The sequence below is a fragment of the Microbacterium sp. zg.B48 genome (assembly GCF_024623505.1).
Lineage (GTDB): Bacteria > Actinomycetota > Actinomycetes > Actinomycetales > Microbacteriaceae > Microbacterium.
Window position 1 is genome coordinate 56,195 of the sequence record NZ_JANJFE010000010.1, and the last position, 55,388, is coordinate 111,582.

General features: G+C 68.4%; 55 protein-coding genes and 2 pseudogenes (2 of these 57 running past the window's edge). 35 read left to right on the forward strand and 22 right to left on the reverse strand.

Annotated elements, in window-relative coordinates:
* Positions 1–350: the final stretch of an AraC family transcriptional regulator gene (locus NQ152_RS07525; RefSeq protein ID WP_257523549.1), read on the forward strand. It extends 631 nt beyond the left edge of the window; only the last 350 of its 981 coding nucleotides appear in the window; its start codon lies off the left edge, out of view; its stop codon occupies positions 348–350.
* On the opposite strand, the gene NQ152_RS07530 is transcribed toward NQ152_RS07525, so the two are convergent.
* Positions 336–1,508, reverse strand: coding sequence for a low temperature requirement protein A (locus NQ152_RS07530; protein WP_257523550.1), 1,173 nt, complete (start codon positions 1,506–1,508; stop codon positions 336–338). The genes NQ152_RS07525 and NQ152_RS07530 overlap by 15 nt on opposite strands.
* Positions 1,509–2,041: 533 nt before the next feature.
* Between NQ152_RS07530 and NQ152_RS07535 the strand changes: the two genes are divergently transcribed.
* Both NQ152_RS07535 and NQ152_RS07540 read left to right on the forward strand, forming a co-directional pair.
* Positions 2,042–2,671: a hypothetical protein gene (locus NQ152_RS07535; protein ID WP_257523551.1), complete on the forward strand. Its 630-nt coding sequence runs from the start codon at positions 2,042–2,044 to the stop codon at positions 2,669–2,671.
* On the forward strand, positions 2,668–2,964 hold the full coding sequence (locus NQ152_RS07540) for a transcriptional regulator (RefSeq protein WP_257501734.1): 297 nt from the start codon (positions 2,668–2,670) through the stop codon (positions 2,962–2,964). The genes NQ152_RS07535 and NQ152_RS07540 overlap by 4 nt, the downstream gene beginning before the upstream one ends.
* A gap of 174 nt (positions 2,965–3,138) precedes the next feature.
* Here NQ152_RS07540 and NQ152_RS07545 read toward each other — a convergent pair whose 3' ends face one another.
* Positions 3,139–5,151, reverse strand: coding sequence for a thioester domain-containing protein (locus NQ152_RS07545; RefSeq protein ID WP_257523552.1), 2,013 nt, complete (start codon positions 5,149–5,151; stop codon positions 3,139–3,141).
* Between the two features lie 861 nt (positions 5,152–6,012).
* Between NQ152_RS07545 and NQ152_RS07550 the strand changes: the two genes are divergently transcribed.
* Complete coding sequence (locus NQ152_RS07550) at positions 6,013–6,348, forward strand: ATP-dependent DNA ligase (RefSeq protein ID WP_257501736.1); 336 nt, start codon at positions 6,013–6,015, stop codon at positions 6,346–6,348.
* 190 nt (positions 6,349–6,538) lie between these two features.
* Here NQ152_RS07550 and NQ152_RS07555 read toward each other — a convergent pair whose 3' ends face one another.
* A complete protein-coding gene (locus tag NQ152_RS07555; protein ID WP_257523553.1) occupies positions 6,539–9,055 on the reverse strand; it encodes an MMPL family transporter in 2,517 nt (838 codons plus the stop codon).
* 114 nt (positions 9,056–9,169) lie between these two features.
* Here NQ152_RS07555 and NQ152_RS07560 point away from each other — a divergent pair, with 114 nt between their 5' ends.
* The 3 genes from NQ152_RS07560 (at position 9,170) to NQ152_RS07570 (ending at position 10,548) form a co-directional block, all read left to right on the forward strand.
* A complete protein-coding gene (locus tag NQ152_RS07560) occupies positions 9,170–9,742 on the forward strand; it encodes a TetR/AcrR family transcriptional regulator (protein WP_257523554.1) in 573 nt (190 codons plus the stop codon).
* A 214-nt stretch (positions 9,743–9,956) separates the two neighbouring features.
* A complete protein-coding gene (locus NQ152_RS07565) occupies positions 9,957–10,160 on the forward strand; it encodes a hypothetical protein (protein WP_257523555.1) in 204 nt (67 codons plus the stop codon).
* Between the two features lie 73 nt (positions 10,161–10,233).
* Positions 10,234–10,548, forward strand: a complete 315-nt coding sequence (locus tag NQ152_RS07570; protein ID WP_257501740.1) for a hypothetical protein — start codon at positions 10,234–10,236, stop codon at positions 10,546–10,548.
* Between the two features lie 176 nt (positions 10,549–10,724).
* Here the strand turns inward: NQ152_RS07570 and NQ152_RS07575 are convergent, their stop codons facing one another.
* Positions 10,725–11,375: an NAD(P)H-dependent oxidoreductase gene (locus NQ152_RS07575; protein WP_257523556.1), complete on the reverse strand. Its 651-nt coding sequence runs from the start codon at positions 11,373–11,375 to the stop codon at positions 10,725–10,727.
* Between the two features lie 76 nt (positions 11,376–11,451).
* On the opposite strand from NQ152_RS07575, the gene NQ152_RS07580 reads away from it, so the two are divergent.
* From NQ152_RS07580 to NQ152_RS07590, 3 genes are all read left to right on the forward strand, one after another.
* Positions 11,452–11,817, forward strand: coding sequence for a helix-turn-helix domain-containing protein (locus tag NQ152_RS07580; protein WP_257523557.1), 366 nt, complete (start codon positions 11,452–11,454; stop codon positions 11,815–11,817).
* Positions 11,818–11,940: 123 nt separating this feature from the next.
* Positions 11,941–13,812: a carboxylesterase/lipase family protein gene (locus tag NQ152_RS07585; protein ID WP_257523558.1), complete on the forward strand. Its 1,872-nt coding sequence runs from the start codon at positions 11,941–11,943 to the stop codon at positions 13,810–13,812.
* A gap of 117 nt (positions 13,813–13,929) precedes the next feature.
* On the forward strand, positions 13,930–14,112 hold the full coding sequence (locus tag NQ152_RS07590; RefSeq protein ID WP_257523559.1) for a hypothetical protein: 183 nt from the start codon (positions 13,930–13,932) through the stop codon (positions 14,110–14,112).
* A 25-nt stretch (positions 14,113–14,137) separates the two neighbouring features.
* Here the strand turns inward: NQ152_RS07590 and NQ152_RS07595 are convergent, their stop codons facing one another.
* Positions 14,138–16,342 (reverse strand): LLM class flavin-dependent oxidoreductase, encoded by a 2,205-nt coding sequence (locus NQ152_RS07595; protein ID WP_257523560.1) that lies wholly within the window; start codon positions 16,340–16,342, stop codon positions 14,138–14,140.
* A 333-nt stretch (positions 16,343–16,675) separates the two neighbouring features.
* On the opposite strand from NQ152_RS07595, the gene NQ152_RS07600 reads away from it, so the two are divergent.
* The 3 genes and pseudogenes from NQ152_RS07600 (at position 16,676) to NQ152_RS07610 (ending at position 20,383) form a co-directional block, all read left to right on the forward strand.
* Positions 16,676–17,431, forward strand: a complete 756-nt coding sequence (locus NQ152_RS07600; protein ID WP_257523561.1) for a MerR family transcriptional regulator — start codon at positions 16,676–16,678, stop codon at positions 17,429–17,431.
* A 234-nt stretch (positions 17,432–17,665) separates the two neighbouring features.
* Positions 17,666–18,061, forward strand: a pseudogene (locus NQ152_RS17355) (AAA family ATPase); the annotation flags it as partial.
* Between the two features lie 357 nt (positions 18,062–18,418).
* Positions 18,419–20,383 carry a helix-turn-helix transcriptional regulator gene (locus tag NQ152_RS07610; protein ID WP_257523563.1) on the forward strand — a complete coding sequence of 655 codons (1,965 nt, stop codon included), beginning with the start codon at positions 18,419–18,421 and terminating at the stop codon, positions 20,381–20,383.
* Here NQ152_RS07610 and NQ152_RS07615 read toward each other — a convergent pair.
* Complete coding sequence (locus tag NQ152_RS07615; protein ID WP_257523564.1) at positions 20,374–21,093, reverse strand: NAD(P)H-binding protein; 720 nt, start codon at positions 21,091–21,093, stop codon at positions 20,374–20,376. The genes NQ152_RS07610 and NQ152_RS07615 overlap by 10 nt on opposite strands.
* Positions 21,090–21,884, reverse strand: a complete 795-nt coding sequence (locus NQ152_RS07620) for a MerR family transcriptional regulator (RefSeq protein WP_257523565.1) — start codon at positions 21,882–21,884, stop codon at positions 21,090–21,092. Before NQ152_RS07620 ends, NQ152_RS07615 begins: the two co-directional genes overlap by 4 nt.
* 611 nt (positions 21,885–22,495) lie before the next feature.
* Here NQ152_RS07620 and NQ152_RS07625 point away from each other — a divergent pair.
* The 3 genes from NQ152_RS07625 to NQ152_RS07635 all read left to right on the forward strand — a co-directional run bounded on the left by NQ152_RS07625 (position 22,496) and on the right by NQ152_RS07635 (position 24,556).
* Positions 22,496–23,338, forward strand: coding sequence for an alpha/beta fold hydrolase (locus NQ152_RS07625; protein ID WP_257523566.1), 843 nt, complete (start codon positions 22,496–22,498; stop codon positions 23,336–23,338).
* A 400-nt stretch (positions 23,339–23,738) separates the two neighbouring features.
* A complete protein-coding gene (locus NQ152_RS07630; RefSeq protein ID WP_257501752.1) occupies positions 23,739–24,062 on the forward strand; it encodes a helix-turn-helix transcriptional regulator in 324 nt (107 codons plus the stop codon).
* On the forward strand, positions 24,062–24,556 hold the full coding sequence (locus NQ152_RS07635; protein WP_257523567.1) for an SRPBCC family protein: 495 nt from the start codon (positions 24,062–24,064) through the stop codon (positions 24,554–24,556). Before NQ152_RS07630 ends, NQ152_RS07635 begins: the two co-directional genes overlap by 1 nt.
* A 303-nt stretch (positions 24,557–24,859) precedes the next feature.
* Here the strand turns inward: NQ152_RS07635 and NQ152_RS07640 are convergent, their stop codons facing one another.
* Both NQ152_RS07640 and NQ152_RS07645 read right to left on the reverse strand, forming a co-directional pair.
* Entirely contained in the window at positions 24,860–25,756 is an 897-nt protein-coding gene (locus NQ152_RS07640) for an SDR family oxidoreductase (protein WP_257523665.1), read from the reverse strand.
* Between the two features lie 362 nt (positions 25,757–26,118).
* A complete protein-coding gene (locus tag NQ152_RS07645; protein WP_257523568.1) occupies positions 26,119–27,930 on the reverse strand; it encodes a thiamine pyrophosphate-requiring protein in 1,812 nt (603 codons plus the stop codon).
* Between the two features lie 604 nt (positions 27,931–28,534).
* Between NQ152_RS07645 and NQ152_RS07650 the strand changes: the two genes are divergently transcribed.
* The 3 genes from NQ152_RS07650 to NQ152_RS07660 all read left to right on the forward strand — a co-directional run bounded on the left by NQ152_RS07650 (position 28,535) and on the right by NQ152_RS07660 (position 30,435).
* Positions 28,535–29,239, forward strand: a complete 705-nt coding sequence (locus tag NQ152_RS07650) for an SOS response-associated peptidase (RefSeq protein ID WP_257523569.1) — start codon at positions 28,535–28,537, stop codon at positions 29,237–29,239.
* 214 nt (positions 29,240–29,453) lie between these two features.
* Positions 29,454–29,807, forward strand: a complete 354-nt coding sequence (locus NQ152_RS07655; protein ID WP_257523570.1) for a hypothetical protein — start codon at positions 29,454–29,456, stop codon at positions 29,805–29,807.
* Between the two features lie 55 nt (positions 29,808–29,862).
* Positions 29,863–30,435 (forward strand): TetR/AcrR family transcriptional regulator, encoded by a 573-nt coding sequence (locus NQ152_RS07660; RefSeq protein ID WP_257501757.1) that lies wholly within the window; start codon positions 29,863–29,865, stop codon positions 30,433–30,435.
* A gap of 45 nt (positions 30,436–30,480) precedes the next feature.
* Here NQ152_RS07660 and NQ152_RS07665 read toward each other — a convergent pair whose 3' ends face one another.
* Positions 30,481–31,140: a hypothetical protein gene (locus NQ152_RS07665; protein ID WP_257523571.1), complete on the reverse strand. Its 660-nt coding sequence runs from the start codon at positions 31,138–31,140 to the stop codon at positions 30,481–30,483.
* 13 nt (positions 31,141–31,153) lie between these two features.
* Entirely contained in the window at positions 31,154–31,567 is a 414-nt protein-coding gene (locus NQ152_RS07670) for a CBS domain-containing protein (protein WP_257501759.1), read from the reverse strand.
* Between the two features lie 211 nt (positions 31,568–31,778).
* On the opposite strand from NQ152_RS07670, the gene NQ152_RS07675 reads away from it, so the two are divergent.
* Positions 31,779–32,108, forward strand: a complete 330-nt coding sequence (locus tag NQ152_RS07675) for a hypothetical protein (RefSeq protein WP_257501760.1) — start codon at positions 31,779–31,781, stop codon at positions 32,106–32,108.
* A gap of 62 nt (positions 32,109–32,170) precedes the next feature.
* Here the strand turns inward: NQ152_RS07675 and NQ152_RS07680 are convergent, their stop codons facing one another.
* The 3 genes and pseudogenes from NQ152_RS07680 to NQ152_RS07690 form a co-directional block, all read right to left on the reverse strand.
* Complete coding sequence (locus tag NQ152_RS07680; RefSeq protein WP_257523572.1) at positions 32,171–33,487, reverse strand: permease; 1,317 nt, start codon at positions 33,485–33,487, stop codon at positions 32,171–32,173.
* Positions 33,484–34,179: an ABC transporter ATP-binding protein gene (locus NQ152_RS07685; RefSeq protein WP_257523573.1), complete on the reverse strand. Its 696-nt coding sequence runs from the start codon at positions 34,177–34,179 to the stop codon at positions 33,484–33,486. The genes NQ152_RS07680 and NQ152_RS07685 overlap by 4 nt, the downstream gene beginning before the upstream one ends.
* Before the next feature lie 138 nt (positions 34,180–34,317).
* Positions 34,318–34,649: pseudogene (locus NQ152_RS07690) on the reverse strand (thiamine pyrophosphate-dependent enzyme); the annotation flags it as partial.
* A 216-nt stretch (positions 34,650–34,865) separates the two neighbouring features.
* Between NQ152_RS07690 and NQ152_RS07695 the strand changes: the two are divergent.
* Complete coding sequence (locus tag NQ152_RS07695) at positions 34,866–35,435, forward strand: mismatch-specific DNA-glycosylase (protein WP_257501764.1); 570 nt, start codon at positions 34,866–34,868, stop codon at positions 35,433–35,435.
* An 89-nt stretch (positions 35,436–35,524) separates the two neighbouring features.
* Here the strand turns inward: NQ152_RS07695 and NQ152_RS07700 are convergent, their stop codons facing one another.
* Complete coding sequence (locus tag NQ152_RS07700; protein WP_257523574.1) at positions 35,525–36,937, reverse strand: carotenoid 1,2-hydratase; 1,413 nt, start codon at positions 36,935–36,937, stop codon at positions 35,525–35,527.
* Positions 36,938–37,128: 191 nt separating this feature from the next.
* Between NQ152_RS07700 and NQ152_RS07705 the strand changes: the two genes are divergently transcribed.
* Both NQ152_RS07705 and NQ152_RS07710 read left to right on the forward strand, forming a co-directional pair.
* Positions 37,129–37,617 (forward strand): cupin domain-containing protein, encoded by a 489-nt coding sequence (locus NQ152_RS07705; protein WP_257523575.1) that lies wholly within the window; start codon positions 37,129–37,131, stop codon positions 37,615–37,617.
* A gap of 84 nt (positions 37,618–37,701) precedes the next feature.
* On the forward strand, positions 37,702–38,694 hold the full coding sequence (locus NQ152_RS07710) for an aldo/keto reductase (RefSeq protein WP_257523576.1): 993 nt from the start codon (positions 37,702–37,704) through the stop codon (positions 38,692–38,694).
* A 16-nt stretch (positions 38,695–38,710) separates the two neighbouring features.
* Here the strand turns inward: NQ152_RS07710 and NQ152_RS07715 are convergent, their stop codons facing one another.
* On the reverse strand, positions 38,711–39,319 hold the full coding sequence (locus NQ152_RS07715) for a GNAT family N-acetyltransferase (RefSeq protein WP_257523577.1): 609 nt from the start codon (positions 39,317–39,319) through the stop codon (positions 38,711–38,713).
* A 153-nt stretch (positions 39,320–39,472) separates the two neighbouring features.
* Here NQ152_RS07715 and NQ152_RS07720 point away from each other — a divergent pair, with 153 nt between their 5' ends.
* The 5 genes from NQ152_RS07720 (at position 39,473) to NQ152_RS07740 (ending at position 43,020) form a co-directional block, all read left to right on the forward strand.
* A complete protein-coding gene (locus NQ152_RS07720; protein WP_257523578.1) occupies positions 39,473–40,285 on the forward strand; it encodes a glycosyltransferase family 2 protein in 813 nt (270 codons plus the stop codon).
* A gap of 58 nt (positions 40,286–40,343) precedes the next feature.
* Positions 40,344–40,640 (forward strand): DUF1905 domain-containing protein, encoded by a 297-nt coding sequence (locus NQ152_RS07725; protein WP_257501770.1) that lies wholly within the window; start codon positions 40,344–40,346, stop codon positions 40,638–40,640.
* A gap of 88 nt (positions 40,641–40,728) precedes the next feature.
* Positions 40,729–41,244 (forward strand): A24 family peptidase, encoded by a 516-nt coding sequence (locus NQ152_RS07730; RefSeq protein ID WP_257523579.1) that lies wholly within the window; start codon positions 40,729–40,731, stop codon positions 41,242–41,244.
* Positions 41,245–41,309: 65 nt separating this feature from the next.
* Complete coding sequence (locus tag NQ152_RS07735; protein WP_257501772.1) at positions 41,310–42,317, forward strand: YihY/virulence factor BrkB family protein; 1,008 nt, start codon at positions 41,310–41,312, stop codon at positions 42,315–42,317.
* Positions 42,310–43,020: an NAD(P)H-hydrate epimerase gene (locus NQ152_RS07740; protein WP_257501773.1), complete on the forward strand. Its 711-nt coding sequence runs from the start codon at positions 42,310–42,312 to the stop codon at positions 43,018–43,020. Before NQ152_RS07735 ends, NQ152_RS07740 begins: the two co-directional genes overlap by 8 nt.
* A gap of 54 nt (positions 43,021–43,074) precedes the next feature.
* Here the strand turns inward: NQ152_RS07740 and NQ152_RS07745 are convergent, their stop codons facing one another.
* Together NQ152_RS07745 and glgP are read right to left on the reverse strand one after the other, a co-directional pair.
* Positions 43,075–43,806: a glutamine amidotransferase gene (locus tag NQ152_RS07745; RefSeq protein WP_257523580.1), complete on the reverse strand. Its 732-nt coding sequence runs from the start codon at positions 43,804–43,806 to the stop codon at positions 43,075–43,077.
* Between the two features lie 49 nt (positions 43,807–43,855).
* Positions 43,856–46,417 (reverse strand): alpha-glucan family phosphorylase, encoded by a 2,562-nt coding sequence (glgP, locus tag NQ152_RS07750; RefSeq protein WP_257523581.1) that lies wholly within the window; start codon positions 46,415–46,417, stop codon positions 43,856–43,858.
* A 175-nt stretch (positions 46,418–46,592) separates the two neighbouring features.
* Between glgP and NQ152_RS07755 the strand changes: the two genes are divergently transcribed.
* Entirely contained in the window at positions 46,593–46,826 is a 234-nt protein-coding gene (locus NQ152_RS07755) for a response regulator (RefSeq protein WP_257501776.1), read from the forward strand.
* Positions 46,813–47,454 (forward strand): CYTH domain-containing protein, encoded by a 642-nt coding sequence (locus NQ152_RS07760; RefSeq protein WP_257501777.1) that lies wholly within the window; start codon positions 46,813–46,815, stop codon positions 47,452–47,454. Before NQ152_RS07755 ends, NQ152_RS07760 begins: the two co-directional genes overlap by 14 nt.
* 29 nt (positions 47,455–47,483) lie before the next feature.
* Here NQ152_RS07760 and lpdA read toward each other — a convergent pair whose 3' ends face one another.
* Together lpdA and NQ152_RS07770 are read right to left on the reverse strand one after the other, a co-directional pair.
* Positions 47,484–48,881 carry a dihydrolipoyl dehydrogenase gene (lpdA, locus tag NQ152_RS07765; protein ID WP_257501778.1) on the reverse strand — a complete coding sequence of 466 codons (1,398 nt, stop codon included), beginning with the start codon at positions 48,879–48,881 and terminating at the stop codon, positions 47,484–47,486.
* A gap of 9 nt (positions 48,882–48,890) precedes the next feature.
* Positions 48,891–49,595, reverse strand: a complete 705-nt coding sequence (locus NQ152_RS07770) for a copper resistance CopC family protein (protein ID WP_257523582.1) — start codon at positions 49,593–49,595, stop codon at positions 48,891–48,893.
* 158 nt (positions 49,596–49,753) lie between these two features.
* On the opposite strand from NQ152_RS07770, the gene NQ152_RS07775 reads away from it, so the two are divergent.
* Positions 49,754–50,146, forward strand: a complete 393-nt coding sequence (locus tag NQ152_RS07775; RefSeq protein ID WP_257501933.1) for a hypothetical protein — start codon at positions 49,754–49,756, stop codon at positions 50,144–50,146.
* A gap of 146 nt (positions 50,147–50,292) precedes the next feature.
* On the opposite strand, the gene NQ152_RS07780 is transcribed toward NQ152_RS07775, so the two are convergent.
* A complete protein-coding gene (locus NQ152_RS07780; RefSeq protein WP_257523583.1) occupies positions 50,293–50,667 on the reverse strand; it encodes a hypothetical protein in 375 nt (124 codons plus the stop codon).
* A gap of 168 nt (positions 50,668–50,835) precedes the next feature.
* On the opposite strand from NQ152_RS07780, the gene NQ152_RS07785 reads away from it, so the two are divergent.
* The 3 genes from NQ152_RS07785 (at position 50,836) to NQ152_RS07795 (ending at position 52,692) form a co-directional block, all read left to right on the forward strand.
* Positions 50,836–51,345 carry an FHA domain-containing protein gene (locus tag NQ152_RS07785; protein WP_257501781.1) on the forward strand — a complete coding sequence of 170 codons (510 nt, stop codon included), beginning with the start codon at positions 50,836–50,838 and terminating at the stop codon, positions 51,343–51,345.
* Positions 51,345–52,034, forward strand: a complete 690-nt coding sequence (locus NQ152_RS07790) for a MerR family transcriptional regulator (RefSeq protein WP_257501782.1) — start codon at positions 51,345–51,347, stop codon at positions 52,032–52,034. Before NQ152_RS07785 ends, NQ152_RS07790 begins: the two co-directional genes overlap by 1 nt.
* A gap of 115 nt (positions 52,035–52,149) precedes the next feature.
* A complete protein-coding gene (locus NQ152_RS07795; RefSeq protein ID WP_257501783.1) occupies positions 52,150–52,692 on the forward strand; it encodes a MerR family transcriptional regulator in 543 nt (180 codons plus the stop codon).
* A 131-nt stretch (positions 52,693–52,823) separates the two neighbouring features.
* Here the strand turns inward: NQ152_RS07795 and NQ152_RS07800 are convergent, their stop codons facing one another.
* Complete coding sequence (locus NQ152_RS07800; RefSeq protein ID WP_257501784.1) at positions 52,824–53,630, reverse strand: ParA family protein; 807 nt, start codon at positions 53,628–53,630, stop codon at positions 52,824–52,826.
* Positions 53,631–53,703: 73 nt separating this feature from the next.
* On the opposite strand from NQ152_RS07800, the gene NQ152_RS07805 reads away from it, so the two are divergent.
* Positions 53,704–55,388, forward strand: partial view of a pyruvate carboxylase gene (locus NQ152_RS07805; RefSeq protein WP_257501785.1) — the 5' end (the start) only. The gene runs 1,723 nt beyond the window's last position; 1,685 of the gene's 3,408 nt are visible here — the first part of the coding sequence; the start codon lies at positions 53,704–53,706; the stop codon falls past the right edge of the window.

The following is a 55,388-nucleotide window of genomic DNA, read 5'->3' on the forward strand; positions in this document are numbered from 1 at the left end:
GCGGAATGAGCGTGTCGACCTTCCACCGCCGGTTCCGGGCGACCACATCGATGACGCCGATTCAGTGGCAGAAGGCGCTACGGCTCCGGCAGGCCAGGATCCTGCTCGCCGCGGGCGACGCGACCGTAGCGGACGTCGCGTCCACGGTCGGGTACGGCAGCGTGTCGCAGTTCACCCGAGAGTACCGGCGCACCTTCGGGCGTGCACCGGGGCAGGATGCCGCACGCCTCCGCGCAAGCGCCGCACCCGCGACCACCCGGGCGCAGGGCCTCCGACTCGACGCGTTCAGCCTCCACCTCGTGGAGCAGCAGGCCGTGGATGCGGCAGAACCGAGCTCACGGGCCGGCTGATTCCGATCCCCCGTGAGCGGCTTGGGCGCGGTGCCGCTGGGTGGCATGCGCCAGCGGGCCCCACGACGCGACGGTCGCGACCACGACGAGCAGCAGCGCCAGCTCGACGAGCGGACCCAGGCCGAAACTGGCGACGGCCACCGCCGCCGCAGCCGCGGTTCCCACGAGCCTCGGCGCCACCCGCCCGAGCCCGAGCTCGACGCGGTACAGCGCTTGGCTCGCCAGATAGATCGCGATACCGACGGCCGCCAGCAGCCCCGCGCCGAGGGGCGTCTCCCCGCTGCGCTGGATCGACAGGCCGCTCCCGGCGGCGAACAGGACGAGGCCGACCATCATGCCGAGGTGATCACCGTAAAATGCGGTGATCGCGAGCATCGTCCGGCTCCTCGCGTCGCGGTCCTCCACCCCGTGCTCCGTCCTGGCGAGGTCACCCGACGGGAAGTACGTCGACCACAGTCCCCCCACGACGGCGACGGTGAGGGTCGCGGCGCCCAATGAGAACGCATCCAGCGGTTGCCGCGACAAGGTGGCCCCGACGGCGACGATCGCCTCGCCGAAGGCGATCAGCATCAACAGGCCGTGGCGTTCGATCAGGTGCGCGGCGCCGAGCTCGAAGCCGCCACGGCGGTTGGTGAGCACGTTGGCGAGGATGATCACGAGTGCCAGGGGGAAGAGCCACAGCGCGCCGGACTCGCCCAGCAGGCCGGAGGCTACGAGGACGATCGCCGCCACGATGTTGAACGGACCGATGCGGAGGATGCCGCGCACGTTGCCGGCCGACCCGACGATGAGGAACAGCGCGTGGTGGAGGACCATGAGCACGAGGAACGTGATCGTGAAGACCCACTGCCCCGCACCGAACGCCCTGGGGATCGCGACCGCGATGACGAGGAACCCCGCCATGGCGATCAGCAGCACCGCGCGGGTCACAGCGCTGGAGGTCGCCCCCTGATTCATCAGCCACATGTACCCGTCGTAGACGCAGTACACGAGCGCGAGCAGAATGACCGCCTTATAGGCGCCTAGGAAATCCGGCTCCTCGATGACCACATGGGTGACCTGCGTGATCGTGAACACGAACACCAGGTCGAACAGCAACTCGAACGGGCTCGCCCGCCCAGGGAGCGCGCCCGGTGTCGGTCGCGATCGTGCGTTCATGACGGAGAACGTACGCCCTGGACGCGGGCGCCGTCACGCACCGTCCCGCTCGTCCGATACGCGCCAGGCAGCCGGCGCATGCCATTCCTGGTGTCCAACCCGCTCACGTAGCGACTTCCGATGCTCGCAGTTGATGGGCAATCTGCGCCCGCGTCTGGTGCAGGTTCGGGCATGGTGGTCGGGAGAGCGGGACGTCACCCATCCTGGATAGTCGCGTGCGGTAGCGGGTTGTCGAACGAGAGTCTGCACATCACCGGCCCGTCGTAACCATCGAGCTGGCCCTCCGTGCCACAAAGTGGCGATTGAACGGCGGCGATGAGGGCCGGTCTGTCGTCTGCTTCGCTTCGGCGCTGATCGGACATCTCCGGAACACACGCTGGCTCGGCATCGGCCGGGGGTTCCGGCGGTGGAGCCGCTGGGGGAGTCGTTGCGGTGGATTGCTCGCGTCGTCGTGGGGCGGCCATGGTTGACACCGACGAGTTTGCGATGCAAACTTGTTGGAGTTTACAACCAACCAGAAACTGAGGCACTCCATGACGCAGCGCGAACCAGCTTTCGACACAAGCGCCGCTCTTTCCGCGATCAGCGACAGCGAGGCGATCACCCGTCGGTCCACCGCTCCGAACCCACCCATCCTGTATCTGCTGTGGGGAACGGTTTACGCCCTGGGCTACCTGGCGCTGCATGCCGCGCTGTTCCGTTGGGCGCCGGTGAGCTTACCGCTCGCGCTCACTCTCTTCGCAGGACTGACGGTCGCGGGCGCCGCAGTGTCCACCGTGCTGGGTATCCGCGCAGGCAAGGAGCTGCGAGGGGCATCCAGCCGTCGGGGCATGCTGTACGGCCTGGCCTGGGCTACCGGCATGGTGAGTGTCGGCTTCATCGTGGTGGCGTTGCTTCGGTTGAACCTCGAGCCCGCGACGTTGGTCTGGCTCGCCAGCGCAGTGGCGACGTTGCTCGTGGGCGTGCTTTTCACCGCAGGGGGAGCGGTCTTCCTCGACCTGGCGATGTTCTTGCAGGGCGTCGCCGTCCTCGCAGCCAACCTCATCTCGGTGCTCGTGGGCACCAGTCCTCTGGTGTTGATCGGGTGGCTCGCAGCCTGCGCGGTGCTGTTCGCCGGTGCCGGCATCGAGGCTCATCGATCCGTGACTGGAGCCCGCCGATGACAAGCCGGCAGCTCGACCCGGTCATTCATGCCGATGCCCGCCTGCGCGTGATGACCGCGCTGAACACGATCGGCGAGGGAAACTCCATGACCTTCCCGAAGCTGCGTGCGATCCTCGGCATGACTGCCGGCAACCTGTCGGTGCATCTACGCAAGCTTGAGGACGCTGGTTACATAACTCAGGAGAAGACGATTCAGGGACGCACGAGCGCAACCTTCCTTGGGATCACCGCGCAAGGTCGGGCGGCGTTCCTCAACTACCGGCAGACCCTTATCGATCTCCTCACCGAATGAGTAGGCGCTCGCTCACGGGGAGCGGCGTCGATTGGACACGACGGGACGACGCTATGGGGATGCAACGTCCCGGCAGTGTCCTCGATGGCATGTCGAGCAGAACGGTCGAGAACGAGAAGGGCACTGGCTTTGAGCCGGTGCCCTTCTCCTTCTCGGGCTTCGTGCCCGCGAATTTCAGTCCCGTGCCGAAGTTGCGCTCCTGCGGCGGGAGACGGCGCCCATCAGGAGCAGCGCGCCGGCAGCGGCGCCGCCGCCACCGACCCACAGCAGAGGCATCAAGATCTCCGAACCCGTGGCGGGCAGCCGCGCCGAGAGGGTCGCGCGCTGGGTCACGGTGTTGGTCAGCTCGACCGTCGAGTCGGTGCCCGGCTGGATCGTGGCGTTCGCCGTGCCGCTGGAGAAGACGCGTACGGCGCTCGTCTCGCCGGAGACCGGCTCGGTGACGGTGCACGCGGTGCCTGCGGGCAGTTCGGTGAAGGTCTCGGTGTAGGTTCCCGCTGCCGCTCCCGCCGGGATGATCACGGTGTCGGCGAGCGCCGCTCCGCAGTCCACGGCGAGGGTGATCTGTCCCTGCTGGCCGGCCAGTGCGCCGGTGAGGACCTTGCTGACGCTCAGCGAGCCCGGCCGGTACGTCACGGTGTCGGTGACGGCGGCAGCCACCCCGGCGCCGGGCGCGACGGTGACGGTGACGGGGCCGTCGGAGACGACGGCCACCGCGGCTGTCTCACCCGTGGCCGTCTCGGTGATCGTGCACTCGGTGCCGGCAGGGAGTTCGCTGAATGTCTCGGTGTACGTGCCGGCGGCCGCGCCTGCGGGGATGACGACCGTCTCGCTGAGGGCGGTGCCGCACACCACATCGAGGGTGATCTCGCCTTGGAGACCTGCCTGCGGTCCCGCGATCACCTTGGTGACATCGAGCGCTCCCGGACGGACGGTCACCGTGTTCGTGATCGTCGCCGTCGCCCCCGCCTCTGGTATCGGAACGCTCTGCGGCGCGTCAGTGGTCACCGTCACCGCGGTGGTCTCTCCCGTCGCTGGTTCGTTGATCAGGCACGTCGCCCCGACGGCGATGCCCTCGAAGGTGAAGACCTGGGCCGTGGACGCGCCCTGCGGGATGTCCGCTACCCGCGCCACGCCGTCACCGCAATCTACGGTCAGCTGACTTGCCCCTTGTTGGCCCACTCCGGCCCCCGCGAAAGCCTTGTTGACGGTCAGGCTGGCCGCCTCGAAGAACTGGACAGGCGCCTGGGCGGTCGCCTCCAACGTGGCGGTTTCAGCAAGGACGAGTTTTTGCAAGTCATCGACGCCCGGTGCCAGGCCGTCATAGAGGTACACCCGCCCGCGCTGGACGGTTACGACCGCTCGAGCGGACAGCAGCGTCTCGTCCACGGCGTCGGTTCCGCTGCCCACCCACACCTGGGCCCCCGTGGTGGTCGTGTAGGGGTTGGGGAGAGGAGCGGTGGCGGCCGCGTCACCGTACATCGTGTACCCGTCGGGCACGGAGAGGGTCACGCTGGGGGCGTCCGTTGTCACGGTGAACGGGCCGGCCGCCGATCCCGCCGGCGCGGCGGCAGCGGGCGGGGTGATGGATACCGCCGGGGGAGGCGGCTCGGTCACCGGGCCGTTGAGCTGCGCGGCCGCGATGATTCCTGCCGTCGCTGCCCGTATCGGCGAGGCTGCGTCCAGGATGAAGCCGTCCGTGAAGTACCAGATGGCCGATTGCACGGCGGCGGCCTGCTCGCCTTCGGACGCCAGGCCCGCCGGTTCAGCGGGGAACGCGGGGTAGAAGTTGTTCAGAATGTAGGCGACGTACCCGAGGTTCTGGACGTTCGATTCGTCCCACGTTCCGTTCTCGTAACCGCCGCCGATCAGGGTTCCGGTGCGGACGTCGATGCAGTACATCTCGGCGGTCAGTGTCGGATCTGTCACGCTCACGGTATTGATCAGCGCGGTGAAGCCGCCGCCCAGGGTGTACCCCGCAGGGGGTGCCGCGGGGTAGGGCGCCATCGGATCCTGCGGCGTCGGGGTGGCCGGATACCCTCCCGTCAACCTCGCTCCGGGTCCGAGGCCGGTCACCTCGATATCGGTGTTCGGTCCGTCCGGCGATTCGATGACGGGACTCTCGTCGGTGAGCCTCGCTTGAGCGGGCCCACCGACCGGGAGGAAGGCGAAGGTGAGAGCGGCCATCGCGGCCGTCGCCCAGAGGACGGACGCGGGGAGACGTATGCCGGGGTTCCGGGATCGAAGACGGGGGCGCGAGTCGGTCACGGGGGGCCTTTCGTCGGTGATGGGGGACCAGCACGGCTACGACCTAGGCGGTCGCGCCGAGTTCCCGGGTTTGCGGAGGAGCGTCAGACTCGCGGCCACCAGCAGGGCACCCCCCACCAGCCCCGCGAGGTCGCCCCACAAGAGCGGCAACGGAGTTTCCGTGCCCGTCGCCGGCGCACCGTCCTCGATCCACGCGCTGGCCGCTCCGCCGAGAGGGAGGATCACCATCGCGGCGGCCGCCAGAACGGCCACGAGGGTCGCTCCGGCGGAGCGGCTGCGCGGCCGCCGTGGTCGCAACGGGGAACGCCGAGCGGCTCGGAGCGGCGTGCAGGTTCATGGCGCCTCCTGGGTCGCTCCCAGTGAATCCTCCGTGCCGGACGCCCGGATAGGGCCGAAGGTCCCTCGCGGCTCGGCGGCCCGAATCCCCGCCTTGGGATGGGACCGGGTAGTGAGTACGCAAGGTCCGGGGGAGGAGGTGCTGAGACCGATGCTCCTGACAACGAAAACTCGGACCACGAGGTGGCAATCCGGCGGCCAGACGACCTCTTCAAGAGTCGTCAGTTCGTCGGCTCGGACTTCCCCGGAATCATGCCGGATTCGGCGCAGGTCGGCTGGTGTGTCGCCTATCGGCGATCTTGCAGAGACTGAGCACTGGTCCCTTGTGGTGAGGAAGGAACCTGCGAGACTTCGAAGGAACGGTATGCCACAGTCTCCGTCCGCCGAATGCGTTTCCTCCCCGAAACAGGCGATCTCTGGTGCGTGCCGCATTGGAGGCCCGTCATGGGCAAGTTCACGTACAACGCTCAAACGTCCAAGAACTTCGACGACCGGGTGCTGGCGCACCTTCAGATCACCATCGGAACGAAGCTGCGCCGGGGGGAAGGGTTCTTCTTCACGTGGAAGGACGACATCAGTGTGGGTGAGGGCCGCAGTTCCGTGTGGATGCATGCGGGGGCGTCGCTGATCTTCAAATTCCACGGCAGCCGACAGCCGGACATCAACCTGCATTGGCTGGAAGCTCTCATCTCGACGGCGAACTCTGCACAGGGGCTGCATCTCGTCGGCGAACCCGCCGCAGCACTGCCGGTACGGCAACAGTCCGTCCTGGTTGGCTGACACCGACGTATTCGCGGGTCGTGCGGTTGGGCGGCGTAGAGCAGGCGGCATCCGGCGACCGCGTTGGCGGCGATGATCGCACGGCGAAAGGGGAGTCTGCTGTTCACCACCACGGGAAGCGGCGCCGTTCCCTGTGACCCGGTGGCCGGAGCGTTGGCGCGCGAGCCCGCGCAAGACCCTCCGGAGACGGTCAGAGGGTGTGGTGCACCGGGTGGCGACGCTCCAGCGCCGAGCCTTCTACGTCCACGTTCGGGATGACGCGGCTCAGCCACTTCGGCAGCCACCAGGCCGATTCGCCGAGCAGGTGCATGAGCGCCGGAATGAGCAGCATTCGCACGAGGAACGCATCGAAGAACACGCCAAGGGCCAGGCCAAGACCCATCGATTTGATGATCACCGACTCTGAGGTGATGAAGCCGGAGAAGACCGCGATCATGATCAGCGCTGCCGCGATCACGACCGTGCGGCCTGCGCGGAATCCCTGCGCGACGGCAAGCCGCGCGGGTGCACCGTGGGCCCATGCCTCCCGCATCCCGGTCGTCAGGAACAGCTGGTAGTCCATGGCCAGGCCGAACAGGATGCCCACCAGGATCACCGGCAGGAAGCTCAGGATCGGGCCGGGGTTGTGTACGCCCAACAAGTCACCGAGCCATCCCCACTGGAAGACGGCCGTGACCGCGCCGTAGGTCGCCAGGAGCGACAGCACGAAACCGGCAGTGGCGATCAGTGGCACAAGCAGCGAGCGGAAAACCATGACCATGATCAGGAATGACAGGCCGACCACCACAAGCAGGTAGAGCGGCAGCACATTCGCGAGCGCCTCCGAGATGTCGATGTTGATCGCAGCCTGACCGGCCACGCCGAGCGTGATCTGATCAGCAATGGGTGGCAGGTCGCGAAGCTCCCGCACGAGTGTTTCCGTCGAGGTGCTGTTCGGACCTTCGGCGGGGACGACCTGGAACGCGGCGAGAGTGTTGTCGTCCGAAACGGCGATGGGCGCAACAGCGACGACGTCGTCCATCGCGGCCAGTTGGCGGGCGACCAGCAGCTGATCGTTCAGCACCTGATCGTCGTCGAGCCCCTCTGGAAGGGTCGCGGTGACCAGCAAGGGTCCGTTGACTCCGGCGCCGAACGAGTCTTCGGTAAGGGTGAACGCGCGGTAGGCGGTGGAATCTGCGGACTCGGAGCCGCCGTCGGGCAAACCCAGGCGCATCGACATCGCGGGGATCGCAACGACCAGCAGGGCGACCGTCGCGACGATGACGGTGAGGATGGCGCGCAGCGTCGACATCGGTGCGCTCGCGCGGTTGCGCGCCCGCGGCGTCGTGGCATCGCTCAGTGCGGTCCCAGCGGCGGCGCGAGCGCGGGCGCGCTTACTGAGCACGCGACTCTTCGCGAGCCCCAGCAGCGCGGGTGTGAGAGAGATGGCGATCAGCACGGCGACGGCGACGCTGATCGCGCCGGCCGTTCCCATGAGCCCCAGGAAGGGGATGCCGGTGATGTTGAGCGCGAGCAGCGCAACGATCACCGTCGTCCCGGCGAACACGACGGCGTTGCCGGCGGTGCCGTTGGCCAGGCCGATGGATTCGACCACGTCAGCGCCCTGCAGCAGCTGCTTGCGGTGTCGATAGAGCACGAACAGCGAGTAGTCGATGCCGACGGCAAGCCCCAGCATCACCCCCAGAATCGGCGTGACCGAGGCCATCTGCACCACCCCCGAGAAGGCGAGCGTGGCCATGGCGCCGATGGCGACACCGACCAAGGCCGTGACGATCGGGAACGCCGCCGCCAGCAGCGAGCCGAGTACGACGATCAGGACGACCGCCGCCAGTGCGACGCCGACGACCTCCCCGACACCGAGGATCTGCGGCACACCCTGAGAGATGTCGCTGGAGAAGGCGACCTCGACGCCGTCGACCGGCTCGCTCTCGAAATGCTCGATGACCGCGTCCTTGGAGGTCTGAGCGAGTTCAAGGCGCGGCTCGGTGAACTGCACATTCACGATGGCGGTGGCGCCGTCCTCGGACACCACCCGGATGCCGTCGGCGAACGAGATCAGCTCGGCACCCTGTTCCAGCGTGGCTTCCTGTCCCTGGATCGTCGCAAGACCGTCTGCGAGGGCCTGCTGCTCGGTCTCCAACTGCGCCCGCTGAGCGTCCAGGATCGCCTGCTGCGCGTCCAGCTCGGTGGTCGGCAAGCCCGCCGCCTCAGCCTGTGCACGACCCTGATCCAGCTGCGTCTGCGCGGCATCCAACTGCGCGGTCCCGGCATCCAGCTGAGCTTGCCCGGCCTCCGCCTGCGCGCGGGCGGCGGCGATCTGTGTGCGGCCGTCCTCGATCTGCTGACGCTGATCCGCCAGCTGCTGCTGCGTCGCGAACGGGTCGATCACGTCCGCGACGTCGGGCAGGTCGCGTGCGGACTCGGCGAGTGCGGTGATCTCGGCCTGCTGCGCGTCCGAGAACGCCGACCCGTCGGTGGTGTGGAAGACGACGGTTCCGGACGCGCCGCTGAAGTCGGGCAGCTGCTCCTCGAGCTCGGCGATCACGTCTCCGGAGGCCGTGCCCGGGATGTCGAAGCTCGAGCTCAGTCCCTTGAACCCGACGAGGAACCCGCCGACTGCGATCCCGAGGATCACGACCCACGCGATGATGACCGTCCCCGCACGGCGTGCCGCGAACGTCCCCAACCGGTGCAACAGCTCGGCCACGACTCTCCCTCAGATCGTCGAGGGTGCACCTCGATGACGAGGAGCCCCTCGTCATCGACAAGCGTGGCTAAGATAACACGCACCGTCTCGTCTTATCCGGAGGGATGCCCCGCGATGGCCCTACCCCGAAGCGGTCCGGTGCGCAGCGAAGCGGCCCGGCTGGCGATCCTGCGCGCGACCGTGGAACTGCTCTCTGAACGCGGCTACGACCACCTCAGCATCGAGGGCATCGCGACACGCGCCGGGGTGGGCAAGCAGACGATCTACCGCTGGTGGCCGTCGAAGGGCGCCGTGATCGCGGAGTGTCTGCTCGAGGGGATGCTGCCCACCGAACGTTTGCGTCCGCCGGACACCGGCGACATCCGTCAGGACCTCACCACCTGGCTCGGACGCGTCTTCGCGCTGCTGGGCAGCGCGGAAGGTGAGGGCATGCTGCGCTCTCTCATCGCCGCCGCGGCCGAGCACGCCGAAGTGGGTCTCCGGCTGCGTGACAGCCTGTCAGGGTCGGATTCGATCTCGGGACGCCTGATGCGGGCCACCGGCACGGTGCCCAACCTCCCTGAAGGTGCGCCCGTGGACGAGGTCGCAGACGCACTCATCGGCGCGGTCATCCTGCGGGCCTTGGCGCGCACCACCGTCGGTCCGCGAGATGTCGACCGGCTCCTGGACGCGGTGCTCGGTCGATGACGACACCTGCAGTCGTTGGCGGCAAGCCGGTGGTCCTGATCGGGACGAGCCCGGTCGCCTTGCCACCGGAGGACGGGGCGCTGCGACTGTGGCGTCCGTCACCCGAGGGATGCGGTGAGCACCCACCGACCACGCGCGGGTTGGTCTTGGATCATGACTGCTCAAGGATGACAACCCCTGGGCGTCGGGCGATGCGCGGAAGAAGGCTCGGCACATGAGCGATCGAGACGAGACCACACCGGCCCGTGACCGCCTGCCGCCGCTGGAGCAACGCGATGAGGAGATGGATCTGGACGAGCAGCACCATCCGGATGCCGGTGCGTCGGCGGTCCGTTCCAACGCGTCGCCCGACACTGCGGCGGAACCTGAAAAGCCCGGGCGTCACGGGGTCGACACACTGCCGCTGACAGGTCGGTGAGACCCCCAGAGGTTGGACGATCTCCGCCTACCGATGGATGCCGGTTGAGGGCGCGCTTCGTAGGGTGGCGGGTATGGCAGACGACGAGAGCAAGAGCGGTCAGATGAGCGCCACCGCGTGGGGGGTCGCAATCCCTGTCGGGCTGGCGATCGGCGTGGCCATCGGGCTCGTGATGGACAACATCGGCGTCGGTATCGCCATCGGCGTGGGTGTCGGCAGTGCGTTGGCTGTCCCCTACTGGGTCTGGCAATCGAGCACGCGGAGGAAGGCTGCCGCCGGCAGTTCGGACACGTCAGGCGGCGCAGCCGGCGCGGTCGGCCATGACCGCACAACCGGGGACTCCGGCGGGGGAGACGGTTCCGGCGCGGGAGACGGCGGGTCGTTCTGACGCCGCGCCCGATCCGCGGTCGGCGGTCGGGCCGACATCACAACGGCCCTCATCGCAGAACCGACGTAGTGGTTCGCCCGCCCAGCGGCGGTCGACGGCAGCCCGCCAACCAGAGGCTCGGAATCTCGCGCGGAGTGCGGGATTCCGAGCCTCTGTCGATTGCGGCGTGGCGGCGCTCAGGCCGCAGTCACGCGCGCGGCGATCTCGCGCCCGTGCCTGCGCGCGGACTGCTCCGCGGCATCCTTCAGTTCCTGAGCCGTGTCGGTGAACGCGTCGAGCATCGGGTTGACCCCCACCAACGTGAACGGCCGCTGGACGACCCGGAGGTCGAGTCCCCAGACGTCCTCCAGCACACGGCGCAACCACGCGGTGGAGTGGTCCCAGCCTTCCTTCGGGGTGCCGGGCGCGTAGTTGCCGCCCAGGACGGTGACCAGAGTGGCGGGCTTGCCCCTGAGGGCAGTCCCGGTCGGGTCGATGCGGGGGTCGGTGTAGGCGAGGTCGAACCAGGTCTTGAAGTGCTGCGAGACGCCGTAGTTGTACAGCGGCACAGCGAACAGCAACGCGTCGGCGCTGATCAACTCGTCGGCGAAGGTCGTCGCGAGTTCACGGGCAGCGATCTGCCCGGCCGTGCGCTGCCCTTCTTGGGCGAAGCTGCCCGTGACAGCATCGGCCCAGACGGTGGCAGGAACGGGGTCCTGCGCAAGGTCGCGCCGCGTGACGGTGGAGTCAGGGTGCGCCGTCGTCCACTCCGACTCGACGAGATCGGCGAGCGCGCGGCTGGCGGAGGTTGCGGGCAGGATGCTGGCGTCCAAGCGGAACAGAGTCACAGGAGTCCTTTCGATTGCGTAGTCACTACGAATTCCGCAGTAACCACGGAGAGCGTAGCATGGCTAGAATGGCGGTATGACCGAGACGGAGAGCGCCACCCATGCCTGCGACGGCGCAGTCACCCTGGCGTTCAGCGTGCTCGGCAAGCGTTGGAACGGCATGATCGTCTCCACCCTCGGGCCCGGACCGGTGTCCTTCGCAGCCTTACGCCGCGCGGTCAGCGGCATCAGCGACACGGTGCTCTCGGACCGTCTGTCCGAGCTGGCTCACGCCGGGTTGGTGGCGCGGACGGTCGACTCCGGCCCTCCGCTGGCGGTGTCGTACGCGCTGACGGAAAGCGGCCGTGGCCTGCTGCCCATTCTCGATCAGCTCGGCGAGTGGGCCTCGGCGAATCTCAGCACCTCAACGACCCACACAGCCTCGGCTGCGTCCGCAGGCTGAGCCACCGAGTCCAGAGCTTGCTCCCTCGTCATGGAGGGAGTTGACCGTGTCCTGACAACACGGTTTCTACTGGCGGAAGTCGAGCATCCCTCGAACCACGACCCGCCAGGAAGCAGCCGAATCATGGACCCGATTCACGGACCAGCGGCCCGCGCCGTCGAGAGGCGCCCACGGTTCCTCCCGTTCCTGGGCTACGCGCTTGCACTTCTGCTGTTGACGGCGATCGCGCTGGCCGTGCTCTGGCTCAACCAAAGCCCGTGGTGGGGATGGGCGCTGACACTGACGCTCCTGGTGCCGATAGGCGTGGGGGCCCGCTGGTGGATGCGGCAACGCGCCGGATTCCAGTTCGGGGCGTGGCTGCTCGCTGCCCTCCTCGTGGGCGGAACGGCCGTACTGGCCTACCCGCCGGCTCAGACCCGCGCGGCCGGAGACGGCGATCCGAAACTCACACCACAGGTCTCCACTCAGGAGGGTCCCGTGCAGGGAGTCACCGATGATGCGCGCACCGTGGAGATCTTCGCGGGCATCCCGTATGCACGGCCTCCGGTGGGGGAGCGACGGTGGCGCGCACCCGAACCACCCGCGCCGCGCGAAGAAGTGCTCGTCGCCGACCGATTCTCGGCGGTTCCCGTCCAGGGCACCTCGAGCTTCTCGACGCGGGCACTCGCGCAACTGGTAGATGTGCCGCTGGAAGGCACCCTGCTCAACCCCTACCCCGTGAGCGAAGACAGTCTCACGCTCAACATCTGGCGGAGTACTGCGCCTGCCGGTGATGATCTTCCCGTGCTTGTGTACATACCCGGCGGAGGCTTCTCCACGGGGTCCGGCGCGTTGCCGCTGTACGACGGTGCAGCGCTCGCGTCCCGCGGTGACGTGATCACAGTCACCATCAATTACCGGCTCGGCGTACTCGGCTTCCTCTCCCATCCCGACCTTGCGGCCGAGTCGGGCTACGACGCGTCGGGGAACTACGGCCTCCTGGACCAGATCGCGGCACTCGAATGGGTGCGAGAGAACATCGCGGCGTTCGGCGGCGATGCGGAGCGGGTGACGATCACCGGCGAGTCGGCGGGGGGTCAGAGTGTCTGCATCCTGGGGGCGACTCCGCTCGCGGAGGGCCTGCTCGATGGCATCATCGCCGGCAGCGGTGCATGCATGGGCACGACAGGCGACACCGAGAACGGAGATCAGTTCGACACCCGAGACGCCGCGGAGGATGTCGGCCGGCGAGTGAGCGAGCGGTTGGGCGACGCGACGATCGCGGAGATGCGTGGGATGCCGGTGGATCGCATCCTCGAAGCATCCCGCGCGTTCGCGGCTCATTGGCGCCCTTCCATCGACGGACACGTCCTGCCGAGCTCACCGGCGGAGATCTACGCCTCCGGTCAACAGCACGACGTGCCGATCCTCGTGGGCAGCAACGCCGACGAAGCGTCGCTCGCGCTCGCCGCCTCGTCCCCGATCGACGTCGACGAGTACCGGGCGACCGCCACCGAGGCGTACGGCGATCTGGTGGACAGATTCCTCAGTCTGTACCCCGGCGACACGCCGAAGCAGGCGCTGGAGTCCTCCCTGCAGGCGCAGACCGATCGGGTCATGACCCGCGCGATGCACCGGTGGGCGCGTCTGCACACACAGTCCGTGGATGCCAATGCCTACCTCTACTTCTTCTCCCACACGCCGCCGGAGGAGGGGTTGGAGAAGTACGGCGCGTATCACGGTGCGGAAGTGGCATACGCCTACGACAATCTGGGAGTCGACAGCGACGCGGACTACACGGAATCCGACTACCGGTTGCGCGATCAGATGAGCGGGTACTGGATGGCCTTCGTGAGCACCGGAGCTCCTGCCGCGGTTGCGCTCGCGCCCTGGCCGGCAGTGCGGACGGCCCCCGAACAGGTCATGGAGTTCACCGCGGACGGCAGTCAGGTGAAGCCTCGCCCGCGCGCGGACGCGATCGACTTCTGGATGGAATACGCGGGACCGATACCGTGATCTCACCGATGATCGCCACTTTCGTCGTGCTCGCCCTGGCCGTGGTGGGGTTCGTGACGAACCGTGTGCCGCTCGTGGTCGTCGCCCTGTTCGTGCCCGTGGCGCTGGGGCGACGGCGTGCTCGATCTCAACGAGGCTCTGCGGGGTTTCAGCGACCCGATCGTTCTGTTCATCGCTTCGCTGTTCGTCCTCAGTGAGGCTCTGAACGCCACGGGCATCACCGCGGGGATCGGCCTGCCACTGGCGCTCGTCTTCCTCGCGGTCGCGGTGCTGTACGTCCCACTGATCTGGCCGTTCTGAGCCCGCATCCGCCGGCGGACCGCGGCTATCGGACGGGGAAGTTGTCGCGGAAGAGACCCTCCGGGTCCAGCTGCTCCTTGAGTGTGAGCAGCCGTTCCAGAGTGGCGGGCGGGAACGCCCGCGCCACGATGTCGGGTCCGGTGCGTGACTCGAAGCTCAGGTAAAGGCCGTCGAAGCGCTCCTCCAGGCGGGTCCACAGTTCGTCGAAGGAAGCCGAGCGACCGACGGCGGTCACCGAGTACCGGGCTCTGCGGTGCGCGTAGGCGGTCGCCTGTTCGGGGACATCGGCGATGGCTCCGCCGACGGGGCGGAGCTGGAACCACGGCGTGCTGCCGGACAGCACCAGCTCTGCCGCAACGGCAGCCGTCTCCGGACCGAGCTCATCGAGCAGACCGGAGCGGAAGCCCGGTTCACCTCGCCCATCGTGGGACGTGTCCGGGGCGTTGGTGATGACGTCGGCGTACGAACCCAGCTGCACGGACTGGTCCAGCAGCGGGGCGATCGTCAGGAACGGCTGCAGGCGCTCGATGATCACGGAGGTGTCCTCCGAGTCGATCACGCCGTACAGCCGGGCAACCGGCGCGGTCGCGGGGCGCGCTGCGCCGGCGATGAGGAAGAGCGTCGTATCCCGGGGGGCGTCCTCTGTCGCGTGGGCGTAGCGGTGAAGCAAGGATGCCGCATCGGAGGCGTCGAAGACCAGCTGAACCCACGCCACCTTTCCGATGGGCGTAGCTCGGAACTCGAAGGAGACGACGATCCCGACGTTGGCGCCGGCTCCGCGCACGGCCCAGAACAGCTCGGGGTTCTGGTCCGCGGAGGCGCGCACGAGTGCGCCGTCGGCGAGGACCACCTCGGCGGCGACCAGCTGGTCGATGGTCAAGCCGTGTTCTCGGCCGAGGAATCCGATGCCCCCGGCGGTGGCGAGGCCGCCGACGCCGACGCCGCCGTAGTCGCCGCTGGTGATCGCCCACCCGTGCGGCTCCAGCGCACGCGCGACGTCCTGCCAGCGAGCTCCCGGACCCACGCGCACTAACCGGCGGGCTTCGTCCAGGACCTCGATCTCCCGCAGCCCGGCGAGGTCTATGACGATTCCTCCGTCGTTCGTGCTGCGACCGCTGACGCCGTGCCCGCCGCTGCGGATGCCGAGCGGCAGATGCCGGTGAGCGCGGGCGAACGCCACGGCATCCTGCACTCCCGCGGTGTCATCGGGGCGGAAGACGATTCCGGGGGCGCCGCCGCGCAGGTAGGTGGACCGCACGGCGCGGTAGGCGAAGTCCCCCGGCTCGATCGTCTTGCCTCTCAGGGAGGCGGGGACCTCGTCATAGGAGATGCCCTCGCGCCGTGCTGCGAGCGCGCGTGTCGATCGTCCCGGCGCGACCGTGCCCCGCCGAACTCGTTCTGCTTCGATGAGTCCGCGCACCGTCGGTATCGTCTCCTGCGCGAAATGGGTCAGTGCGTTCGGGTCGTCGGTGGCCACGATGAATGTGGAGAATCCGTGGGTCAGGGCCAGATCCGCCAGCTGGCCCGAGTCAGTGCCGGAGGGGACGTTCAGCAGGCGTCGCACCTCCGCGGGGTTGCGCCCGGCCCCGCGCGCGGCGTCATCGATCCGCTCGTGCTGAGCGCCGAGCTCGGCCGGCTGAAGGTAGCCCAGGCTCGGCAGCCAGCCGTCGGCCTTGCGTCCGGTCAAGCGCAGCATCCTCGGCTTGAGCGCACCGATCCAGATCGGTATCTCGTGCGCGGGGGAGGGTCCCCGCTTCGCGCCCCCCAGCGGGTAGCGCTCACCGCTGGGCAGCGGCCCGCGCTGGTCGGGATTCCAGATGCCTCGGATGAGATCGATCGCCTCCTCCAACGCCTCGACAGCCTGCCCGGGGGTCAGCCGTGGCACACCCATCGCCTCGATCGCATCCCAGAAGGCCCCCGCCCCCAGGCCCAGCTCGAACCGGCCGCCCGAGAGCAGGTCCAGAGACGCCGCCGCCCGCGCGACCACAGCGGGGGGTCGCAAGGGAAGATTCAGCACGTTCGGGGCGAGACGGATCGTCGATGTCGCCGCCGCGGTGTAGGACAGCAGAGTCCACGTGTCCAGGAAGCGCGGCTGATAGGGGTGGTCCTGGAACGTCACGAGATCGAATCCGAGCTGCTCACTCAGCTGAGCCAACGCCACCGGCGCCTGCGGCTGGGCGTTGGTCGGCGTGATGAAGACTCCGAACTCTACTGCGTGACCGTAATCCATGTCGTCGGGCTCCTTGGTTGGTCGTCGTGGCCCGGTTGCCAGGCGACGCCAGTTGACACCATGTTGTCGGCACACGGTCAAGTTCGCCGGGGTTTCTGGCGGATGAGGAAGGCAGCCGTTGACCCTGTGGCGGCAACAGGGTGTCGACTGTACGGATGCAGGTGCTGCCAGTAGCGCAGTCCGCGAGGAGGACGGATGGCTCGAGCGACCGCTCACCGCCGACGGCACGACGTCTCCCCGGTCGATCCGGATGGATGGTCCGCGAAGCCGGCGATCGCGGCCGGGTTACCGTTGTCCGCGAAGCGTGGGCCGTGAGCCCGGAAAGGACATGGGATGCCGTGGAGCACGCGTGAGCTGGCCGAAATGGCCAGTACGACGGTGAACACCATCCGTCACTACCACCGGATAGGACTGCTGGAGGAGCCCGAACGCCGGTACAACGGATACAAGCAGTACGGGGTGCGCCACCTGGTGAGTCTGCTGCGCATCCGACGTCTCGCAGAACTGGGCGTGCCGTTGTCTCAGATGCCGGATCTCAGCGTCGGAGTGGACGGCGCTCCCGATGCGCTGCGCGCCCTCGATGCCGAACTCCAGATGAGTATCGCCCGCCTGCAGAGCGCTCGTGCGGACATCGCAGAGATCCTCCACCACGGGGCACCCGCAGATGGCCCGGCCGGATTCGAGTCGGTCGCTTCTCGGCTTTCGGAACGTGACCGCTCGGTGATCCACATCTACAGCCAGTTCTACGACGAAGGCGCGCTGGCCGACGTTCGCAGGATGGCGGCGGATACCACCGATGACACCAGCGCCGAGATCGACCGGTTGCCGGCCGATGCGGATGAACGTGCCAGGCAGGATCTGGCCGAGAGGCTGGGGAAGAGTCTCGCGCAGAACATCATCGACTACCCGTGGTTGAGCGACCCGTCCGCGCACCTGTCCCGGAAAGGAAAGGTCAACGCGAGGACGTTCGTGGATGCCATGGCTGAGCTGTACAATCCCGCGCAGCTGGATGTGATGCTGCGCGCGCACGCCATCGCCGACGAGCGGGTGCGCGCCATGCGAAACCCGAGTGGTCCCGTCGGTCCGTAGACGCAGCGGGTTCGTCGCGGTGAGCCATGCCCGGCGAACGAGAATCGTTGTTGAACGCGAGCCTCTTTCGTTGCATGCGTACATTTCCATGAATCCGGAAAGCATCGTCGCGCATTCATTCGGATACTGTGTGGTAGGCACATGGGAATGTGTCATTCCCGATCCGGAATGAAAACGCAGTCACAACTCGCCTGACGTCGATGGAGGATTCCGGTGCATCTGTTCGGCCGACAGATGGAACGCGACACTCTCGAGCGCATCCTCGCTGACGCGCACGCCGGCCGGAGCAGCGCCGTGTTCGCCCGGGGCGAGGCGGGGATCGGTAAGACGGCCCTTCTGGATTTTGCGCGTTCCATCGCCGAACAATCGGGTTTCCGGATCGTGCGGGTGATCGGCATGGAGTCGGAAAGGCAGTTCGCATATGCGGCGCTGCACCAATTGTGTGCGCCTCTTCTGCAGTACGACTCCGAGTTGACCGAGCCCCAGCGCGATGCGCTCGCCGTCGCCTTCGGAGGCAAAACGGGGCCTCGGCCGGACAGGTTCCTGGTCGGTCTGGCTGTGCTGAATCTGCTGGCGGAAAGCGCTGAGAAACAGCCGCTGCTCTGTCTTGTCGATGATGCGCAATGGCTGGATCGCGCATCGGCCGAGGTCATCGCCTTCGCGGCACGGCGAGTGGCGGCCGAACGACTGGCGTTCCTCATCGCCGGCCGCGATTCTGAGGACAGCGAGTCTGCGGTCTTCTCCGGTATTTCGGTCATGCCACTTGCCGGGCTCCGCGACACCGACGCGCGGGCGCTGCTTGCGGCTGAGGTCCGCACCCCCATTGACGACGTCGTACGGGACCGGGTCGTCGCGGAAGCGCATGGCAACCCCTTGGCCCTGCTGGAGCTGCCACGAAACGTCCGACCGACGATCCTGGCAAGCGGGTTCGATATACCCGATCGACACAGCGTCGCGCACCGCCTCGAAGAGGGCTTCCTGCAGCGGATGAGCGCACTCCCTTCCGATGCGCAACGCTTGCTCCTGCTCGCCGCGGCCGAGCCTACCGGCGACGCGACGCTGCTGTTCGAGGCCGGGTCCTACCTCGGAATCGAGCCCTCCGCTGTCTCCGCGGCGGAGGTTTCCGGGCTGCTCGCCATCGACTCGGTGGTGCGGTTCCGGCATCCTCTGGTCAGATCAGCGATCTACGGCGCGGCGGCCCCGTCGGAACGTCGTCGTGCGCATGAAGCGCTGGCTGACGCCACCGACGCGGGCATCGACCCCGATCGACGGGCGTGGCATCAGGGGCAGGCCGTCCCCGGCAACGACGAAAACATCGCCATCGAGCTGGAGCGCGCCGGCGATCGAGCGCTCCTGCGCGGCGGCATGGCGGCTGCGGCGGCGTTCTTCCAGCGGGCGACGGAGATCACTCCGGACCCGGCCGTGCGCATTCAACGCGCCATGACCGCCGCGCAGGCGAAATACGAGGCGGGCGCCGCAGATGAAGCATTGAGCCTGCTCGCGCTTGCGGCACAGGGACCCCTGGAGCCCTTGCAGTCCGCGCGCCTCACGCTGTTCAGAGCGCATATCAGTTTCTATCTCGCACGCAGCGACGACGTGCCCGCCCAATTCCTGGCAGCCGCGCGCGCACTGGCGCCGCTGGACCGCGCCCTGTCTCGAGAGACCTTTCTGTTCGCCCTCAATGCATCCATCAACTCCGGTGCCGATGCCGGCGATGTGCGGAACGTCGCAGAGGCAGCCCGAGCCGCGCCCCGCCCGCCCGATCCACCACGGCCCCTGGACGTCCTGCTCGACGGGCTCGTGAAGACGTGCACGCAGGGCTACGCCGCCGGCGTTGGCGAGCTGCGAGAATCGCTCATGCTGTTGCGTGACGAGCAGCTCGAGCGAGACATCGCCGGCGAGTCGGACAGCGATCGCTGGCTCTGGCTCGCCAGCCGCACGGCTGTCGCGCTCTTCGAGGACGATCTGATGCGGGACCTGGCCGTCCGCAGCGTCGCGATCGCCCGCAGGACGGGGGCGGTGGCCACCCTGCATGCTGCCCTGATCACTCATTCGGTGGCCCTCGTGCTGAGCGGCGAGTTCAGCCGCGCAGCGGAACTCCTGGATGAGAGCGGAGCGATTGCCCGGGCCACGGGGGCTGTGCCGTTGCCCCACGGGGCTCTCATCCTCGCTTCCTGGCGAGGCCGGGAAGCAGAGACCACCGACCTATGCGACAGCGCCGCCCGGTCCGGGGGGAGAGCCAGCGGAGCCGACAATATGGCGCAGTATGCGCTCGCGGTCCTGCACAACGCGACAGGAAACTTCGAGTCCGCGCTGGTGGCGGCTCTGCGCGCCGCGGAGTCCGATGAATTCGCTGTGGTGGGCCTTGCGCTGCCCGAGTTGGTCGAAGCGGCCTCGCGTGCCGGCCGGTCGGAGCAGGCGCGAGCAGCGTATGAACAACTGGCCGGGCGAGCCCACGCAAGCAGCACCGAGTGGGCGCTGGGTGTGGCTGCCCGTTCACAGGCTCTGATCACACCCGGTGAGGACGCCGAGGACCACTACCGCGAGTCGCTCGACCGGCTGACCGGGTCCCGCGTCATCGGTTACCTCGGGCGCGCTCACCTCGTCTACGGTGAATGGCTCCGGCGCGAAGGTCGTCGCCGCGAAGCCCGGGAACAGCTGCGCACAGCACACGCCATGCTCACAGACATCGGAGCAATGGGTTTCGCCGACCGCGCCGCCAAGGAATTGCGCGCCACCGGCGAGCACCCTCGTGCGCGAAGCTCGCGGCCGGGCGTGGTGCTCACAGAGCACGAGCTGCACATCGCGCGCCTCGTGGCAACGGGCGCCACCTCACGCGAAGTCGCCGAGATGCTGTTCCTCAGTCCGCGGACGATCGAGGCGCATCTGCGGACCATCTTCCGCAAGCTGGGCGTCACGTCCCGCCGCCAACTCAAGGAGCTTCACCTCTGACCCGCCGCATCACCATCGCGGTCGGACTCCTCAGGTCGATTCCCACGCTCCGAGACACACCAGGCAAGATTCGCGCGAACGGCCTTGTCGATCGGCGTCAACCCCTGGTTCAGCTCCAGGAGCTGCCGCCGTATCCGAGGCTCGTGGAGGAGCTCTGCCAGCGTGGCCGCGACATCCTCACGCGAGATCTCATCATTCGGCTGTGCGGGACCGAGGGCCACTGTTCCGGTCCCTGCGCGATCGAGCAGCAGCGACGGCCGCAGGATCAGCCAGTCGAGATCGCTCAGGGTGACGGTCACGTCGACGAGCTTCTTCACGGCGAAGTAGAACTCGACGTCACTGTCTTGGCGCTGCCCGCGCGCGGCTTCGGGAAGCACAGAGAGCAGAGCGAAGCGACCGACGCCCGCGAGTCGTGTCGCTTCGAGGGCTTTCTCGACACCTTCGCCGTCCACCGCCGCCGTGATCCGTCGAGCACCGCCATTTGATCCGGCCGTGTACACGACGACATCGCATCCGCTGAGCATGGGCGAGAGGGACTCGGCGTCCAGCTCGGTCAGCTCACCGACGAAAGTCTCGACCCCGCGCATGGAGAGATCGGTTCTCTGCTCCTCACGCCGAACGAGGCCGACGACCTCATCGCCTCGATCAGCCAAGTTCCGGGCGAGGAGCTTTCCGACAGCACCGCTGACTCCGAAGATGAACACCTTCACGAGAGAGCGGCTCCGATCGAGTCGCGATCCCCCGTCGCCGTGCGTGCGGTCTCTGCCGACCCGGCTCGCAGCGAGTCTTGAGCCAGCGTGCCGGCGCGGAAGAGGACGTCGAGTTGTGCCGAGTTGTACAGCGCTGCGACCGCCTCGATGACGGTGTTCTGCGCGACGTGCTTGCTCTTGGACAGATGGCGGGACGGGTCCTTCAGCCACGGGTAGTCGATGAGGTTCTGCGCGAGTGTGGGAGCGAGCTGTTCTGCCAGGCATCGCCGGGTCTCCTCGTCCGCGTCCGGCGCGAGCGCATTGATCTGATTCCCGATCGCGCCCTCATCGGCATCCACTTCGACCATGCGCCGCAGGTCTGCCATCGCATCCGCGTCATAGAGCTGCGTGTAGATGTGGATGATCGCATTGTCCGACTCGGACAATCGGGACGCAACCGACGCGAAGCCCGCCGGTGCGTCTGCCGGAGCATTGTCGCGAAGTATCGTGGCGATATCGGCACGTGCGCGCTGCAGACGCTCGACCTTCATCTGGAGTTCGGCGTCCACCGCCCACAGCTCCTCCGGTGTGCTCTCACCCCCCGCGCAGACCCGCCGGATCCGAGCCAGCGGCATGCTCAAGTCCGCGAGACGCCGGATCCGCAAGAGCCGGACAAGATCTTGTACCCCGTACTGCTTGTACCCGTTGTACCGGCGTCCGGGCTCGTCGAGCAGGCCGAGCCGGTGGTAGTGGCGAACCGTGTTGACGGTGGTGCCGGCGAGGTCTGCCAATTCGCGTGTGCTCCACGTCATCTCAGCTTCCTCCGGACCGCACGGGAGGCATTCCGGCCACGCCGCGCGCGCGGCCGTCGCTCAGAACGGATCGTTGTGCGTGGTTCACGCTCAAGAGGATTCCACCCAGCACCGCGGCCAGGCTCACGCCGGCTGTGTACCGCGTTTCGTGGTCGCCCGTTGTGGCCGGAGGGCGGGCCGAAGGCGATTCGCTCGCGGCGAGCGGTGAGGGGGTGGCGCTGCCGGACTGGGCCCGGATGGATTGTTCGATCATCGGTGGTTTCCGTTCTGGTGCGGTCCGCCGGTGTCGGGACGAGTTGTTCACCTGTCGGGCGGACGGTGACAGGAGCGCTGAGCGTCCTGTCCGGGCTTGGAGCGCTCGGTGTTCGGCGCTTGTCGAGTGGTGCTCCGCCAGCATCACAGCGCGGGCGGGGCACTGGCGTCGGTGGAAGTTACGTAAGTGCCACCGGGGACTACCGTGCGCAGGTGGACGCCGACGAACGGGCTCGGAAGAGATCCGCGGTCCGTGGCCGGCGTGATCCGCGAGAGGCCTTGACCGTGTTCCGAGAACAGAGTGTCTGGTTGCACGCGGGGCCCGCATTCTGCCGGACCCGAGACGGAAGGACAAGATCATGGGATACGTCGCGGTCGGCACCGAGAACACGGGCCCGATTGAGCTGTACTACGAGGACCAGGGCTCGGGCCAACCGGTGGTGCTCATCCACGGGTATCCACTCAACGGTCACAGTTGGGAGAGGCAGACGCGCGAGTTGCTCGCTCGGGGGTACCGCGTGATCACCTACGACCGTCGCGGATTCGGGCAGTCATCGAAGGTGAGCTCCGGCTACGACTACGACACGTTCGCCGCCGACCTGAATGCGCTGCTGGAAGCCCTCGATCTGCGGGATGTCGTGCTCGTCGGCTTCTCGATGGGCACCGGGGAGCTTGCCCGATACGTCCGTCGGTACGGGCATGAGCGGATCGCGAAGTTCGCGTTCCTCGCGTCGCTCGAACCCTTCCTCGTCCGAGGTGACGATAATCCGGAAGGCGTACCGCAGGACGTGTTCGACGGCATCGCCGCGGCCGCGAAACAGGACCGGTACGCCTGGTACACCCGGTTCTTTCACGACTTCTACAACGTGGACGAGAACCTCGGCACCCGCATCAGCCCCGAGGCCGTCGCCGGCAGTTGGAACGTCGCCATCGCGAGCGCACCGGTCGCCGCGTATGCGGTCGTCCCGTCATGGATCGAGGATTTCCGCGGTGACGTCGAGGCTGTGCGCGTTTCCGACAAGCCGACCTTGATCCTGCACGGCACGAAGGACAACATCCTGCCGATCGATGCCACTGCCCGCAGGTTCCGTCTGGCCATCCCGGACGCCGATTACGTCGAGGTCGAAGGTGCGCCGCACGGCCTCCTGTGGACTCATGCCGACGAGGTCAACGCCGCCCTCCAACAGTTCCTCGGCGGGTGATCCGCGGGGAAGAGGACCGTCCCCGCGATGTCACCGCTCAGCGCAACTGCCCAGGGCCGTCGTCACCCGGACCGGCCCCATTCACGGCGCGCGGGACCTGGTCACCTACAGCTGGAACCTCGGGCCCGAAGGCGGGACCGCCATCATCACCGTTCGCGATGTGCTCATCATCGATGGCAGCACCGTCACCTCCGTCTACGTGCTCCTCGACGCACGCTGACGCCGCGCGGCGGGTCCAACAGTGTTCGAGCTCACGCAGAACAGGAACCGGCACTGAGCGAACCGCGCCAGTGGAATGCGACCACACCTTTCGTCGGTCGCCCACTCGCGGCCGGAACAGACCGAGAACTCCGCTTAGGTACCTAGACGTGTACGTACACGGAGGTGTACGCTCGGCCGCATGGATGCACTGCTTACCGCGATCGGCGACCCGCACCGCAGGACGCTGCTCGATGCACTGAGCCGAGGCCCCGCCACTGTCACGGAACTCGCCGAACTCGTGCCCATCGCGCGGCCAGGTGTATCCCGGCACCTTCGAATCCTCCGCGAGTCGGGACTTGTCGGAGTTCGAGCGGATGCCCAACGAAGGATCTACGAGCTGCGCACCGAGCCACTCATCGAACTCGATGACTGGCTTGCGCCGTACCGCGCTGTCTGGACGCAGCGGATGGACGCACTGCACACCGAAGTCGGCAGAGGCAAGAAGGAAGGAAAGGCATCGTGATGAGCGAACAGAAGCTGCTCGGAGAGCTGCGCGAGGAGAATGGTTCGGGAGTCGTCCGCGTCGAAGACGTCTACGCCACCGGCATCGATGACCTCTGGTCGGCAATCACCGAACCCGACCGCCTCGCGCGCTGGATCGCCCAGGTGAGCGGCGACCTGCGTGTCGGTGGAGAGTTCGACGCGACCTTCACCAGCGGCTGGGTCGGTACAGGCCGGATCGAAGTCTGCGCCGCCCCGACCCTCCTGCGGGTCCGGACGCAGCAACCCGGCGAGCAGGCGACGGTCATGGAGGCTCAGCTCAGCCCGGCCGCCGGCGGCACTCGGCTCGTCATCGAGGAAAGAGGGCTGCCGCTCGCCGAGTACGCCGGCCATGGGGCGGGATGGCAAGCGCACGTGGAAGACCTGCACGCTCATATCGCCGGGACCGCGTCGATGGACTGGATGCAGCGTTGGCGCGAACTGAGTCCCGCGTACGTCGCGTTGGTCAGCCGATGAGCAGCTCGGGCAGGAACAGCTCGGCAACGGTCCCGGCGACCCGGTGACGGTGACTCCGCCCGCACAGGAACCTGATTCGCGGCGGGCTCAGCAGTATCCTTGCCTGCGCGGTCGTCGCGGTCATCTCGCTGCGGAACGGCATTGCGTCAGAGGAGGTTGCCGCCGACGCGTCGCGGACCCTGGGAAACGACTCCGTGGATGAACCGTGACCTGGACGAATCCCAGGGGAGGAACTCCTTCGCGGTTGTCCGCGTCGGCTGCATCTCTCGCCGGAGCGTCGCGTCGCGTCGAGAACTCGAAGGGTCAGGGCGTCGGAGTGCCGCCGTTCACGTTCAGCGTCTCGCCGATCACGTAGCTGGACTCCGCAGATGCCAGGAAGACGTATGCGGGCGCGAGTTCGGCCGGCTGGCCGGCTCGACCGAGGGGCGTCTGCTTGCCGAACTCGGCGATCTTGGACTGCGGCTGGCCTTCGGTCACCTGCAGGGGGGTCCAGATCGGCCCCGGCGCGATGGCGTTGACCCGGATGCCTTTCGGCGCGAGTTGCTGGGCGAGCGCCTTGGTGAACGTGTTGATGGTCGCCTTGGTCGAGGCGTAGTCGACCAGGATCTCGGACGGCTTGTAGGCCTGAACGGAGGTCGTGTTGATGATCGTGGCGCCGGCGGCCAGATGAGGCAAGGCGGCTTTGGTGATCCAGAACATCGCATACACGTTGGTCTTGAAGGTGTCGTCGAACTGCTCGTCCGTGAGCGTCGTGAGGTCCTCGTTGTAGACCTGCTTGCCGCCGTTGTTGACCAGGATGTCCAGGCCGCCGAGCCCGCTCACGGCCCTGTCGACCAGGCTTCGGCAGTAGTCGGGGTCGCGGAGATCACCCGGCAGCGTCAGCACGTTCGCCCCGGCGTCCTGGAGGATGGACGCTATTCGTCGGGCGTCCTTCTCCTCTTCCGGAAGGTAGGACATGGCCACGTCTGCGCCCTCCCGAGCGAAGGCGATCGCGGTCGCGGCGCCGATCCCGGAGTCGGCGCCGGTGATCAGGGCTTTGCGTCCGGTCAGGCGGCCGGTGCCGCGATACGTCGTCTCGCCCAGATCGGCTTTCGGCTCCAGCTCCGCGTCCAGGCCGGGCTCGGGCTGAGACTGCTGCTCGGGCTCGAAGTCGGCGTACAGTTCGGCGGGATTGGTGAAGGTGTACTGGTCGCGTGTCATCTCGTCCTCTCCGGGTCGGGTGTGCATCCTCAGGATGCTGCCGTCGCCCGGCCAGGTCGCGGGGATTGACGGCGCACGAAGACTGCGCTATCCGCAATCGAGCACGGACCGTCTGGCCAGGGAGGTGCGCGCCGCACGGGAAGGCGAAGGGGCGGACACCGGACTGGTGCGCGTCGTCGATGACGAGGTCAAGCCCGGCGTGGAGGCCGACATGGGCCCAGGCGACGATTGGCCGGCGCTGCGTTCTCGGATCCTGGATGCCGACATCCTGGCCCTATCCGGCGCCGTTGCCGGAGGTGAAACTCCGGCCACCCGATCGAGCGGAGACATCCCGGATGCTGTCAGCCGGCTCCCGAATCCACCTAGGTGTGGTCTGGGATCTCGGTGCCGCCGCCGAGCTTCTCGATCTCGATGTACCTCTCCAACAGAAGACGCGCCCGGGCAGCGTGACGTCCACCCAGGTCCTCCTCGGCGCGGAGTGATGACCGCATCTGGTCGAGCTTCTCCGATGCTGCCGCCAGTGGGGGCAGCATCGGAGTGGCGGGATCGCTGCGAATCGACAGCACGCACGGGCGGTCGGCAGCCCACGCGCGTCTCCATGCGTCATCCACATCGTCTCGGCTGGATACCCGCTCACCGGCCAGCCCGAGCAGACGAGCGTATTCGTCGTACGGCACCGACGGGAGATCCTGGCTGGCGTCGAATCGCGGCGCGCCCTCCATCTCGCGCTGCTCCCAGCTCACCTCGGCGAGGTCGCCGTTGTCGAACACGGCGATGACGAACCGGGGATCGGCCCACTCCCGCCAGCGTGAGGAGACCGTGACCAGCTCTGCCAAACCGCTCATCTGCATGCCGCCGTCCCCGGAGAGGACCAGCACCGGCCGGTCGGGCGCCGTGAGCTTCGCCGCGATCCCATAGGGGATGCCGCAGCCCATGCTGGCAAGCGTTCCGGAGACGTGCGCGGGCACTCCCCGCGGGAGCACGAGTTGCCGGGCGTACCAGTAGACGACGCTTCCGACATCCAAGGCGACGCGGGCGTTGTCAGGCAGATGGTCGTTCAGCGCACGCATGACCGCTTCAGGATTGAGCGGGTCCGCCTCCACGGCCGCCCGTTCGGCGCTGATCGCCCGCCATCTGCGAACGACCTCGTGCACGCGGTCGGTCCAGGCCGTCCCATTCGACACCGCCGGAGTCGCTTCGCGAAGCGCACGAAGGGTGGACGCGGCGTCTCCCACCAACCCGACATCCACGGGACTGCGATTGCCGATCATCCGCGGATCGATGTCGATCTGCACGGTTCTGGCCTGCCCGGGCGCCGGGTAGAACTCCGTCCACGGGTCATTGGACCCCACGATGAGCAACGCGTCGCACTCGGCGAAGACCTGCGCGCTCGCGGTCGTCCCCAGATGTCCCATGGTTCCCGCAGCGAAAGGCAGTCGCTCGTCGACGAACGGCTTGCCGAGCAGACTCGAGACGACGGCCGCGCCGAGGTGCTCGGCCAGCGCCTGGACCTCCTCGACCGCGCCGCCGGCGCCCTGACCGATGAGGAACGCCGGGCGCTGCGCGGACGAGAGCAGATCGGCGGCGGCGGCGACGCGGTCAGCGGCCGCGCGAACGCGGGGCTCGTCGAAAGTCACCTCACTCGGCACGATGCCGTGTTCGTGAGGACGTTCGGGGGCGGGCTCGGACTGCACGTCGTGAGGGAGGATGACCACGGCCGGTGAGCGCGATCCGAGCGCCGCGCGGAACGCCCGGTCGATGACCATGGGCACCTGTTCGGCGCTGGAAACCTCCACGGTGTATTGCGCCGCGACATCGGAGAAAAGTGTGCGCAGGTCGATTTCCTGCATGTAGCCGGATCCCAGGACGCTGCGGTGCTGCTGCCCGATGAGCGCGACCACCGGCACCCGGTCGAGTTTGGCGTCGTAGAGGCCATTCAGAAGATGCACCGCGCCCGGACCCTGAGTCGAGACGACCACGCCGACCCCACCGGCATACTTTGCCTCGCCGACAGCCATGAAGGCCGCGTTCTCCTCGTGCCGCGCTTGGACGAACTGGACCTGGCCGCCGGACTGCCGGATGGCCTCCAGCACGCCGTTGATGCCGTCACCGCTGTAGCCGTACACCCGCGACACACCCCACTCGCGCAGGCGATCGACGATCACATTCGACACGGTTCTCTGCTGCTCGGCCACGGGTTCGTCTTCCTCTCATCTCTGCGAGCCCCGGTCACGATTCGATCGGTTCTTCGCCCTACCGGTGATGCTCGGTGAGCTGCCCAGCGTGCTCGCCGTGCGCGCGGGGGAGGCGGTGCGGTCGGGACGCGCCAACCATGCTCCTCGTCGTCAACGACGGTAGGGGGGCCACGGGACGCAGCAGCAGGGGATTGAGTCCGGTGCATGAAGGTGTTAGGCGCGGCCGCGGCCCCGCGTCGGGCGAGAGGGCCCGTCTGCGCCATTGCGCGAGGTCCAGCCTGAGGACGAAGGCTTCGTGCTCCTGACCCATCGGAGGACTCGGATTCGGAAGCTGCAGGACACCCAGCCGGTCTGGCACGCGGTGATCGGGATTGCGATCTACATCGTCGCCGTCAACATCGGCGATGCCGTCGGGCAGTTGCGGCGGTCGGGTTCGTCGAGGAGCTCCTGTTCCGCGGGTTCCTGCTGCGGGCACTGCGCACCGAGGGAAGCACCAGCGGCTGATCCGGCACTGGCATCGGGCGGGTCCTGAAGACGCGCAGGATGCCGGACGCAAATCGCCTCGGCCGCGTACCTTGGTGGCATGTGCGGGCGATTTGCGATGAACAAGGAGACCAACGAGCTGATCGAGGAGTTCGTCGCCGATGGGGGCGACTTCCGCGACTGGCGGCCGAGCTACTCCCTCGCGCCGACCAATCCCATCCTGATGGTGCGCGAACGCGTCGACGAGGACAGCGGCGAAGTGCGGCGGACGATCGACGAGGCCGTGTGGGACTTCCACCCCGCCTTCATGAAGGACTCCAAGCGCCCGAACTTCAACGCCCGCATCGAAACGGTCACCACCAATGGCCTGTGGAAGGGTGCGTTCGCCTCGTCGCGCGCGTTGATCCCGATGATCGGCTACTACGAGTGGACCGGCGAACCCGGCCGCAAGCAGGCGCACTTCCTCCATCCCACGCGCGGCGATCTGCTCGCCGCCGCGGGCATCTACACGGCTCGCAAGGTCGAGGACCGGTGGGAGGTGTCAGCGGCGATCATCACCCGCCCGGCCCGGGACGCATCCGGGGAGATCCACGACCGCATGCCGGTCTTCCTCGAGCCGGACGTGTGGAGCGACTACCTGGACCCCGGCAAGCTCGACGACGCCGGCAGGCAGCGGATGGTCGAGCTGCTCACCGCGGAGTCGGAGAAGGTCGCCGCCACGATCGACCAGTACGAGGTGGACCGGAAGGTCAACAACACCCGCACCGTCGATCCGCAGGATCCGACCCTCATTCAGCCGATCTGAGCGTCGGTTCCGCGACGTGCGACGTCCGTGCGGCGCTACGGGCGCGGGACGCTCGTGGGCAAGCGCATGGCCCGCGTCACCGACCGTCACGGTCCTGGCATGCGGGATTGGAGTTGCCCCGCCGCGCCGTTGCCGATCCGCCGGGGTACGACCCGCTTGACTGCCGCTGTGGCGGTGGAAAATAAGCCGACATAGTGTCGGTAAGCTGAGGGGCATGGAGATCCTCAAGAACGTCGTCCTTGCTTTGCACATCATGGGTGTCGTCGCCCTGTTAGGCGGCGTCCTTTACCAGATCGGTGCGATGCGGGCGGGCAGGGCGCGGGTGCTTCCGGCGATGATGCACGGCGCCTGGACGATGCTGGTCACCGGAATCCTGCTGGTCGGCCTGCTGTATCCGCTGGGCCACGAAGTGAACAACGTCAAGATCACCGTCAAACTCGTCGTCCTCATCGCGATCATCGTGATCGCTCTGGTCAACCGCAAGCGTGAGACGGTCGCCACGTGGGTCCTGGCCAGCATCGGTGGACTCACCGTGCTGAACGTGCTGCTGGCGACGGTCTGGCGCTAGCGAACCCGCGGCCTCGAACGATCGTGGGCCACCGGCCCGGGCCCATAATGGCGGGATGCCCAAGATCTCTGCGCGGACCGTGGCCGAGCATCGCGCCGCGCAACGCGCAGCGCTTCTGCGAGCGGGCGAGGCTGTGCTTGTCGAGTCCGGCCTCTCCGGGGTCACGCCGCGCAGCGTGTGCGAGCGCGCGGGGCTTGCCCGATCGAGCTTCTACGACTACTTCGCGACGAAGGACGACCTCGTCGTGTCGATCGCGATCGACGCGATCGAGCGGTGGGATGCCGAGATCGAACAGCAACTGGCCGGGGTCGAGCCAGGTCTGCCCGAGCTGCGGCGGTTCATCGACGCCACCATGGCGATGACCGCTGACGGAAGGCACGCGATCGCGGGAGCCCTGCGCGAAGCCGACCTCAGCCCGAGCAGCCGAGAAGACCTCATGGTGCTGCACGCAGCACTGCTGCGGCCCGTCGTCAGGGTACTGCGGGACCTCGGCGTACCCCGCAGCGAATCGACCACGATGCTGGTCCAGGGCGTGCTCGGCGCCGGCATCCAGCTCGTCACCCACGGTATGGATCCGGGCGCGGTCGCCGCCGACGTCTATCGCCTCGTGACCGACGGTCTGGTCTGAGCCTCGCCTCTCGCCGCAGGGCGTCGGACCGACCGAATCGATCGGTCAGGCCTCGCCGAGACCCACGCGGTCCACCCGTCGGTGGTAACGCATGCCGGCCATCCCGCCGAGGACCGCGCCGACCAGTGCCACGATCGCCGCACCCACGGCGGTGAGGATGCCGGTGAGCGTCGCGGTCTCCGCGGTCAACGGGATCCGCGGGAACGTGTCCAGCGCAGCGAGGATGTCCCACTGGCTGCCGACCACGGCCGTCACCAGCGCCACGACGAGCGCGATCACCACGGACCAGATCCATACTGCGAGTCCCTGCTTCACACCGCTGAAACGGGCCATCCGACCCGCGACATATCCGCCGGCGAAATAGGCGATGAGCAGCACGATGCCCAGGACCACCGCACTGACGACCGCCACGACCCCGGTGTTCTCGGCCGCGACGTCGGCTGCCTCCTCAACGGTGGATCCGGTGCTGAATCCGACGGCAGTGCCGACGGCGCCCACGAGCGCACTCAGGAGCACGGCGGTGCCGGTCGCGGTCAGCCATCCGAAGAATGCCGAACCGAACTTGAAGCCGCCGAAGCGCTCCTGCTCGCGGGCGAGGACATCGCGGTGAACAGCGTCGTCCTGGCCCGCAGGAGCCGCGCCGCCGGTGCCGGCGTCGTAGCGGGAAGCGCCGGGGCTCCGTGGATCCGATGCTGGGCTGCTCATGGTCTCTCGCCCCTCACTCCGAGATCGCTTCGACGGTTTCGCCCGTTTCCGTGGCCGAGAGCGACAGCGCGATGTCCGCCTGGCTGATCATGCCCACCAGATCATGTCCGTCGATCACCGGCAGGCGACGCACCTGATGGTTCTCCATCGTCGTCAGCGCCTCGCGTACGTCGTCATCGGCGCCGATCGTCACCGGCTTGCCCTCCCCGAGCGAACCTGCGCGCGTCTGCGCCGGGTCGCCTCCCTGGGCCAGGCACTTCACCACGATGTCCCGGTCTGTGAGCATCCCTTTCAGACGCTGGTCTTCACCGCAGATGGGAAGCGCGCCCACGTCGAGCTCCGCCATCAGCCGGGCCGCGTCGACCAGCGTCTCGTTCTCGCCGATGCAGCGGGGGTCCGGGGTCATGATGTCGCGTGCTTTGGTCATTTCGGTCTCCTCTCCTGGTCCGGTCACGGTAAGTCGCCGCCGGGGTGCAGGTTGAGGGGCTTGACAGCGCCCGATCAGGTAGTCCGCACCGCCGTCGCCGGTGCACCCGTCAGCTTTTCAACGCGATGGTCGTGACTCGGACGACTAGCTTGGTTCGGGCGCTGTGGCAAGGGGTGAGAGGGGAGATTCTTTCGCCCTATATAAAGGATTCATGAAGGCGATCCTCTATGCGGGCGGCGAATACGTCACGGGCGATGACATCGCGCTCGCGTTGATGGAGTACAGCAGGCGTCTGGCAGAGGAAGACACTGCCGGGACGGTCGAGATTCCGATCCTCAACGCGGACGGCTCACTGGGGGCCGCGACCTTCCTGCTGGGGCCGGCCAGCCAGATCGTGGCCCAGGACGTCGACACGGATTCTGACGAACTGCGCGATCCGGACGCCCTCAGCCGGATCCGCCGTTTGACGGCTGCCCTGCAACTGGTCGCCCAGACCGATTCCGAGCCGTCGCCGTCCACCTGGACCGATCACGGGATTTAGACCTTCGGATCCAGAACACGGTCGGAGGGTCGCCGTCCGCCGCGGGCTCCGGGAACCGACGCTCACACCTCGATGAACGCCCGCCGAAGGATCGGCCGGGTGGCCCGGGTGCTCAGCCAGACGGTTCCGATGCCCGCGCCCACGACTGTGGCGATCGTGATGAGCGAGACCGGAGCGGTGATCAGGGCGACCCCGAGCAGGGGGAAGATCAGAACACCGGCACACAGCGCGGATCCGATCGCGGTGAACAGCAGCGGGCTCATGATGGCGCTGCGTCGGGCTCGCTCGACGGTCGCGATCGGCATGCCCAGGCGGTGCAGGCTGCGGTGCAAATCCTGACGGTCGAGGATCTCGGCAGCCTGATTGACACCGACGGATGCCGCCACCATGAGGAACGATGCGACCAGGACGATCACCACGCCGGTGCGGATGTCGGCGGCGAGCACGAGATCCTCCGCTGATCCGCTGCCCATGACATCCAGGGCTGAGACCGCGGCACCGGCGAACACCGCCATGAAGCTGGCCATCGCGATCCCGCTGACCTGACGCCAGGCCGCTTTCGGCGACTCCATGACGGTGCGGGCGGCGAGCAGGCGGTCCGGCCGGTCGGCGCGGCTCAGCCGTCTGCGTGCCTGCACGCCGATCGCCCACGGCCCGATCACGTTGAGCACCGCGAAAGCGATCCCGAACACGATGGACAGCACGACGATCGTCGGCAGCATGCTCGCAGCGCCGGGGACGATGGAGATCAGGATGAAAGCCCCGGCGAGCGCGCCGACAGTGATGACCACGCGGATCCAGTGCGGCTTCTCGGTCACCGCTCGGGTGCGGACACCGAGCGGCGAGATGACGACTGTGCGCAGGCCGACGGCGGCGCTGGCCGCGGCCAGCAGCACGATCGCGGTCGCGATCCCGAGGACGGACGATGCCGGCAGCAGCACGGACCCCGCGCCGAGCGCCGCGCCCCGGAACCACACCAGACCCACCAGCGGCACCAGCAGCAGGTGGACGAGGAGTCCGGCCACCACGCCGACCGCGGCGACGATGGTGGACTCCGCGACGGTGGCGACCACGACGCCCGCCGGCGAGACTCCCAGCAGACGGAGGGTGGAGAGCCGCTCGTCGCGTCGCCGGGCGGACAGCCTCGCGGCGGCTCCGCCCAATGCCACCAGGGGCACGACGAGCAGGACGATCGCCATCGCGGCCAGGACGTGATAGATCGGCGCTTCGGCGTCCGTCCACCTCCAGAACGACTGCGCGCCGCCGACGACGGTCAGCACCATGGCGCTGACCGTCGCGAACGCCACCACGGGCAGCACGAGCACGTCGTGCTGCCCCGCGGTCGGCCGCAGCAGCATCATCAGGACACGGGGGTTCATGCCGACACCCCGGCGCCGACCAGTCGGCCGTCGTGCACCGAGAGGGTGCGTGAGCAGCGGGCGGCCACGTCGGCGTCATGCGTCACGACCACGAGCGTGCGTCCTTGTTCGGTGGTCGCCCACAGGAGCGCATCCATGACCTCCCCGGACGTGCGGGAGTCCAGCGCGCCGGTGGGCTCGTCGGCGAAGACGACTTCGGCGCCGGTGACCTGCGCGCGTGCGGTGGCGACGCGCTGCGCCTGCCCGCCGGACAGCTCGCCGATACGGCGGGTCTCCATCCCCGCCAGGCCGAGGGCGGTGAGCCACGACATGGCGCGCTCCACAGACTCGGCGCGGCCGCGCCCGGTGATCATGAGGGCGATCGCGACGTTCTCCACCGCGGTCAGCTCAGGGATGAGCAGACCCTGCTGGAAGACGAAGCCGAAGTTCTCCCTCCGCAGCTTCGATCGTCCCCCCTCGCCCAGCGCGGTGACATCCATGGCGCCACCGGCCGCGGGGGAGAACGACACCCGACCCGCATCGGGTGCGGTTATGCCGGCGAGCACGTGCAGAAGGGTCGTCTTGCCGGAGCCGGACGCCCCCATGACCGCCACCGACTCCCCACGCAGGATGGTCAGATCAACGCCCGCGAGCGCGGTGGTGGATCCGTAGGTCTTCGTGAGTCCGCTGGCGTGCAGCACTGAGGGGTTCATGATTCCAGCCTCGCCGCCGCGCACGTCGGTGTCGTCGTCCGCGCGGATGACCTCCTCGAACGTCCCGTCATCCTGAAGGGTGATCGCCGGACGACGTGTCGACCCCGCTGACGCGCCCCGCCGGCGCGCCCGCCCGGTTCAGAGCCCGCGCAGGTGGCGGATGTTGGACCGGGCCATGGCGACCGCCTCAGCCGCGCCGCCGCGCAGCACGATCTTGGACATCGCCAGCGCGAATCCGCGGACCTGCTCTCCCGTGATCGCGGGCGGCAGCGACAGCGCGCGTGGTCCGTGACGATGTCGACCAGCGCAGGGCCGGGGTCCGCGAGCGCCGCCGATACGGCGTCGCGCAGCTGTGTCGGGTCCTGGATGCGCGCGCTGTGGAACCCCACCGCGCGTGCGATCGCGCCGTAGTCCGCGCCGGGTACATCCACGCCGAAGTCGGGGAAGCCGTCCACGAGCATCTCCAGCTGACGCGCGTGCGGGCCCAGTCTTGCCAGGGACCGCACGTCAGTCGAGTGGCTGCGCGGATTCGACCTTCGGATGCCGGCCGCTCGCGCGCCGGCTCGCGCGCGCGCCTGGCTCGTGGCACGATCGGGCGTGCCCGGCGGGCGATCCGCGGGGTTCAGCGCAGACGCCGGGCGGGCAGGCGGGACGGATGACATGAGCAACGACGAGCAGCACCGCTGATGGGATTCACACGCGCCGAGCTGGAGTCGTTCCGCGACCGCAGCATCCCGGAGTTCGTTCCACCGCACCCGCGCCTGCTTTTCGTCGGGATCAATCCCGGCCTGTGGACGGCGGCCACGGGCACGCCCTTCGCGCGCCCGGGCAATCGGTTCTACCCCGCGCTCGTGGCCGCCGGGATCATCCCCCGGATGCCGCGTATTCCGGATGCCGGCATGCCGGCCGAGGACCGCGCCATGTTCTTCGACTCGGGCATCGGCATTGCGAGCATCGTTCCCCGCGCCACCGCGCGGGCCGACGAACTCACGCGACAGGAACTTCGTGACGGGGCAGCGCGGCTCGTCCAAGACATCGCGCGATGGCGTCCCGGCGTCGTCGCCGTCGTCGGCCTGACCGCGTACCGGCAGGGTTTCGACCATCCTGAGGCGCGTCAGGGTCGCCAGCCGGAGCGGATCGCGGAGGCGGAGCTGTGGGTGCTGCCCAACCCGAGCGGCCTGAACGCGCACGAGACGGTCCGGACCCTCGCGGCGGCGTACGCTGCACCGGCCCGGGCCGCCGGCATCATCGGCTGACCGTCACGACGGCCGTCTCCCGCAGGGACCCGAGCCGCAGAACGAGGAAAGGGCCGACCCGAAGGCCGACCCTTTCCGCGCATCGATCGTCAGAACGCCTGCTCGATCCAGGCGTCGCCGGAGACGGGCTTTCCGAGCATCATCCCCTCGGGATCTGCGATTCCCTCGTAGAGCGGGGACCCGCTCACCGAGAACTCCTGGTCCTGCAGTCGTGTCGTCACGGTGATGTCCGCATCGAAGGAGGGGATCTGTACGCGGAACTGCTGGGCGTAGCCGTTTCCGGTCTCCGGGCTGGTCCACAGCTCGCCGACCGGGGTGACCGTGCTGGCGACGTAGTAGAGGTTGCCGTCGGCATCCTGCAGAGTCGCGTAGGCGTCCACCGAGACTCCGATCTGGGGCTTGAAGCCTTCGCCGATGATGCCGGCGTTGGAGATCGTGTACCCGTTGTCCAGCTGCATGTCCTGCAGGAGCCAGCGCACCCGCGCGTCGGATGTCTTGCCGCCGAAGTAGCCGTACTCGTGATCCATCCAGGTGGTGCCCTCGACGGCGAACTGCTCGCCGTTGACAGTGATCGTTCCGGATGCCGCGAGGCGGGTGTACGAGAAGTAGTAGTTGTCCTTGGTCAGGTCCTGTGTCGTGGAAGTGGGGTCGATGCCCGTGCCCCAGACGTAGAGGGGCCGCCCCTGCTGCGAGAAGGTGAGATCGAACTCGACCTCTTCGAGCGTCTCGTTGTCGACCAGCAGCGACTGCACGGCGATGTTCTGGGTCGGGTCGGCCTGCGGTGCCGTCATCGACACGTAGCTGCGGACGGCGACTGCGGTCGCGCCCGTCCCGTCGCCTCCGCTGAGGGTCACGGTCGGTGTCGTGGTGTAGCCGGTACCCGGCTGAAGCAGGACGATCTGGGCCACGCCGCCGTCGTCATCCAGGATCGCGACGCCCGAGGCATCCGACCCGTCGCCCTCGATCTTGACGTCGGGGGCCTTGGTGTATCCGGAACCCGGGTCGGTCACGCTGAAACCACCGACCGCCCAGCTGGGATCGCCGAGCTTGGCGTACCAGTCCTTCTTGGGATCGCCCTCTGCCCAGTTCGCGACATCGAAGACGCCGATCGGGGACGGCCCGTACACCTGGGTGCGCTGGTAGTGGCGCTCGTTCTCGACGTCGGCCAGCGAGACCTGCGTCATCGCGAAGTCCTGGCCCACGAACGAGGCGGCGTTGATTTCGAATCCGAACACCCGGTCGCCGGCGCGAAGCGTGCCGGTGTGCCACCACCACTCCGTGGGGGCACCGTCATGACGGTACATGTCCTTGGGCACGCTCAGGACGACGTTCTCCTCCGGCACCGGGTCGGGCATCGTCGTGCCGGACCACATCGTGTTCGCCGGGACGGGTGCGCTCGGGGCCGCAACTCCGCCGGGTCCACCGCATGCTGCAAGAGCTGCGGTGAGCGCTCCGATGATGCCGATCCCGACTGCTCGTGCTTTCCAGGAAGTTCGTGTCATGTTGCTGATGCTATCGATGCGATATCGGCATTCTGCTCACCAGTCACCCCGGTAGCTCTTCGATACCCAAGCGTTATGCTCACCGCCGTGTTCCTGGCGGCCGTGCGCTCGGGTGGGCGTCGTTTCCCGCTAGGGTCCAAGGACGCACATGCGGGGTCGTGCGTTCGCAGAGGTACGACGTGGGGGTAACCGTGAAGCGGGCAACGAGGCATTTCAGACGGGCGGCGGCGATCGCCGTCGGCGCGGCGATGGCACTGGCCATCGCTGCCTGTGGAAGCGCGGCGCCGGGCGCATCCGAAACCGTGGCACCGAAGGTCAGCGCCGTCGATGTCGCCACGGGGGACCAAGCCGAGGCGGTGGAGGTCGCCGTCGACGGGGGCGCGGCGGGAGTGGGGGTCACCTTCCGCGAGATCACCATCGAACCGGGAGCCGGAACCGGCGAACACTGCCACTACGGGCAGCTGATCGCGGTCGTGCAGGCGGGTGCGCTCACCCACTATTCGGAGACGCACCCCGGCGGCGTGCGCGTCTACAAGACGGGGGAGTCGATCATCGAGGGTGCGGGTTATCCGCACGAGGGGCGCAACGAGGGCGACACCGATGTGATCCTCTGGGTCACCTACGTCATCCAGGACGGAAAGCCCCTCGCCGAGACCGAACTCGCCAACTGCGAGAGCTGAGCGCCACACAAGCACCAGGGTCCCCGACCTCGGCCATGGCATGCTGGAGAGGCTGCGCACCGGCGCGGGCGAAGGGGGATCCTCATGCAGAAGCGACCGCTCGGCCGCACCGGCCACGACGTCTCAGCCATCGGGTTGGGGACATGGCAGCTGGGCTCGGACTGGGGATCGGTCAGCGAGGATGACGCGCTCGCCGTCTTGGCAGTATCCGCCGATCGGGGCGTCACCCTGTTCGACACCGCCGACGTCTACGGCGATGGACGCAGCGAGTCCCTGATCGGCCGGTTCCTTGCCGACCGCCCGACCCCCGAGATTACGGTCGCCACGAAGATGGGCAGGCGCGCCGCTCAGGAGCCGGAGAACTACTCCCTCGAGAACTTCCGTACCTGGACTGCCCGCTCGCGCGCCAATCTGGGCGTCGAGACCTTGGACCTGGTCCAGCTGCACTGCCCGCCGTCCACGGTGATCGAGGATGCTGCGACCTACGACGCGCTCGATGCGCTCGTCGCCGAGGGCGCGATCCGCGCGTATGGGGTCTCGGTGGAGACATGCGCGCAGGCGCTCGCGGCGATCGCGTGGCCGAACGTGACGAACGTGCAGATCATCTTCAACCCGTTCCGGCTCAAGCCGCTCGATGAGGTGCTGCCCGCGGCGGCGGCCGCCGGCGTCTCGATCTTCGCGCGTGTTCCGCTGGCGTCCGGTCTGCTTTCGGGCAGGTACACCGCCGCGACGACGTTCGCCGAGAACGACCACCGCAGCTTCAACCGTCACGGTGAGGCGTTCGATCGCGGTGAGACGTTCTCAGGTGTGGACTACGGGATCGGGCTCGCCGCGGCAGCGGAGCTAACCGCGGCGTTGCCGGAGGGTGTCTCGCTCCCGGCCGCGACACTTGCCTGGATCTCCTCGCAGTCCGGGGTGACCACCGTCATCCCGGGGGCGCGCAACGTCCAGCAAGCGGTGTCGAATGCGGATGCTGCGGCTCTGCTGGACGCGGACTTCGACGTCGCGGCGTTCGACGCACTCGTCCACGAGGTCTACGACCGTCGCCTGCGCGAGGCCACCCACCCGCTCTGGTGACGCGCCGCGCGTGCGGTCACAGATCGACTCTCATCACCAGCCGTCGCTTCGTCGGGTGCGAGATCTCCGCGAGCCCTGCCGCGAGGAACGGACCGACGGCACCCACGCTCATCTCGTCCCAGATGACCTGCTTGCCGCCGGTGAGCAGCGGATAGCCTTCGACCGCCTTGGCTCCGCGCGCGCGGGCATACTCGACCGCTGCCGCGACGAGCGGGTACGTCAGACCCTGATGGCGGTGTTCCTTGGCCACGATCAGGCACGCGATCGCCCAGACTGACTCGTCCTCCTTGTCTTCATCGCGGTCCTTCCACGGCACGGGCGAACCGCGCAGGCGCCCGAAGACGCCTCGGGCGTCGACCGCGCACCAGCCCGCCGGATCGCCGTCGACGTACGCCACGATGCCGATCGTCTCGGTCGCTCGCGGGTCGTCGCAGTGGGTCTCGGCACGGAGGATGGCGCCGCGTTCGGACTCCGGCAGATGCCACCAGTCGTGATCGCCGAGGCGCTGGCGCTGGCACTGGCATCGGCGGGCCGGCCCGGTCAGGATCGCCTGGAGGTCTTCCCACGACGCCTCGTTGGCGGGCACGATCCGCAGCCCGTCCGCCCGTTCCGCTCCCGGGTCCATGCACTGAGAGTAGACCCGGCCGGGTACACCGCGGCGATCCCCTCGGCGCGATGGCGGTCGGCGGCTCCTGCGCCTCCTCGTGCGCGGGGCGGCGCGGACCGACCCGGCTGCGTCCTCGGCAGGCGACCCCGTCCCGGGAGTATGGTGAGTGCCGTGTCCCTCTCGCCCCGCGTCACGGTGGTCGTGCCCTGCCGCAATGATGCGGAGTATCTGCGTTCGTGCCTCGAGGCGCTGGCTGCCCAGACGCACCCCGCCGATCGTGTGATCGTGGTGGACAACGCCAGCACCGATGCCACGGCCGAGGTGGCCCGGTCGTTCGGCGCGGAGGTGTTCGTCGAGACCAGTATCGGGATCTGGCCGGCTGCCGCCCGCGGGTATGACGAGGCCCTGCCCGACACGGACATCATCGCGCGGCTGGATGCCGATTCCCGCCCGCACCCGGACTGGATCGCCCGGCTCGTGCGCGCCTTCGTGGCTGATCCTCACCTGGGCGTGCTGACCGGGGGAGCGGAGTTCTACGGCGCGGGCCCACTCGTCAGCTATCTCGGCGAGCACTGGTACATCGGCGGCGGTCACTTCTGGATCAAGAAGTGGCTCGGCATCCCGCTGGTCTTCGGGTCCAACTTCGCGATGCGCACCCGCGTGTGGGAACGGGTGCGGGACGTGGTCGACCGCACCAACGGAAGGATCCACGACGACCTCGACCTCACCATCCGCCTGCGCCCCGCCGACGGCGTGCGGTTCGATCCCGCGCTGCGCATGCCGGTCTCGGCGCGTCCGCTCGTCACGCAGCGCGGTCTGTGGCGCCGTGTCTGGCGGGTGGTGCCGACGTTCGCGGCGAGCTGGCCGGAGGGCGCCGCGTGGAAGCGCCGCGATCTGGATGGCGGGCGCGCCCCCGGTTCCGCCATCGGGGACGATGGCTGGACGCCCAGCGATGAGGACTGGGCGCCGGGCTTCGGTCGGTAGGCCTGGCTAGGGTGGCCCTCGTGTACGTGATGACGGAGCAGGTTCGGGGCCCGGACGCGTGATCGTCGAGTTCGACGGTGACGTGTTCCGCTGGGATGCCCGCGAGGACGCGGCGTGGTTCTTCGTCGCGGTCCCACCCGAATTGAGCGCCCAGATCCGGGAGATCCCCCGTCCGCATCGCGGCTTCGGATCCGTCCGGGTGCGCGCCCGGGTGGGAACGTCGCAGTGGTCGACGTCGATCTTCCCGGGCGCGGGGGGCGCGTACGTGCTGCCGCTGAAGCGCGCGGTCCGCGACGCCGAGTCGCTCGTCGAAGGTGGACCTGTGACGGCGCGGCTCGAGGTCCTGGACGGCTGACCCACGGGCTGGTCGCGGGTGCGCGGATTATCCACAGCACTGCTCCGCCCAGGCTGCCGGAGCCGCCGACGCGTTACGCTCGGACGTCATGACCGGCGCAGTTGCGTCCCTCGTGCTGGCGGGGGCAGCCTTCGCCTATCTCGGCGTCCTCAGCATCGTCCTGGTGATCATCGACCTGCGCGCGCACCGGCTGCCCAACCGCGTCGTGCTGCCGGGCTACGCGGTCGCCCTGCTGCTGTTCGCTGCGGCGTCCACCCTCGACGGGCACCCGGCACGGCTGCTGCGAGCGGTCGCCGGCATGGCGATCCTGTTCGCGTGCTTCTTCGCGATGCGGCTGGCCAGCCCGGCCTCCCTCGGCGGCGGCGACGTGAAGCTCGCCGGTCTGCTCGGCTTGTACTTCGGCTGGATCGGGTGGGGTGGGCTTGTGATCGGAACCGCCGCGGCGTTCCTGATCGGCGGCGCCCAGGCGATCGCGTTGATCCTGCTGCGGCGTGCGGACCGCCGATCCCGCATCGCATTCGGCCCGGCCATGCTCGGGGGGGCATGGGTGGCCATCGCCATGGCAGCGCTGCCGAACGTGACGTCCTGGCCGTCCGGCGTGTAGTCCGCGCGCTCGGTGCGACTGTCAAGGGCGCCGGTGCGCGTCAGCCGGCCGATACCCTCGAGGGCATGGCTGCTTTCATCGCGCGCATCATCGCGTGGGCACTGCAACGCAAACCCGTCCGCGCGTTCCTGCTCTACAGCGAGCACCGCGGGCCCATCCTGGCGGACAGCGTCACCTACCGCACGCTGTTCAGCGTCTTCGCCGGCGTGCTGCTGGGCTTCTCGATCGCCGGGCTGTTCCTGGCCGGCAACCCCGAACTCCTGCAGGCCCTGACCGAGTCGGTGGATGCCGCGATCCCCGGGCTGGTCGGCGAAGACGGCCTCATCGATCCGTCATCGATCCAGATCGCCGCCGGCCTGACGGTCGCGACGGTCCTGTCGATCATCGCCCTGGTCGGCGCCGCGATCGGCGCCATCGGCTCGCTTCGCGCCGCGTTCCGCACTCTCGCAGACAAGCTCACCGACGACGTGCTGTGGATCTGGGTGCTGCTGCGCAACTTCGTGATCGCCATCGGCATCGGCGCGGCCTTCGCGGCGTCCGCCCTTCTCACGTTCTTCGCGAACGCCGGCATCGGGGCACTCAGCGATCTCCTCGGGCTTTCCGAAGGCAACCCCGTCACGGTGATCGGCACGCGCGCCGTCTCGGTCATCCTCGTCTTCCTCCTGGACGCCGCCGCGATCGCAGTGCTCTTCCGCACCCTCTCCGGTGTGAAGCCGTCACTGCGCGCCCTGCTGCCCGGCACGTTCTACGGCGCGATCGGACTCCTGGTGCTGCAGCAGCTGTCCAGCCTGTTCGTCGGCGGGGCGTCGTCGAACCCTCTGCTGGCCTCATTCGCATCGCTGATCGCACTGCTGCTGTGGTTCAACCTGTCCGCGCAGGTCATCCTGCTCGCGGGTGCGTACATCATCACCAGCGTCGATGAGGAGAGTGACCGCGTTAGCGCCCGATTCGGCGCGTCGACCTTCGCGCAGCGTCGCGTGAAGCGCGCCGAGCTGAGTGTCCGCCTGGCCACGGACGAATTATCCGTGGCGCGGGCCGAAGAGGAGAAGGAGCGGGCGGGCTCCCATGGCTGACCGTGCACCGGCGTCGCGCGTGCCGACATACACCGCGGCGCAGGTGCGGGCGGCGGAGAAGCCCCTTCTGGAGGCCGGTGAACCCCTGATGCGCCGAGCAGCGACGGCCCTCGCCGCGCTCGTCGCCGAAGAGCTGGGTGGAGCGGGCGGGCGGGTGCTGGTGCTCGCCGGCAGCGGCGACAACGGCGGCGATGCGCTGTTCGCGGCCGCCGAGGTCGCCGATGCGCCGGGCGTTGCCGTCGACGTCCTCCTCACCTCCGCCCGGGTGCACGAGTCCGCTCTGGGCGCGGCTGTCGCGGCCGGTGCCCGAAGAGTGGATCTCCCCGAAGTCCTGGCCGCGGCATCCGATTATGACGTGGTGCTGGACGGGATCCTCGGGATCGGCGCGTCCACCGATCCCGCTCTGCGGGGCACCGCGCGAACCGTCGTGGAAGGGCTCCTGCCCGCCGTCCGGGCGGGGGGACCGCGGGTGATCGCGGTCGACCTACCCAGCGGACTGCAGCCCGACGACGGATCCAGCGACGGGGTCGTGCTGCCGGCATCGATCACCGTGACGTTCGGGGCGGTCAAGTCCGGGCTGACCGTCGGGAGCGGTCCCGAGCGCGCGGGGGCGATCCTCTTGGTCGACCTCGGGCTCACGCCTGCCCTGTCCGACGCGGAGCCGGCCGGTTCGGCATCCGTCGCCGCCGTCATCCCGGGCTGAGCGGCGCGCGCCTCGGCAGGGCGGTTGGCCCTGACCCGTGCCCAGCTCGAGCCGCTATCGCGTGTAGCGCTCGACGAAGGCCTGGAGTATGAGGCTCGGCGCCGACACCGCCGCGCGGCGTACCGCGGCGAGAGTGAGCTCGAGCTCGTCGGCCCCGAAATACCCATGGTCGGCGTACGCGTGGATGCGGGTCGTGATGCCGTCCACGTCGAGTTCGGGATGGAACTGCGTCGCGTAGACGTTCGCACCGACCCGGAACATCTGCACCGGGCACAGCGGCGAGGAAGCCAGCAGCACGGCGGGGGACGGCAGCGCCGAAATCGCCTCCTTGTGCCCGACGAATGCCGAGAAGGTCCGTGGCATCGCGGCCAGGAGCGGGTCGGCCCGCCCCGCAGCGGTGAGCGTGACGGGGACCACGCTGATCGGTTCGGAGTGGGCACGATCGATGGTCGCGCCGAGGTGCGTGCCCACCGTGCCGACCCCGTAACAGGCGCCCAGGAAGGGGAAGTCCCGCGCCACCACCTCGTTCAGCAGGCGCGCGAACTCCGCCTCGACGCGGTGCTGCACGGCGGACTTGTCCTCGGGCGGGTCCGACGCGTTGAACGGTCCGCCGCCGACGAAGATGCCCGACAGCTCGTCCAGGTCCAGGGCGGGCATCGGCCCCGCCTCGAGGCGGACGCGGATGAGCTGGTCCGCGGACAGTCCGGTGTAGCGCAGGAAGAGCGCGTACTCCTCGTCGGCCGGCTGCTCCTCAGCCCTCGTGGCGAGCAGGACGAACGGCTTCATGGCGTCACCTCGGGTTTTCGTGCGGCGTCGGTGTGCGGGTCGGCGCGGATCAGGATGCGTAGGTGATCAGGCCCAGTTCGACGGGGGACACCAGCTGCGGGTGCGTCGGCACGACGCGGACCGTGTAGCCGAAGCTTCCGGTCACGGTGAGCGGAAGGATGCCGGTGAACTGGGTCACCTCGTCCACGGGGACCCCCGCCGGGGTGAGCCGGTACACCGCGTGGTCGCGCGCGAGGCCGTCGTCCTCGTCGGTGCGGCCGTACACCAGCTCCACCGCGACGTCGTCGGGCGAGAGCCCGTCCAGGCGCACCCCGGCGCTCACTTGCAGGACATCGCCGGCCTGTGCCTGCGCGGGGATGCCCGAGCTGTCGACGCTGTCGACCCGTACGTCCTGCCACGAGTCCTTCACCCGGGTCACGAAGGCGGACAGCTCCTTCGCCCCGGCGAACCCGTCGGCTCGCAGCGCGGCGTCGTGCTGGGCGGCGGGAACGTACAGGCGGGTGACGTACTCCTGCACCATCCGGTCGCTCGTGGCTTTTTTTCCCAGCCCGGTCATCGTGTGCCGCACCATTCGCAGCCATCCGAGCGGGATGCCGCCCTCGCGGTCGTAGAACTTGGGCACGAGCTGGTGCTCGATCAGGTCGTAGAGGGCGGTCGCCTCGGCGTCGTCGCGCTCCTCGTCGCTGGCGGCGGTGTCGGCGGTGGGGATCGCCCAGCCGTTCTGGCCGTCGAACCACTCATCCCACCAGCCGTCCATGATCGAGAGGTTCAGCACGCCGTTGAGCGCCGCCTTCATCCCCGACGTGCCGCACGCCTCGAGCGGACGCAGCGGATTGTTCAGCCAGACATCGCAACCGGGGTAGAGGCTCTTGGCGAGCGTGATGTCGTAGTCGGGAAGGAAGACGATGCGTCCGCGCACCTTCGGGTCCCGGCTGAAGCGCACCAGCTGCTGGATGAGGATCTTGCCGGAGTCATCGGCGGGGTGGGACTTTCCGCCGATCACGATCTGCACCGGCCGCTCCGGATCGGTCAGCAGCTTCGTCAGACGCTCGGGGTCGCGCAGCATCAGCGTCAGGCGTTTGTACGTCGGCACACGACGGGCGAACCCGATGGTCAGGACGTCGGGATCGAGCATGTCCTCTATCCATGCCGGCGCCACGCCGCTGCCGTGCGAGCGGGCAGCCGCACCGACCCGCCGCCGAGCCTCGGCCACGAGCTCGTTCTTCATCTGCGAGCGGACCCCCCACAGCTCGCCGTCGCTGACGACGTTGTTGTCGGTCCAGTCGTGCGCGGTGCTGTGCGCGTCGCCGAAGGCGCGCTCGCTCAGTGCCTTGATGGCGCCGTGCACCCATGTGGGGGCGTGCACGCCGTTGGTGATGGACGTGATCGGCACCTCGTCGGTATCGACGCCGGGCCAGAGCGCCCCGAACATGCCGCGACTGACCTCCCCGTGCAGCAGAGAGACGCCGTTCGCGTGCTGGCCGAGATGCAGGCCGAGCACGGCCATGTTGAACACGCCGGAATCTCCGCCAGCGTAGTCCTCGAGCCCGAGTGCGAGGGCCCGCTCGGGATCCAGGCCGGCGAACAGGCGCCCGGCGAGGAAATCGGCGATCAGGCCGCGGGGAAACCGGTCGATGCCGGCCGGCACCGGGGTGTGCGTCGTGAACACGGTGGAGGCGCGCACCTGGGCCAGCGCCGCGTCGAAGCTCAGATGGTCATGGGTGATGAGCTCCGACATCCGCTCGAGGCCCTGGAACCCGGCGTGGCCTTCGTTCGTGTGGTAGACCTCGGGCGTGGGCCGACCCGTGACCGCGCAGAAGGCGCGCACGGCACGTACGCCGCCGACGCCCAGCAGCAGCTCCTGCAGCAGGCGGTGTTCGCCGCCGCCGCCGTAGAGGCGGTCGGTGACGCGGCGCATCTCCTCGGAGTTGGCGGGGACTTCGGAATCCAGCAGAAGCAGGGGGATCCGGCCGATGTCGGCGACCCAGACGCGAGCGTGCAGCTGCCGGTCACCGGGCAGGTCCAGCGTGACCTCGACGGGCGTGCCGTCGTGATCGCGCAGCAGGGTAAGCCCGAGGCCGTACGGATCCAGCAGCGGATAGCTTTCGTGCTGCCAGCCGTCGTCCCCGATCGACTGGCGGAAGTATCCGGCGCGGTAGAAGAGTCCGACGCCGGTCAGGGGAACGCCGAGGTCGGACGCGCTCTTGAGATGATCGCCGGCGAGGATGCCCAGACCGCCGGAATACTGCGGCAGCGAGCCGTCCACGCCGAACTCGGGGGAGAAGTAGGCGATGCCGCTGGGCTTGGCGCCTTCCAGTTCCTGGAACCAGCGATCGCCGCCCAGGTAGGCGTTCAATCGTTCGTCCTCCGCAGCCACGCGCGCCACGAACTCCTCGTCGTGTGCGAGCTCGTCCAGCCGGGTCTGGCCGAGCGCACCCAGCATGCGCGAAGGGTTGCCCCCGATGCCCTCCCACAGGTCCGGATCCATCGACGCGAACAGCGCGTGCGTCGCCCGGCTCCACGACCACCGCCAGTTCGACGCGAGCCGGTTCAGCGGCGCGAGGGACTCGGCCAGCACGGGGCGGACGGTGAACGTTCGGATGGCCTTCACGCGAAGATTCTAGTTGCCCAGGTCGCGAGCGCTTTCACCCGCGATCGCGGGCGCCGAGCCAGCTCTTGGGAGCATCGCTGCAGGACGGACCCGGGCCGATGCCGGCGCTGACGGACCTTCCCCGGGAACCGCGTCTGCTCCGACCATTCCGGGATGACAGGACTAGGCTCGGCGCATGGCTATCGCACGTCTGCACGGCGGACCCCTCGACGGACAGGTCCTCCCGCTCGAGAACCCGGATCTGGACCGACTCATCGTTCCCTACAGCGAGACGCAGGTCGTCTACGTACGCAAGGGCGATCTGGAGCGCACCGGCGAGAGCGACGGCCCCACCGAGGCGGTGTTCTGGTTCGTGGAGGCGCAGGACGACATCGACCCGTACGCCGACGAGCCCCGTGACCGCCGCTGACTCAGGTCCACATTCGCCGGAGCCCTCGCGCTCGGTGGAGATCGAGCTCAAATTCGACGCGGACGATGAGACGCCGCTGCCGGATCTGACCGCGCTGCCCGGCGTCGCGTCAGTCGGCGCCGCCGAACGCCGCGAGCTGGATGCGCGATACTTCGACACCGCAGAGTACGCGCTGGCTGCCGCGGGCTATGCGGTGCGGCGGCGCAGCGGCGGCCCGGATGCGGGCTGGCATGTCAAGGGTCCGCGCGTCGGCGCAGGCCGCACCGAGCTCGGCTGGCCCCTCGGCGAATCAGCCGAAGAAGAGGTGCCCGACGACGTGCGTGCCGGCATCGCCGACGTGACGGATGCCGATCTTCGACCGATCGCGCGCATCCTCAACTCGCGCACGGCATACGCCGTGCTCTCAGCCGACGGCACCGTGATCGCGGAGTTCGTCGACGATCGCGTCACCGCCACCGACGTGCGCACCGGCGCGGTCCGTGCGTGGCGCGAGTGGGAGATCGAGCTCGGCCCCGCCGCCTCCGCGGATCCCCGAGAGTTCTTCGCAGCGGTCGAGGCGGCGGTGTTCACCGCAGGGGGTCGGACCGCGGCATCCAGTTCGAAGCTCGCCCGCGCCCTGGGCTACTGAGGGACCGACGCCGGCTCAGCCGGGACGCGTCAGAGATTGATCATGTGGCCGGTCAGGCCGTGGAACGCCTCTTGGACCGCCTCGGAGAGCGTGGGGTGCGTGTGCACGTTGCGCGCCGCCTCGAGTGCGGTGAGATCCCACTTCTGGGCGAGTGTCAGCTCGGGGAGCAGCTCGGACACGTCGGGGCCGATCATGTGGCCACCGAGCAGTTCGAGGTGCTCGCCGTCCGCGATCAGCTTGACGAACCCGATCGGCTCGCCGAGGCCATTGGCCTTGCCGTTGGCGGAGAAGGGGAACTTCGCGACCTTCACGTCATACCCGGCATCCCGCGCCTGCTGCTCGGTCAGGCCGAACGATGCCACCTGGGGGGAGCAGAACGTCGCCCGCGGCATCATGCGGTAATCGCCCAGCGCCATGGTCTCCGCCTTGCCGATGGTCTCGGCGGCGACGATGCCCTGTGCCTCGGCGACGTGGGCGAGCTGCAGCTTGGCGGTCACGTCGCCGATCGCGTAGATGTGCGGGACGCTCGTGTGCATGTAGTCATCGATGTCGATGGCGCCGCGGTCGGTGAGTGTGACCCCGGTCTTCTCGAGGCCGAAGTTCTCGACGTTCGGCGCGAAGCCGATCGACATGAGCACCTTGTCGGCGTCGATCGAGCCGGCGTTGCCGGCCTTGTCGGTGTAGGCGACCGTGACACGGTCGCCGTGGTCGGTCACCGTCTCGACCTTCGTGGAGGTGAGGATCTCCACGCCGTACTTCTTGTACTGGCGGGCGATCTCCTTCGACACGTCGGCGTCCTCGGCGGGCAGCGCCCGGTCGAGGAACTCGATGATCGTGACCTTGACGCCGTAGTTGACCAGGACGAAGGCGAACTCCATGCCGATCGCACCCGCGCCGACGATCACGATCGAGCCGGGCAGCTCGCGCGAGAGGATCTGCTCCTCGTAGGTCACGACGTTGGCGCCGAGTTGGACCCCCGGAAGCAGGCGGACCTTCGAGCCCGTCGAGATGATCGCATTGTCGAAGGTGACCCGCTCCACCTGACCGTCGGCCTTGGTGACGTCGATGGTGTGGTCGTCGACGAAGCTGCCGCGACCCTCGTACTCGGTCACCTTGTTCTTCTTCATCAGGAAGTGGATGCCCTTGACGTGGGTGTCCGCGACCTTGCGACTGCGATCCCACGCCGTCCCGAAGTCGAAGGAGACGTCGCCGGAGATTCCGAACAGCTCCGCCTGGTGGTGGAACACGTGCGCGAGGTCGGCGTTGCGCAGCAGCGCCTTGGAGGGGATGCAGCCCACGTTGAGGCAGACACCGCCCCAGTACTTCTCCTCGATGATCGCAACCGAAAGACCGAGCTGAGCCGCTCGGACGGCCGCGACGTATCCGCCGGGGCCGGCGCCGAGGATGGCGACGTCGTAGTGAGGCATGGCTCAAGCCTATCGTCCGGCAGGGGGCGCGGAGTCGGGCGAGGGCGCGTCGCCCGGCGTGGCCGGAGGGCCCGCGCGGAGGGCCTCCTGGTCCCGCAGCCGACGTGCTCGGGAGACCAGGAGATACACCACGGCGCCGCCCACGAGTGCGACCAGCAGCAGGCCGCCGATGACCCACGGCAGCGCCGGGTTGCCGCTGTCCGCCGGGACCGGCGCCGCCGTCGGGGTGGCCGTCGCCTCTTGGCTGGGCGTCTCGCTGGGCGTGCCGGTGGCCGAAGGACTCGACGTCGGGGTCGGTGACGGGGTCGGGGCGGGTGTCACCGAGAACGCGAACTCGCCCGAGATGGGGTGTCCATCGCTGGAGACGACCTTCCACAGCACGGTGACCGGTCCAGATGCCGTTCCCGTCAGCGGCTGCGTCACGAGCGTGCCCTCGACGACGGGGTCGCCGTCTGCGAGCGTCGTGCCCGCGGCATCCGTCACCTGCAACTCGGTGGCACCGGGATCGCTCGCGAGCTCGCCGCTGAAGGTCAGCGTCAACTGCGGGGGAAGCGTCTCCAGCGCCGCGCCCGCCGGGGGATCGGTCGAGATCAGCTCGTCGTGGGCATGGGCCGGAGAGGCGACCAGGACGCCCGCGGTGGCGAGCAGGAGTGCGGTGGCCGTCGCAGCGAGGGAGCGGACGAGGGAGCGAGGGGAGGTCGTTGTCGGGCGCATCCGGTCAAGGCTACGCCGCCGTGCTGAGTGTGACGGGCAGGTGAAATCCTCCTGTGCGCGGCGCGAATGCCCGTGACGTCCGAACGGGCGGAGAGTAGCGTTCGCAGGGGCGGCAGCCGCCGTCCGGGAGAGATCGGAAGGAGTGTCTCGTGGACTCGATGATGATGGACATGATGGCCAAGGACGGCATGTCGATGCCGGGCATGAGCACGATGGACATGTCGCTCATGCAGGCCTGTCTGGACGCCTGCTCGGCATGCGAGCAGGCCTGCACGGTGTGTTCCACCCAGATGATGTCGTGCGCGCCGGCGTGCATGAACTGCGCCGACATGTGCAACACGATGATGCGCGCCATGCTGCGCCTGCAGGGCATGACCCCAGCCGTGCTGATGTCGATGCTCGACGCGTGCATCGCCATGTGCTCGCTGTGCATGGACGAGTGCTTGGAGCACGCGGACGAGAGCGAAGTGTGCAGAATGTGCGCGCAGTCCTGCAAGGCGTGCGTGGATGCCTGCATGGCACTGAAGGACAGCATGATGAAGATGGCCTGAGCCCGGGGCAGATCTCGATCACGGCCGTTCGCGGGTGTCGCCGACGGGGGAGATCTCGGTACGCGCCGCTCGCGTCGCTACTCGATCGTGCGGTGATCTCGATACGCGCCGCTTCGCGGCGCTACTCGATCTTGCGGTGAGTCGCATCAACGCCGCTGCGCGGCATTGATCCGACTCACCGCAACATTGAAACGCAGGGGTCCGGCGGCCAGGACGTCGTATCGGCCGTGCAGCGCGACGGGCGTGCCCGGGCTGGCGGCCTGCGCCGCACCGGAGCCGCTCCACAGTTCGATCCGCTCCGACCCGTCAAGGGTCCGCAGCACCAGCACGCCGGCAGCGGCATCCGTCGAATCGACGATCGCATCGACCCACTCCGACGGTGTCGCGGATGCGAGCCGCGCCTGGATCAGGTGAAGGGCGTGTCCGGGTGCGAAAGTCGAGCAGGAGTCCCCGTGGACGCACATGCACGCCGCACGCTCGCGCACCGATGCGGGCGGAAGATGGCGATGCGGGGTCGACACGAGAGTCTCCTTCGAAGTAGGTTCGGTACTCGCCAGGCTAGGCATCACGCCCCCGGCGATCACGCCAGGTGACACAAGGCGAAACATTGCGCACCGCCGCACCCGGCCCTTACCGAACCTTTCGGGACGCGGTCGATCCGTTACGCTGGAGTTCAGAGGAGGAACACCGTGCAGGACAACCGCCGACCCGAACCGGACGAGATCCGGAGGGCGTCAGGAGCGGGCGCCGACGCGGGTGACTCGCACGGCCCGGCCGATACGACTCAGACCTTCGGGCACGACTCCGACCTCTCCTTCGTGCCGTTCGGCAGCGACCTGAGCGACGCCGAGCTCGACGCGATCGAGGCGCTGCCCACGCGGTCCGCCCTGTTCATCGTGCGGTCCGGACCCACCGCCGGTGCGCGATATCTGCTGGACACCGATGTGACCACCGTCGGGCGGCATCCCGAAGCCGACATCTTCTTCGACGACGTCACGGTCTCGCGTCGGCATGCCGAGATCACCCGGAGCGGCACGTCCTTCGAACTGGTCGATCAGCGCTCCCTCAACGGCACCTACGTCAACGGAGAGCGAGTCGATCGCGCCGTTCTGACGAACGGCTCAGAGGTGCGCGTGGGCAAGTTCCGGCTCAATTTCTTCGTCTCGCCCTCTGACCTGCCGCCCTCGACGGACGGCTGATGGGGGCACAGACAGCCCGCGAACGTTCATCGTCCGCGGGGCTTCTCAGCATCGGTCAGGTCTTGGCGAGGCTGAGCCCCGAGTTCCCCAACCTGACCTCGAGCAAGCTGAGATTCCTCGAAGTGCAGGGGATCGTCACCCCTACCCGCACCGAGTCCGGCTACCGCAAGTTCTCGCAGGACGACCTGGAACGGCTGCGGCTCGCGCTGACCCTGCAACGGGACCACTACCTGCCGCTGGTGGTCATCCGCGAGTACCTCGCCGACATCGATGCGGGCCGCGACCCCGCGCAGCCGACCGCCGCGCCACCCTCGATCGTGGCCGCACCGCGTCGATATCGTCGCGAGGAGCTGCTGGCCGCATCCGGCGCAGCCCCGCAGCTGCTGAACGACGCGATCAGCACCGGAGTGATCACCGGAACCGACGGGTACAACGATCAGGCGGTGGCGATCCTGCGTGCCCTGGTGGCGCTGGACCGACACGGGATCGAGCCCCGACACGTGCGCACCCTCAGACAGAGTGCCGAACGCGATGTCGCGTTGATCGAGTCCGCTCTTTCGCCCCTGCTGCGACGAACGGATGCCGCATCCCGGGCCCGCGCCAGCGAACTCGCGCCGGAGCTCGCCAAGCGCCTCGACGAGGTGCGCGCGATCTTCGCGCGCGCGGCCCTAGACCGCATGCTGTCCTGAACAGCGCGAATCCGCGGATCTCTCGCGACACGCCGCACCCGGCAACGCGGATGTCGTTGCCCGGGGGCCGGGGCTCATCTAGCGTTGACATGTCCGATCATCAAGGAGGAAGCGTATGAACGCTCACGACGCGGACGAACCCAAGTTCGTCGCAGACCTCCTGTTCACCGACGGGCTCCCCGAGATGGACGACGAAGTCGGCTACCGCGGAGCGGTCGCCGCTCGCGCGGCGGGGATCACCTACCGCCAGCTTGACTACTGGGCGCGCACCGAACTGGTCGAGCCGACCGTTCGCGGGGCCAACGGCTCCGGTTCGCAGCGGCTGTACGGCTTCCGCGACATCCTCGTGCTGAAGCTGGTCAAGCGGCTGCTGGACACGGGCATCTCACTGCAGCAGATCCGCATCGCCGTGGATCAGCTCCGCGCTGCCGGCATCCGTGATCTGGCCGGAACCACCCTCATGAGCGATGGCGCCTCGGTCTACCTGTGCACCTCGAACGACGAGGTCATCGACCTGGTCAGCCGCGGCCAAGGAGTCTTCGGCATCGCGGTCGGCAAGGTGCTGCGCGAGGTGGAGACCACGCTGATCGACTTCGACGCACAGGCCCCCGAGGTCGTGGACGAACTGTCCGCGCGCCGCGCAGCACGCACCGCGTAGCGTCGCACGCATCGCAGCACGCACCGCAAAGCGCCCGTCGTACCGCGCAGCGGGCGGGTGCCTGGATCTGCCGCCAGGACACACGCTGCCCGCGTACAGCGCCGACGGTCGTCGCCGACCCGCGCGAACGGCTAGACCGGGTTGCTCGCCGTGGGGATGCGCCCGGTCCGCATGACGCGGTCCAGGAGCGCGTCGAAGTCGGCTGCCAGCTCCTGCGCCGAATCGCCGGGCCAGATGTGCAGCGGCTTGGCCGCGCCCTGCGCCTGCTGCAGCGAGGTGCGCTCGGGCAGCTGCGGAGACAGCACCAGCGGACCGAACATGTCACGCAGCTCTTTGATGCGGAACTGGTGCTCGATCGACTGGGGACGCACACGGTTCACGACGATGCCGAGCGGCTGGAGCCGAGGGGAGAGGCCGCGGCGGATCTCTTCGATCGCGCGCAGCGCCCGGTCGGCGGCCGCGACGGAGAACAGGCCGGGTTCGGTGACGACGATCACGCGATCGGATGCTGCCCAGGCGGTGCGGGTGAGGGCATTCAGCGACGGCGCGCAGTCGATCAGGACGAGGTCGTAGTCACCCTCGATGGTGGCCAGCGCCTCTTCCATCTTCCACACGTCCCGCACGCTGGGGTGCGGGCCGTCGAAGTTGATCGCGGATGGGCTGCCGATCATCACATCGATGGTGCCCGGGTGCACTTTCGCCCATCCGCTCGAGGTGATCGCCTGGCGGACCACCTTCTCCTTGGGGTTGGCGAGGACATCGGCGACGTTGAGTCGACCGGCGACTTGGATGTCCATGCCGGTCGAGACGTCGGACTGCGGGTCGAGATCTACCACGAGAGTCCGAACTCCCCGCGCAAATGCCGCGGAGGCGAGTCCTAGAGTCACGGTTGTCTTGCCGACCCCGCCCTTGAGCGAGCTGACGGAGAGTACGTGCACAAGCGACTACGTTACAGTCCCCTAGGCTGAGAGCACACTCAGCCCGATTCGTCGGCAGCCCAGCGAGGTGCGAATGTTCCGAAAGATCCTGGTCGCCAACCGCGGAGAGATCGCCATCCGAGCGTTCCGCGCCGCGTACGAACTGGGGGCCCGCACGGTCGCGGTCTTCCCGTACGAGGACCGCGGCTCACTCCATCGGCAGAAGGCCGACGAGTCCTATGTCATCGGGGAGCCGGGCCATCCTGTGCGCGCCTACCTCGACGTCGAGGAGATCATCCGGGTCGCCCTCGCGTCCGGCGCGGACGCGATCTACCCCGGTTACGGATTCCTGTCCGAGAACCCGGAGCTGGCTGCCCGCGCCGCCGAGAACGGCATCACCTTCATCGGGCCGCCGTCGACGGCCCTCGAGATGGCCGGCAACAAGGTCACCGCCAAGCACCACGCGATCGCCGCCGGGGTCCCGGTGCTGCGCTCCACGGAGGCTTCGGAGGACGTCGACGAGCTGGTGGCGCAGGCGGCCGACATCGGCTTCCCCATCTTCGTCAAGGCCGTCGCCGGCGGCGGCGGGCGCGGCATGCGCCGTGTCGAAAGCCCCGAAGCGCTTCCCCCTGCGATCGCCGAGGCGATGCGCGAGGCCGGGGCGGCGTTCGGCGATGCGCGCGTGTTCCTCGAGCAGGCCGTCGTGCGTCCCCGTCACATCGAGGTGCAGATCCTCGCGGACGCGACCGGACACACCGTCCACCTCTTCGAGCGGGACTGCTCCGTGCAGCGCCGTCACCAGAAGGTCATCGAGATCGCACCGGCGCCGAACATCTCCGACGAGCTGCGCGCGGCGCTGCACCGCGACGCGGTCGCGTTCGCCAAGTCCATCGGCTACGTCAACGCGGGCACCGTCGAGTTCCTCGTGGACACCGCGGGGGAGCGCGCGGGCGAACATGTCTTCATCGAGATGAACCCTCGCATCCAGGTGGAGCACACGGTCACCGAAGAGGTGACCGATGTCGACCTCGTGCAGTCGCAGATCCGCATCGCCGCCGGAGAGACCCTGGATGACCTCGGGCTCAACCAGGACAACATCGTGCTGCGCGGTGCTGCTCTGCAGTGCCGCATCACGACCGAGGACCCCGCGCAGGGTTTCCGGCCCGATACGGGCCGGATCACGACGTACCGCTCGCCCGGCGGCGCAGGCATCCGGCTGGACGGTGGAACGACCGCCGCCGGCTCGCAGATCAGCCCGCATTTCGACTCGATGCTCGCCAAGATGACGTGCCGCGGACGCGATTTCCCCGCCGCGGTGGCACGCGCCAAGCGCGGTCTGGCCGAGTTCCGCATCCGTGGCGTATCGACGAACATCCCCTTCCTGCGGGCGGTGCTGGACGATCCCGCGTTCGTCGCCGGCGACCTGAGCACCGCGTTCATCGAGGAGCGTCCGGGGCTGCTGACCAGCCACCCGTCGCGCGACCGTGCCACCAAACTGATCAACTGGCTCGCCGACGTCACGGTCAATCGCCCGTACGGCGAGAAGCCCATCTCCATCTCACCGGGCAGCAAACTGCCGGAGCTGGACCTTTCGACCCCGCCGCCGTCCGGCACGCTGGACAGGCTGCGCGCCCTCGGTCCGGCGGGGTTCGCCCGTGCGCTTCGCGAGCAGGTGCCGCTCGCGGTCACCGAGACGACGTATCGCGACGCGCATCAGTCGCTGCTGGCCACTCGGGTCCGCACGCGGGACCTGGTGCGGGTCGGACCGCATGTGGCCCG

Excerpts from the sequence above, each read along its gene's own strand:
- NQ152_RS07530 (WP_257523550.1), bottom strand. The coding sequence starts at position 1,508 with ATGAACGCACGATCGCGACCGACACCGGGCGCGCTCCCTGGGCGGGCG.
- NQ152_RS07535 (WP_257523551.1), top strand. The coding sequence starts at position 2,042 with ATGACGCAGCGCGAACCAGCTTTCGACACAAGCGCCGCTCTTTCCGCG.
- NQ152_RS07540 (WP_257501734.1), top strand. The coding sequence starts at position 2,668 with ATGACAAGCCGGCAGCTCGACCCGGTCATTCATGCCGATGCCCGCCTG.
- NQ152_RS07545 (WP_257523552.1), bottom strand. The coding sequence starts at position 5,151 with ATGGCCGCTCTCACCTTCGCCTTCCTCCCGGTCGGTGGGCCCGCTCAA.
- NQ152_RS07550 (WP_257501736.1), top strand. The coding sequence starts at position 6,013 with ATGGGCAAGTTCACGTACAACGCTCAAACGTCCAAGAACTTCGACGAC.
- NQ152_RS07560 (WP_257523554.1), top strand. The coding sequence starts at position 9,170 with ATGGCCCTACCCCGAAGCGGTCCGGTGCGCAGCGAAGCGGCCCGGCTG.
- NQ152_RS07565 (WP_257523555.1), top strand. The coding sequence starts at position 9,957 with ATGAGCGATCGAGACGAGACCACACCGGCCCGTGACCGCCTGCCGCCG.
- NQ152_RS07570 (WP_257501740.1), top strand. The coding sequence starts at position 10,234 with ATGGCAGACGACGAGAGCAAGAGCGGTCAGATGAGCGCCACCGCGTGG.
- NQ152_RS07580 (WP_257523557.1), top strand. The coding sequence starts at position 11,452 with ATGACCGAGACGGAGAGCGCCACCCATGCCTGCGACGGCGCAGTCACC.
- NQ152_RS07585 (WP_257523558.1), top strand. The coding sequence starts at position 11,941 with ATGGACCCGATTCACGGACCAGCGGCCCGCGCCGTCGAGAGGCGCCCA.
- NQ152_RS07595 (WP_257523560.1), bottom strand. The coding sequence starts at position 16,342 with ATGGATTACGGTCACGCAGTAGAGTTCGGAGTCTTCATCACGCCGACC.
- NQ152_RS07600 (WP_257523561.1), top strand. The coding sequence starts at position 16,676 with ATGCCGTGGAGCACGCGTGAGCTGGCCGAAATGGCCAGTACGACGGTG.
- NQ152_RS07610 (WP_257523563.1), top strand. The coding sequence starts at position 18,419 with ATGAGCGCACTCCCTTCCGATGCGCAACGCTTGCTCCTGCTCGCCGCG.
- NQ152_RS07620 (WP_257523565.1), bottom strand. The coding sequence starts at position 21,884 with ATGACGTGGAGCACACGCGAATTGGCAGACCTCGCCGGCACCACCGTC.
- NQ152_RS07625 (WP_257523566.1), top strand. The coding sequence starts at position 22,496 with ATGGGATACGTCGCGGTCGGCACCGAGAACACGGGCCCGATTGAGCTG.
- NQ152_RS07630 (WP_257501752.1), top strand. The coding sequence starts at position 23,739 with ATGGATGCACTGCTTACCGCGATCGGCGACCCGCACCGCAGGACGCTG.
- NQ152_RS07635 (WP_257523567.1), top strand. The coding sequence starts at position 24,062 with ATGAGCGAACAGAAGCTGCTCGGAGAGCTGCGCGAGGAGAATGGTTCG.
- NQ152_RS07640 (WP_257523665.1), bottom strand. The coding sequence starts at position 25,756 with ATGACACGCGACCAGTACACCTTCACCAATCCCGCCGAACTGTACGCC.
- NQ152_RS07650 (WP_257523569.1), top strand. The coding sequence starts at position 28,535 with ATGTGCGGGCGATTTGCGATGAACAAGGAGACCAACGAGCTGATCGAG.
- NQ152_RS07655 (WP_257523570.1), top strand. The coding sequence starts at position 29,454 with ATGGAGATCCTCAAGAACGTCGTCCTTGCTTTGCACATCATGGGTGTC.
- NQ152_RS07660 (WP_257501757.1), top strand. The coding sequence starts at position 29,863 with ATGCCCAAGATCTCTGCGCGGACCGTGGCCGAGCATCGCGCCGCGCAA.
- NQ152_RS07665 (WP_257523571.1), bottom strand. The coding sequence starts at position 31,140 with ATGAGCAGCCCAGCATCGGATCCACGGAGCCCCGGCGCTTCCCGCTAC.
- NQ152_RS07670 (WP_257501759.1), bottom strand. The coding sequence starts at position 31,567 with ATGACCAAAGCACGCGACATCATGACCCCGGACCCCCGCTGCATCGGC.
- NQ152_RS07675 (WP_257501760.1), top strand. The coding sequence starts at position 31,779 with ATGAAGGCGATCCTCTATGCGGGCGGCGAATACGTCACGGGCGATGAC.
- NQ152_RS07680 (WP_257523572.1), bottom strand. The coding sequence starts at position 33,487 with ATGAACCCCCGTGTCCTGATGATGCTGCTGCGGCCGACCGCGGGGCAG.
- NQ152_RS07685 (WP_257523573.1), bottom strand. The coding sequence starts at position 34,179 with ATGAACCCCTCAGTGCTGCACGCCAGCGGACTCACGAAGACCTACGGA.
- NQ152_RS07695 (WP_257501764.1), top strand. The coding sequence starts at position 34,866 with ATGGGATTCACACGCGCCGAGCTGGAGTCGTTCCGCGACCGCAGCATC.
- NQ152_RS07700 (WP_257523574.1), bottom strand. The coding sequence starts at position 36,937 with ATGACACGAACTTCCTGGAAAGCACGAGCAGTCGGGATCGGCATCATC.
- NQ152_RS07710 (WP_257523576.1), top strand. The coding sequence starts at position 37,702 with ATGCAGAAGCGACCGCTCGGCCGCACCGGCCACGACGTCTCAGCCATC.
- NQ152_RS07715 (WP_257523577.1), bottom strand. The coding sequence starts at position 39,319 with ATGGACCCGGGAGCGGAACGGGCGGACGGGCTGCGGATCGTGCCCGCC.
- NQ152_RS07730 (WP_257523579.1), top strand. The coding sequence starts at position 40,729 with ATGACCGGCGCAGTTGCGTCCCTCGTGCTGGCGGGGGCAGCCTTCGCC.
- NQ152_RS07735 (WP_257501772.1), top strand. The coding sequence starts at position 41,310 with ATGGCTGCTTTCATCGCGCGCATCATCGCGTGGGCACTGCAACGCAAA.
- NQ152_RS07740 (WP_257501773.1), top strand. The coding sequence starts at position 42,310 with ATGGCTGACCGTGCACCGGCGTCGCGCGTGCCGACATACACCGCGGCG.
- NQ152_RS07745 (WP_257523580.1), bottom strand. The coding sequence starts at position 43,806 with ATGAAGCCGTTCGTCCTGCTCGCCACGAGGGCTGAGGAGCAGCCGGCC.
- NQ152_RS07755 (WP_257501776.1), top strand. The coding sequence starts at position 46,593 with ATGGCTATCGCACGTCTGCACGGCGGACCCCTCGACGGACAGGTCCTC.
- lpdA (WP_257501778.1), bottom strand. The coding sequence starts at position 48,881 with ATGCCTCACTACGACGTCGCCATCCTCGGCGCCGGCCCCGGCGGATAC.
- NQ152_RS07770 (WP_257523582.1), bottom strand. The coding sequence starts at position 49,595 with ATGCGCCCGACAACGACCTCCCCTCGCTCCCTCGTCCGCTCCCTCGCT.
- NQ152_RS07775 (WP_257501933.1), top strand. The coding sequence starts at position 49,754 with ATGATGATGGACATGATGGCCAAGGACGGCATGTCGATGCCGGGCATG.
- NQ152_RS07790 (WP_257501782.1), top strand. The coding sequence starts at position 51,345 with ATGGGGGCACAGACAGCCCGCGAACGTTCATCGTCCGCGGGGCTTCTC.
- NQ152_RS07795 (WP_257501783.1), top strand. The coding sequence starts at position 52,150 with ATGAACGCTCACGACGCGGACGAACCCAAGTTCGTCGCAGACCTCCTG.